This is a genomic window from Lysinibacillus sp. NPDC086135 (assembly GCF_044746345.1).
In the GTDB taxonomy this organism is placed as follows: Bacteria; Bacillota; Bacilli; order Bacillales_A; family Planococcaceae; genus Lysinibacillus.
This window is the reverse complement of the sequence record NZ_JBIVCA010000018.1, coordinates 57,672-115,342: the sequence shown is the minus strand read 5'-3', so window position 1 is coordinate 115,342 and position 57,671 is coordinate 57,672. Positions and strand designations below refer to the sequence as shown.

Here is a 57,671-nt window from a genome sequence, read left to right as displayed (position 1 = left end):
ACTGAGTTCGGTGGTTCGGAGCTTCAAAAACTATTAAATAATGGGGTTATTTCAGGGAAAGCACCGGCAATTGACCTACAAATTGAAGCCGCACGTCAAGAAGCATTGCTTAAAGCGATTAAAGCAGGAATCGTACAATCTGCACATGATGTAGCAGAAGGCGGTCTTGCAGTAGCGCTTGCTGAAACAACATTTGGCGCAAATGGCTTAGGTCTTGATGTAACATTAACAGGCTCTGCTACAACAGCATTATTCAGTGAAACACAATCTCGTTTTGTTGTAACAGTGAAAGAAGAAAATGTAGCTGCATTTGTAGAAATTGTAAAAGACGCAATGAAAATCGGTGTTGTAACAAACGATGCGCTTGTTAAAATCGACGGTGACAACGGTGTGCTTGTAGAAGGTACAGTGGAGGAATTCCGTTCTAATTGGAAAGGAGCAATCCCATGCTTGCTGAACTCAGAGGCTTAAACGAAGAATGTGGGGTGTTTGGTATTTGGGGTAACTCAAATCCAGCACACCTTAGTTATTACGGGCTTCATGCTCTTCAACACCGTGGCCAAGAAGGCGCTGGGATCGTAGTTTCTGACGGTCAGCATCTTCGCGCGGTGAAAGGCGAAGGATTAGTTAATGATGTTTTCAACGAAGAGAAATTAAAGGCAGTGGACGGAAAAGCAGCAATTGCCCATGTCCGTTATACGACTGCTGGAGGGGGCGGTATTGAAAATGTACAGCCGTTATTATTTCACTCCTCAACTGGTAGCCTTTCAATTGCTCATAACGGTAATTTAGTCAATGCCACGCACTTAAAACAGTATTTAGAGCGTCAAGGTAGTATTTTCCATTCCAGCTCCGATACTGAAGTGCTAGCACATCTTATTAAGAAAAGCTCGCATTCACCATTCCGTGCGAAGGTGAAAAATGCCCTATCTTTATTAAAGGGCGCGTATTCGGTCTTAATTATGACTAAAGATGAAATGCTTGTTGCACGTGATCCACATGGTTTACGTCCATTATCTCTTGGGAAGCTAGGAGATGGCTGGGTTGTAGCTTCTGAAACTTGTGCATTTGATTTAATAGGTGCAGAATTTGTTCGATCTGTTGAACCTGGTGAGTTATTAATTATTAACGATGAGGGTGTAAAATCTGATCGTTTTGTAGATATGGATAAACGTGCAATGTGCGCGATGGAGTACGTTTATTTAGCACGTCCCGATTCTGATATTGATGGTATTAACGTCCACATGGCGCGTAAACGTATGGGCAAACAGCTTGCTCGAGAATGTGCACATATTGGAGCGGATGTTGTAACAGGTGTCCCTGATTCAAGTATTTCAGCAGCAATCGGCTTTGCAGAGGAAAGTGGCATTCCGTATGAGCTAGGTCTTATTAAAAATCGTTATGTAGGTCGTACATTTATCCAACCAACACAGGAATTACGTGAACGCGGTGTGAAAATGAAGCTTTCTCCTGTTGTTCAAGTCGTAAAAGATAAACGTGTAGTGATGGTGGACGATTCAATCGTTCGCGGTACAACTTCAAGACGTATTGTAAAAATGTTAAAAGATGCAGGGGCGGCAGAAGTACATGTTGTCATTTCTTCACCACCGATGACGGATCCTTGCTATTACGGTATTGATACTTCCACACATGAAGAATTGATTGCATCTAGCCACAATGTAGATGCAATCCGGGATGCTATAGGAGCCGATTCCCTAACATTCCTTTCCGTTGAAGGTATGGTGGAGACGATTGCAAGACCATATGAAGATGAAAACCGTGGATTATGCCTAGCGTGCTTTACAGGTAAATATCCTACAGAAATTTTCCCAGATACAATCTTACCACATGAAAAAGAACTATTACGTTAAGAAAAACATCTAAACACGTCTAGCTATAAATGATAAATCTAGATTCAGATGTGCCAAGGCGATTTGGATGATAAGGAGGAACTCTGCGTGTCAAAAGCATATGAACAAGCAGGTGTAAATATAGAAGCAGGCTACGAAGCCGTAAAACGAATGAAGTCTCACGTTGAACGAACAAACCGTCTAGGTGTGATGGGCGCGTTTGGTGGTTTTGGCGGTATGTTTGACTTGTCAGAACTAAATCTTAAGGAACCTGTTCTTATTTCAGGTACAGATGGCGTTGGGACAAAACTAAAGCTAGCGTTTATGGTGGACAAGCACGACACGATTGGTGTGGACTGTGTAGCGATGTGTGTCAATGATATCGTAGCGCAAGGGGCTGAACCATTGTATTTTTTAGATTATGTAGCCCTTGGCAAGGCAGAGCCAGCGAAAATTGAGCAAATCGTAAAGGGCGTTGCAGATGGCTGTGTGCAATCCGGTGCGGCATTAATCGGTGGAGAAACTGCAGAAATGCCAGGTCTTTACGAAGAAGATGAGTATGATTTAGCTGGTTTTGCGGTAGGAGCTTGTGAAAAATCAGCCATCGTAACAGGAGAGAAAATCGTAGAGGGTGACGTGCTTGTTGGTATTGCTTCAAGTGGGGTGCATTCAAACGGTTACTCATTAGTACGAAAAATTGTTTTTGCAGATAATCATTACGCTGTTGATTCGATTGTGGAAGGCTACGAAAATCTTGGTCCTATAGGGGAAGCCCTGTTAGTGCCAACAAAATTATATGCAAGACCTGTACTTGCAGCTTTAAAAGCAGCAGACGTTCATGGCTGTGCCCATGTAACTGGCGGTGGTTTTTATGAAAACCTACCACGTATGATGCCAGAAGGTTTAGCAACTGAAATTAACTTAGGTTCTTGGCCTGTCTTACGTATTTTTGAGTTTTTAAAAGAAAAAGGCCAGTTAGAGGACAAGGATTTATATAATGTCTTTAACATGGGGATTGGCTTCGTGTTAGCTGTACCTGCAGATGAAGTAGATAAAGTACTTGCTACAGTAGAAGCAAATGGTGAAAAAGCATACAAAATCGGTCGCGTTGTGAAAGGCGAGGGTGTTGTATTCAATGGCTCACATGATGGGAGTTTAGTGTAATGACTGCACCAACTAAAATTGCCGTTTTTGCTTCAGGTAGCGGCAGTAACTTTCAAGCTATTCAAGAGGCAATTGAACGTGGTGAACTACATGCAAAGATCGAACTTGTTGTCACAGACAAGCCTAGTGCATTTGTAGTGACACGTGCTGAGAACTATAGTATTCCGGTGCTAGCTTTAAGTCCGAAAGAGTTTTCTTCAAAAGCAAATTATGAGACTGCTATTATCGAGGCACTCCATAAATGTCATGTAGAATGGATTGTGCTTGCAGGTTATATGCGCTTAATTAGTGAAGTATTACTAACTGCATACCCACAGCGCATCGTGAATATTCACCCTTCACTATTACCGGCTTTCCCTGGTAAGGATGCTATTGGTCAAGCAATGGAACACGGAGTCAAAATAACAGGTGTAACCGTCCATTTTGTAGATGAAGGTATGGACACAGGACCTATTATTGCTCAATCGGCAGTTCAAGTTGTTGAAGGTGATCGTGAGGCAACAGAAACGGCCATTCATAAGGAAGAGCATGAACTTTATACAAAAGCTTTACAGCAATTATTAAAGTAATTCAGTGGTGAGGAGTTAGGTCTTCTAGAACAATACAGCCAACTCTACTCTAACAATAATAGCAAGACATATTCGTGGCAAACACGATAAAAATTGGTTTATCACCAAAAGTTGTGGGTGACTTTTGTTAAAACGTCTACTATGTAAATAAGTTGATGGGAGTGGAGGCTGGACGACTCCTTGGGGATTAGCGATAGAGGAACGAAGGCTAAAAGTATCACATCCTGTGATAACGAATTCGTGACCAACATCGTGCTGCTGCCGCTTCGTTGGCACTACGCTTTCGCGCAAAAGACATCTGTTGGCCCGAGACCCTGGAGCGAGCAAATAGGGGAACGAAGGCTAAAAGCATCACGCCCTGTGATAACGCCTTCGTCGCTACGTTACACTACGCTTTCGCACAAAAAACATCCTGTTGCCCCAAGCGGCTCATCGGACGCCCCCAGGAAGTTTTGCTCTGTAGCGAAAGTGAAGCGTCAGCAACAAATGTTTTCTGTAGCGAAAGCGAAGCGTCAGCTACAAATGTTTTCTGTGCGAAAGCGAAGCGGCAGCAACAAAGCGCCCAGCCGGAACAGAAATCAACCACACGTTTTGGTGATGAACCTAAAAATTAGGAGGATATTGTTGTGACAAAACGTGCATTAATCAGTGTTTCCAATAAAGATGGTATTTTAGAATTTGCAAAGGAACTAGTAGCGTTAGGTTATGAAATTTTATCAACTGGTGGTACGAAAAAAATGTTACAAGACAATAATGTTGCCGTAACAGCAGTAGATGAAGTAACTAAATTCCCTGAAATTTTAGATGGTCGTGTAAAAACTTTAAATCCAATGATTCACGGTGGACTATTAGGAAAGTTTGACGATGCTTCTCATCAAGCACAAATGAATGAGCATGGAATTGAGCCAATTGAGATTGTTTGTGTCAATCTTTACCCGTTTGTTGAAACAATTTCAAAGCCTAATGTAACATGGGATGACGCTATCGAAAATATTGATATTGGTGGTCCAACAATGTTACGTTCTGCAGCAAAAAACCATCAATATGTAACAGTAATTGTGGATAGCAATGACTATGCGAACGTATTAGAGGAGCTTAAAGCTAATGGTACAACGACAATTGAAACACGTCGTAAGTTAGCTGCAAAAGTTTTCCGTCACACAGCCGCTTATGATTCATATATATCAAACTACTTAACAGAAGAAGAGTTCCCAGAGAGCTTAACAATGACATATGAATTAAAACAAAACTTACGCTATGGTGAAAATCCTCATCAAAAAGCAGCATTCTATCAAAAGCGACTAGGCTCAGATTTTTCATTAGCTTATGCTACGCAATTACATGGTAAAGAATTATCATACAACAATATTCAAGATGGGAATGCCGCATTGCAAATTGTCAAAGAGTTTGAAATGCCTGCAGCAGTAACTGTAAAGCACATGAACCCTTGTGGTGTTGGAACGGGCGCAACATTAGAAGAAGCGTTTTATAAAGCGTATGAAGCAGATCCAACATCTATTTTCGGTGGTATTATTGCTTTAAATATGGAAGTAGACGCAGCAACTGCTGAAAAATTAAGCCATATCTTTTTAGAAATTATCATTGCACCTGCTTTCTCTCAAGGAGCACTTGATATTTTAACGAAGAAGAAAAATATTCGCTTATTAACAATTCCTTTTGAGCAAGCAAAACAAGACAAATTCAATGTTGTATCAGTTGAAGGTGGTCTTCTTGTACAAGAACCAGATCGCCACGGCTTTTCTAATGCAGATATTAAAGTTGTCACAGACCGTGAACCGACAGCACAAGAATGGGAAGCATTACAGCTTGGCTGGGCAGTTGTGAAGCACGTTAAATCTAATGCAATCGTCGTTACAGATTCTCAAATGACACTTGGCGTTGGTGCCGGTCAAATGAACCGTGTTGGCGCAGCTAAAATCGCATTTGAGCAAGCAGGCGAAAAAGCAAAAGGTGCAGCACTAGCTTCAGATGCATTCTTCCCAATGAGCGATACTGTTGAAGCAGCTGCTGCGGCTGGTATTACGGCCATTATTCAACCTGGTGGCTCTATCAAAGATCAGGATTCAATCGATAAAGCAAATGAATACGGCATTGCGATGGTATTCACTGGCGTACGTCATTTCAAGCACTAAAATATTCAAAAACTAGACCGAGATGGGCAACATCTCGGTTTTACGCACAAAGAGGAGGATTCCCTAAAATGAAAGTAATGGTCATTGGAAGCGGCGGTCGAGAGCATGCTATCGCCAAACAATTTAGTATGTCACCATCTGTTAATAAAGTATTTGTAGCACCTGGTAATGATGGCATGAAAAGCGATGCAGAAATCGTTGCTATTGATACTATGGATTTTGCAGGTCTTGCACAATTTGCAAAAGAAAATGCAGTAGATTTAACCTTTGTAGGACCTGAGCAACCACTTGCGGAAGGCATAGTGGATTTCTTTACTGCTATTGGTTTACGAGTATTTGGTCCAACAAAGGCAGCAGCACAAATCGAGAGCAGTAAATCATATGCGAAAGAAATTATGAATAAATACAATATCCCAACTGCTGCCCATGAAACGTTTACTGAAGCTGCCAAGGCTATTACATATATTAAAGAGCAAGGTGCACCAATCGTTATCAAAGCAGACGGCTTGGCAGCTGGTAAAGGTGTAGTTGTAGCAATGACCGAAGATGAAGCGATTGAAGCTGTAGAGGATATGATTGGGAACCAACGTTTTGGTGAGTCCTCTTCTCGAGTTGTCATTGAAGAATTCCTAGACGGGGAAGAATTCTCCTTTATGTCCTTTGTCCATAAAGGCCAGATTTATCCAATGGTGATTGCTCAAGACCATAAACGTGCTTATGACGGCGATCAAGGACCAAATACAGGGGGTATGGGAGCTTATTCGCCAGTACCTCAAATCTCTCAAGAAGTAGTGGATGACGCATATAAAACGATTGTTGAACCGACCGTGAAAGGTATGGAGGCAGATAGTGTATCGTTTACCGGAATTTTATATGCAGGTTTGATATTAACGAAAAATGGTCCAAAAGTGATTGAGTTTAATGCACGCTTTGGAGATCCTGAAACGCAAGTAGTTTTACCACGTATGGCATCCGATTTTGGCGCATTTATGACTGCATTGATGGATGAAAAGCCATTTGATTTGCAATGGTCTGAAGAAGCAATGCTAGGTGTAGTAATCGCCGCTGAAGGCTATCCAGGGGACGTTGAAAAAGGAAATGCATTACCTAACCTAAAGGCTCTTTCAGCTTCACACGCGGTATTCCATGCAGGCACAAAGCTTGTAGATGAGAACTTTGTTGGTAATGGTGGCCGAGTTTTATTAGTTGGAGCAAAGGCATCTACTTTACAAGAAGCACAAGAAAAAGTATACGCAGGCATTGCAACTGAAAAATGGGACAATTTCTTCTACCGCAAAGATATCGGCTGGCGCACGTTTAAGTAGTGACTGATTAAATGATAAAAGTTATAGACGACAATTGTTAAAATATATGCTAGGTATATAAGTTGATTGGAGTGTCACAGATGAGTCTTTGGAGCAAAGCGATTAAAGGAGCGAGGGCTAAAAGCATCAAGTCCTGTGCTGACGCTTTGCTGTCTCACCAACAACATCTGTTGCCTTGAAGCCCAAGGAAAGCTCCTAGTAGGAACGGAAATAACTCGTTGTGGTAATATGTGATACGTGATTTTTTGGTCCATATCTTAATTTAGAGATGACACTTTGTTAAAACGTATGCTATGCAAATAGTTGATTGTAGTGGAGGCTGGGCGACTCCTCGGGGATCAGCGATAGAGGAACGAAGGCTAAAACCATCACGTCCTGTGATAACGCCTTCGTGACCAATTTAGTGTTGGCCCGAGACCCTGCAGCGAAGCGAAGCGGCTCATCGAACGCCCCCAGGAAGCTCTGCTCTGTGCGAAAGCGAAGCGGCAGCAACAAAGCGCCCAGCCGGAACGGAAATCAACCCCTCGCTATGATGATGGTCACTATAATTAAATTTTTTAATCATACTGTGAAACTTCTTATTGTTTTCAAACGTATGAATGAAAGGGTGAGAGCCGTCTCAACAATACAGTTGAGACGGCTCCTTTGACTAAGAAGGATTTTGTGCTTTAGTTGTAGAATTTTTACTTTCTGAGGAATGTTGATTTGAAGTGCTGGAGTCAGATTGCTTTGAAGCAGTTGCGTTTGATCCTGACGTATTTCCAGATATAGCAGAGGAGAAATCCTTCATGAGTTTATCGATTTGTTCAGATGACATAGAATTTTGGCCGCTGAACATACTTTGCATAGAAGAGTTGCTGGTGCTATTGTTGTTGCTGTTGCTCATAGTACTCTCCAGACTAGAGCCCAGTAAAGCTTTGGTTGGGCAATACTTAAAGATACCTTCAGCCATTTTCAAGGCACCAAATGCAATCATCAATCGACCTTTCGTACATTCAGGATTTCTTGAGACTTTAGCGATACCGAATGCCGTTAAACCTGCCCCCATGGCAAAGCGACAAAAGGCATTTTTTTCGCTTAAATTCGATTCTTGCATCATAATATTTCCTCCTTTAGTCATTGTGGGAAAAATAAAGCGGGGTGCACTTTGTTTTATGAAAGTGCTGTGTTACGATTGAAACAAGATGATTGCATAAAGCATTAATTTCATGAAAAATTACGTTTATGCAGTAGTAGTATGTGATTTCGCGTAGGATTTACACAATGAAATTTTACGTAATTTAGGAAGGGGCGAATAGAATGGATCCAGTATGGAAAATTACAGAATTACGTCAGCAATTAGCAGTAATTGATGGAAAAAAAGCACCGGATATTGTATTAACAAATGCACGTTATTTACATAGCATGCTCAAACAATGGATAGTAGGGAACATATGGATTTTAGGAGATCGTATTGTCTATGCTGGTGATAGAATGCCTCCGTTATTAGAAGGGACAGAAGTGGTTGATTGTACGAATAAAACAATTGTACCGGGATATATTGAGCCGCATGTTCATCCGTTCCAGTTATACCATCCGCAATCCTTTGCTGATTTTTGTGGTCAGCTAGGAACTACAACTTTTATTTCAGATAATTTAAGCTTCGTTTTATCTTTAGAAAATAAGAAAGCGTTTTCAATACTAGATGATTTGAAAAAGCTACCGTTTTCATTTTATTGGTGGACTCGTTTTGATTCGCAAACTGAACTGGAACAGGAGGAAGAGATTTTTTCTAATACGTCCATTTTAGAATGGCTAGAACGTGATGATGTTTTACTTGGAGGAGAATTAACGGGCTGGCCAAGGTTGTTACATGGGGATGACCAAATGCTCTATCGTATGCAAATGGCTAAGGGCTACGGGAAAAAAATAGAAGGGCATTTCCCTGGAGCATCAGAACGAACTTTAGCACGAATGAAGCTACTTGGTGCAGATGGTGATCATGAAGCTATGACAGTGGAAGAAGTAGAGCGACGTATTATGCAAGGCTATGCTGTAACGCTACGTCATTCTTCAATTCGTCCAGACCTCCCTGATTTATTAAAGGGAATAGTTGAAAAAGAGCTACCTATTTTTGATCATTTAATGATGACAACAGATGGCTCACCACCTTCTTTCCATGAGGATGGTGTAATGGATAAATGTATTCAAGTAGCTTTAGATGCAGGTGTAGCACCGATAGATGCTTATCAAATGGCTTCTTATAATGTTGCACGCTATTATAATATGTCCAACTTACATGGCTTTATCGCAACGGGTCGATTTGCTTCCCTAAATATTTTACAAGACGAATGGCACCCAGTTCCTGAAAGTGTATTATCGAAGGGTGTATGGTTAAAACGTGATGGTGAACAAGTGCAGAAACTTGCGACAATAGATTATTCAGCGTTACCTGCATTTGACTTAGATTTTTCATTAACGTCTCATGATTTTCAATTCTCGATGCCGTTTGGAATTGAGTTAGTCAATGATGTTATTACGAAACCATATAACTCATTCATTACTAGAGAAGGGCAGCTTGCAAATCATGATGAATGTTATTTAATGCTTATGAATAGAGACGGTAATTGGCATGTTAACACGATGATTAAAGGTTTTGCTACTAGTGTTCAAGGGTTTGCCTCATCTTATTCGAATACAGGCGATATTTTACTGATCGGAAAAAATAAAGACGATATGATTAAAGCCTTTGAGGAAATGAAGGCAATGCGTGGTGGTATTGTCCTTGTTGAAAAAGGCGAGGTAATTGCTGCTGTTCCTTTAACAATTGGCGGTCTTTTATATGATGGTGATGTGAAGGAGCTAGCAGAAAAAGAGAAGTTCTTAAAACAAGCATTAGCGGAACGTGGTTACCACTTAGGAGACGCAGTTTACTCTTTACTATTCTTACAATCGACACATTTACCATATATCCGTATTACGCCAAAAGGGATTTTTGATGTTATGAAGAATAAGTTATTATTACCAGCAGTGATGCGTTAATTGAAGTTTCCCTATGGTAGATGTAATTGATAAAAGGAGAGTAATGCTTGTGTTCAAATCGAAGAAACTATTTATCGCAATGGCTTTTAGCACCTTACTGATAGGAGGATGTTCAAAAGATTCGTCAGAAGTAAAGAAAGATGATACGAGCAAAGTTGACGATGGAACTGCTATTGAAGAGCCAGTTAAAGAAGGAGCGTTTGTTGCTCCGTTAACAGGTGAAGCTGTGAAGGAAGAAATTACGCAGCGTCCAATTATTGTTACAGTTAATAATCACCCGAAAGCACGTCCACAATCAGGAATAGAAGCGGCAGATATTATTTATGAAATGCTAGCAGAAGGCAATGTTACACGTTTATTAGCAGTTTATCAAAGTGAACTGCCAGAAAATGTAGGACCTGTTCGTAGTGCTCGATCTTATTTTGTGGATCTTGCGAAAGGCTATGGTGCATTTTACGTAGCACATGGTTATAGCCCAGAGGCAAAATCGATGCTTACTAATAATGTAGTCGACAATATAAATGGTATGGATTATGATGGCACACTTTTTAAACGTTCAAAAGACCGTGTTGCTCCACACAACTCGTATATTACGTCTGAAAGTATATTAAATGGAGCGAAAAAAGTGGGCGCTTCAATGAGTTACCATGAAAAAGTACATGAGGCTTTTTATGAACCCGATGAACGTGGTAAAATAGGCAATGAAACAAGTCGAGTTGACATTTACTACGGAAATAGTGAGTATTTCCATAATTCGTATTTGTATGATAAGCAAAGTAATCGTTATGGACGACAATCGGCTGGCGTTGACACAAAGGATATGTTAACAGGCGACACATTATCATTTTCAAATGTGCTATTTTTTGAAATGAAACATCGAACGATTGATAATGAGGGGCGCCAAGAAATTGATTTAACTTCTGGTGGAAATGCGTATGTATTTCAAAATGGCTATATGAGAGAAGTCAAATGGGCTAATATTGATGGAATACCAATGGCTGTAGAAGAGTCTGGGGAGCTTGTGAAGCTAGTACCAGGGAAGTCTTGGGTAAATTTCGTACCAATTTCACCAGGGTTACAAGCAATGGTGAAAACGCAGCCTTAAAGGGAGGAAGATTGCATGCAAATCGAAAAAATTCGAGGGCATCAAACAGATCAATTATTTAAAGCAGTGTTAGAGTTGAAAGACATCGAAGAATGTTATAAATTTTTTGATGATTTATGTACGATTAGTGAAATTCAATCGCTGGCACAACGCTTTGAGGTCGCGCATTTACTACGTTTAAAGAAAACCTACGAATCTATTAAGAAGGAAACAGGTGCAAGTACAGCAACTATTTCACGTGTACGTCGTTGCTTTGATTACGGGAATGATACATATGATGAAATGTTAGGTCGTTTGTATCCAGATGAAAAGCCGTTTCAAGCACCAAAAGAATAGTAGGTAAAAGGGCTGGGTAGAGTTATTACCCAGTCTTTTTCATTTTTTTGTAGACAGTCATAAGCTATACTTGTAAACGAATAGATTGAAAATGATAGGTGGTAAAATAGATGGATTATTTAGAATGGAGACATGTGTTCAAGCTAGACCCAGCTAAAGATATTTCAGATGAGGCACTAGAAAAAATTTGTGAATCAGGTACAGATGTTATTATAGTTGGCGGAACAGACGGTGTAACTTTAGATGGTGTATTAGATTTACTTGTTCGTGTAAGACGCTTTGAAGTGCCAATAGCGCTTGAAATTTCTGCGATTGATTCAGTAACACCAGGCTATGACTATTATTTCATTCCAACCGTGTTGAATAGTGATGATCCAAAGTGGATTAAAAATTTACACCATGAAGCAATTAAAGAATATGGAGATATTATGGTATGGGATGAATTAGTCGCTGAAGGTTATTGTATTTTAAACCCGAATTGTAAAGTAGCTGAAGTAACGAATGCGAAAACGGATTTATCCATTGATGATGTTGTTGCTTTCGCACGTATGGCTGAAAATTTCTTTAGACTACCTGTATTTTATGTAGAGTATAGCGGTACTTATGGCGATATTGAGGTTGTAAGTGCTGTGAAAAATGAACTGAAAAATACGCGACTGTTTTACGGTGGCGGCATTACATCTGCTCAGCAAGCAGCAGAAATGGCAAAATATGCAGATACAGTAGTAGTTGGTAATATTATATACGAAGATTTAAAAGCTGCACTTGCGACTGTTAAGGCTGTAAAAAATACGATATAATTTAACTTTTTTAGCAGGTGTTTAAACACCTGCTAAAAGAAGTTAAAGCCTCCGGCGGATGTCACGGGATCGGAAAGGAGTTCTTAGAGGATGTTAGCCTAAAATCATCGCATCCATGCGATAACGGCTAACTGACCTGCATCGTGCAGGCCTAAGCACAAAGCCGATTCCGGACGCAATTATGCCGAGGTATAATTGATAAATAAACGTTTGTAAGGCGGTGCGAAATGGAGCAGTTAACGAAAAACTTATTAGCAGGTATGAACCCTGAGCAGGAAAATGCGGTTAAAACAACTGAGGGACCGCTTCTAATTATGGCGGGTGCTGGATCAGGGAAGACACGTGTATTGACACATCGTATAGCATACTTAGTAATCGAAAAAGAAGTATACCCATCAAAGATTTTAGCTATCACATTTACAAATAAAGCTGCACGTGAAATGCGTGAGCGTATAGATGGCATACTAGGTAACGGAACTGGCGAAAGTATGTGGGTATCGACATTCCACTCAATGTGTGTGCGTATTTTGCGACGCAATATTGATCAGCTTGGGATATCACGTAACTTTTCAATTTTAGATTCTACTGATCAGCTATCAGTTATTAAAAATGTTATGAAGGATGAAAATATTGATACGAAGCGTTTTGAACCTCGTGCGATTTTAAATGCGATTAGTTCAGCAAAAAACGAATGTAAAACTGCGGACGATTATGCAGGTCAAATCAATGAAAATAATCCTTACGAAAAAACGATTGCCCGTGTTTATAAAGGTTATGAAAAAAGACTACGCCGCAATCAGTCACTCGATTTTGATGATTTAATTATGACAACTATTACATTATTCAATCGTGTACCAGAAGTGCTTGAATACTATCAAAATAAATTCCAATATATTCATGTAGATGAATATCAAGATACAAATAAATCTCAATATTTACTCGTTCAGTTGCTTGCCAAGAAATTTAAAAATATTTGTGTTGTAGGGGATTCCGACCAATCGATTTATCGTTGGCGTGGTGCAGATATTGGCAATATCCTTTCATTCGAAAAGGATTATCCAAATGCTAAGGCCATTATGCTTGAGCAAAATTATCGTTCAACACAACGCATCCTACAAGCGGCAAACGACGTCATTCAAAATAATACAACACGTTATCCAAAAGAACTGCGTACAGAAAATGCAGAAGGTGAAAAAATCGTGTTGTACAAAGCTTATAACGAGCAAGAGGAAGCGCAATTCGTTGTACAAACAATCCAACAGCTTATTCAAAAAGATAATCGTTCATTTGATGACTTTGCGATATTATATCGTACAAATGCTCAGTCCCGTGTGATGGAGGAAGTGCTCGTTAAGTCCAATATGGCTTATCAAATAGTTGGTGGTACTAAGTTCTATGATCGTAAAGAGATTAAGGATTTACTTGCCTACTTGCGCCTTATTGCCAATAATGATGATGATTTATCACTCGCACGTATTATTAATGAGCCAAAGCGTAGTATCGGTGCAACTTCCTTTGAAAAAATGGCGCGCTATGCGATTGAACAGGAGCGCTCTATTTTTGATGCTATGAATGATCTTGTATTCATGGGTCTTTCAGGGAAGGCTGCTAATTCAGCTGAGCAATTTTATGCAATGATTAAAGGCTTTACAGAGATGCAAGAATATTTATCGGTGACAGAAATTGTAGAGCAGGTCATTGACAAATCTGGTTATCGAGCAATGCTACAAAATGAAAAGACGATTGAAGCAGAAAGCCGCTTAGAAAATATTGAAGAGTTTTTATCAGTAACAAAGGCTTTTGAAGAGCGCAGTGAAGATAAAAGCTTAATTGCCTTTTTAACAGATTTAGCGCTAATTGCAGATATTGATGCACTTGATAAAGATGACACATCAAAGGGCAACATTATTTTGATGACGATGCATGCTGCAAAGGGCTTAGAATTCCCTATCGTCTTTATCATTGGAATGGAGGAAAATATTTTCCCACATTCTCGTTCACTTGATGATATGGATGAAATGGAAGAAGAAAGACGATTGATGTATGTCGGCGTGACGCGGGCCGAGGAACGTTTATATTTAACGAGTGCACAAAGCCGTACGATTTTTGGTCGTTCTAGCTATAATAATGTTTCTCGTTTCTTAGGTGAAATTTCAGAAGATATTACAGAATCAATATCCAAAGGTGGTTCGAAGCCTGAGGTTCCGTTTGCCTCAAGTAATCGTTCTACAAGTGGCTATCAAAAACGTACACTTGGAGCGGTTCAGAAAACACAGCCTGCAACTGCTCGTTTACAAACAACAGGTGGTGACCAATTTGGCTGGAAGGCTGGAGACAAAGCGATCCATAAAAAATGGGGAACAGGTATGGTTGTTAGTGTAAAAGGTGAGGGTGATAGTACAGAGCTAGATATTGCCTTTCCACAACCTATTGGTATTAAGCGATTACTAGCACAATTTGCACCTATTGAAAAAGGGTAAGCGGAGGAACTTAAATGAACGAAATTGAACAGCGCGTTGTGGAGTTAAATAAATTATTACACGAATACGGTCATGCCTATTACGTGTTGGATAAACCTGTCGTAGCAGATAGTGTTTATGACCAATTATTACATGAGCTTATTGCATTAGAGGAAGCGAATCCGTCGCTTATTTACCCAGATTCACCTACGCAGCGTGTTGGCGGAGCAGTGGTAGAAGGCTTTAAGAAAGTGACTCATGATTATCCGATGCTAAGTCTATCAAACGCTTTTAATGAAGAAGACTTACGTGAATTTGACCGTAAAGTACGTCAAGCAATCGGTGATAACTTTTCCTATGTTTGTGAGTTGAAAATTGATGGTCTTGCCATTTCATTAAAATACGAAAATGGTGTTTTTGTACAAGGAGCAACGCGAGGAGACGGTGTTGTAGGGGAAGATATTACAGCAAATTTAAAAACGATTCGAGCAATACCTCTTCGATTGAAGGAACCACTTACAATTGAAGTACGTGGCGAGGCGTATATGCCTAAAAAATCATTTGACAAATTGAATACCCTTCGTACTGAAAATGGAGAAGAATTATTTGCTAATCCGAGAAATGCGGCTGCTGGTTCTTTACGCCAGTTAGATCCTAAAATAGCAGCGAGTCGTCAGCTATCAACCTTTATTTATGCAATTGGAGGAGATGGCGAGGCATATGGTATTGACGGTCATGCAGAGATGCTCGATTATTTAGAGGGACTAGGCTTCCCATCAAACAAAGAGCGTCAACGCTGCTCAACGATTGAAGAAGTACTAGCCTTTATCGAAAAGTGGACTGAAAGCCGTCCGAATTTAGCCTATGAAATTGACGGTATTGTTATTAAGGTGGATCGCTATGCGCAACAGGATGAGCTTGGTTATACAGCAAAGAGTCCACGTTGGGCAATTGCCTATAAATTCCCTGCTGAAGAAGTAGTGACAACATTACTTGATATTGATTTAACGGTTGGGCGTACAGGTGTTGTTACTCCAACTGCTATTTTAACGCCTGTTCAAGTGGCAGGTACAACAGTTCAACGTGCGTCATTACACAATGAGGATTTAATTCGAGAGAAAGATATTCGACTAGGAGATACTGTCATTATCCGAAAAGCCGGAGATATTATTCCTCAAGTTGTAGGTGTAATACTGGAGCAGCGCCCTGAGGACTCAGTGCCATATGTAATGCCAGAACATTGTCCAGTTTGTGATAGCGAGCTTATTCGTATTGAAGGAGAAGTGGCATTACGTTGTGTAAATCCAGCATGCTTTGCACAAATTGCGGAGAGCATTAAATATTTCGTATCGCGTAATGCTATGAATATTGACGGTCTTGGTGATAAAGTCGTTGAGCAATTATTACGTGCAGATTTAATTCATGATATCTCTGATTTGTATCACTTAACTGTAGAACAGCTTGTCGAGCTTGAGCGTATGGGAGAAAAATCAGCGACGAATTTAGTCAGTGCCATTCAGGCCTCCAAAGAAAATTCAATGGAGCGTTTACTAATTGGATTAGGGATACGACATGTTGGTGAAAAAGCAGCAAAAATTGTTTCAGAGGAGTTTGAAACGATGGAAGCGGTGATGGTAGCAACAGAGGAGCAACTAGTGGCGATTCATGAAATCGGCGATAAAATGGCTTCATCGCTTGTCGAGTATTTTTCAAATGAGGATGCTCGTGCAGTCATTGGGCGCCTTGCTGAAGTAGGCGTCAATATGACGTATAAAGGTAAAAAAATAGAAGTAGCTATAGGGGATAATCCTTTTGCGGGTAAAACAATCGTATTAACTGGTAAACTTGAGCAATTGACACGTAACGAAGCAAAGGCGAAAATAGAAGAGTTAGGTGGTATTGTTACAGGTAGTGTCAGCAAAAAAACTGACCTTGTCATTGCAGGAGCAGAAGCGGGTTCTAAACTAGAAAAAGCCGAGCAATTAGGTATTGAAGTTTGGAATGAAGACAGCCTGATCGAACAACTTAACCTCGTCCAATAAAGGATAGTAGTGAAGGTAAGTATGATGAATTGTCCTAGCCACTTGGTGGAACGTAGAGGCATTTTATAAATGTCTCTACGTTCCACAGGTAGGGTATGAACAATTCGTCGAGCACAATTTGATTTACAGTAAAGGAGTACAAAAATAATGAAGTCATTTCGACTCATTCCAGCAATTGTCGCTGCTGCAATGCTAGTCGGCTGTGTGCCTTCTAATAAGAAGGAAACAGAGCTTACACAGGAGACGCAACAGGAAAAAGCGGAAACAACGATTATTCCCAGCATACAGATTGATGATTCATACTATAGAACGCTAACACCTTATAAACAAAGTGCTAGCAGGGGATTAGTAGTTTCAAATATCTTTACGAAATATGATATGAAGGAAGTAGAAACAGGTTTAATGCGTCTTTCCCAAAATGAGTTTGACACAGAAAACTACTTCTTCCAAGAGGGGCAGTATTTAGCTGAAAGCACAGTGACAGATTGGCTTGCACGTAGTTCACAAACGAAGGATGGTTTAAATCCTCCAACGACGGATTCAATGCCAGCAGAAGAACGTGCAACTAAGGCCCCAATCTATTTATCACATATTGTTGAGCAAAATTATTTAACAAAAACTAGTGATAATAAAGTGAAATTAGGCGGTATTTCGATAGGACTTTCCTTAAACTCTATTTATTATTATCAAAAAGAAAAATATGGAGAGTACTATGAGGAACCAATTCCGGAGGCAAAACTCGTTGAGCAAGGAAAGAAAATGGCCGCTGAAATTGTGTCCCGCTTAAGAACTCGTGATGAATTGAAAGATATACCGATTGTAGTAGGCTTGTTTAAACAAAAAGCTCGCAATGATATTATTCCAGGAACGTATTTTAACTATGGCGTAGCAAAAGCAGGACAAAACGACGTAGCTGATTGGAAAGGTATTGACGAAGAATATGTACTATTCCCAACTAGTGAATCACAGGATGTATACAGGGATGTTAGCAATAACTTTAAGAATTTTAAACAAGATGTAGATAAATACTTTTCTAATTATACTAGTGTAATAGGAACAGGCTTCTATCAAAATAAAAAAATTCAAAAGCTAACGATTGAAGTGCCAATCCAATTTTACGGCAAGTCTGAAATTATAGGATTTACTCAATATTTAACAGGTGTTCTGATCAATCAATTTGATAACATCAATGTTGAAGTAAATATTACCTCAATAAACGGTCCAGAGGCATTGATCGTTAAGAATGCCAGCGAAAAGGAACCATACGTCCATATCTATTAACATATAGTCAGCCTCGTGCTGACTATATTTTTTTGTGGGAAGAAAAATGAAGAATTAATCAGAAGGATGGATAGGCTCTTTAGAGTGACGGATAGCCCAGCGGAAATGACGGATAAAAAGGCGAAAGCGACGGAAGGGTTCCCCAGATCGACGGATAAAGTCTTCGAAATGACGGAAAGAAACAAAGGCGACGGATAGCCCATCGGAAGTGACGGATAGAGAAGCGAAAGCGACGGAAAGATTCCCCGGAGCGATGGATAAAGTCTTCGAAACGACGGAAAGAAACAGGGCGACGGATAGCCCATCGGAAGTGACGGATAAAAAAGCGAAAGCGACGGAAGGATTCCGCGGATCGACGGATAAAGTCTTCGAAACGACGGAAGGAAATAAGGGTGACGGATAGCCCATCGGAAGTGACGGATAAAAAAGCGAAAGCGACGGAAGGATTCCCCTAAGCGACGGATAAAGTCTTCGAAATGACGGAAAGAAGAAAGGGCGATGAATAGCCCAGCCAAAGTGACGGATAAAAAAGCGAAAGCGACGGAAGGGTTCCCCGGAACGACGGATAAAGTCTTCGAAATGACGGAAAGAAACAAGGGAGACGGATAGCCCATCGGAAGTGACGGATAGAGAAGCGAAAGCGACGGAAAGATTCCCCGGAACGACGGATAAAGTCTTCGAAATGACGGAAAGAAACAAGGGAGACGGATAGCCCATCGGAAGTGACGGATAAAAAAGCGAAAGCGACGGAAGGATTCCCCTGAGCGACGGATAAAGTCTTTGAAACGACGGGAAGCCTCTTGACCCGAGATCCGAGAGCACGGCACACAATCCATGCCCTACTCCCGAAAAGCGAAGTCTATATGAAGGACTTGAAAGGCGGTCCCTAAAGACAACACTTCGTCATAGTAGTGAAAGTTTCTTTATTTTTGGTGAAAGTTGTGATTTTTAATATGAAAAATGTTATGATAATTTGCATGGTTAACTTTATTCAACCCTATTGTCATCGACAAAAACAATGAATTGAGTGAGTATTCGGAGGTGTGGAAAAATGGCAAAATTAACAAAAGAAGAAGTTAAACACGTTGCAAATTTAGCACGTCTTGCAATTACGGAAGAGGAAGCAGAGAAATTTGCTGAACAGCTTGGTAAAATTACAGACTTCGCAGAGCAACTAAACGAGTTAGATACAACGAATGTTGAACCAACAACTCATGTTTTACCACTAGTAAACGTAATGCGTGAAGATGTGGCAACAAAAGGCTTAGACCGTGAAGTAATGATGTTAAACGTAAAAGAACAAGAAGATGGTCAAGTAAAAGTACCAGCTATCATGTAATACTAAAACATAGGAGGATTCCTCATGACGTTATTTGAACGTTCAGCAAAGGAGCTACAAGCTGACATTAAAGCGGGTAAGCTAACAATCGCTGATTTAACAAAAGAAGCATACGAACGTGTGGCAAAGCTTGACGGCAATGTACAAGCTTTCCTTGCTTCAAACGAAGAAAAAGCAACTGCACAAGCAGTTGAAATGGACAAAGTGCCATTTGAAGAGCGTGGACCACTTTTCGGTCTTCCTATCGGTGTTAAAGACAACATCGTGACAGAAGGTTTAGAAACAACTTGTGCTTCTAAAATTCTAGAAGGCTTTATGCCAATTTACGATGCAACAGTAGTTAAAAAGCTACGTGAAGCTGGTATGGTCACTATCGGTAAATTAAACATGGACGAGTTTGCAATGGGTTCTTCAAATGAAAACTCGTACTATAAAACAACAAAAAATCCATGGAACTTAAACCATGTACCGGGTGGATCTTCAGGTGCGTCTGCAGCAGCAGTAGCAGCAGGTGAAGTACCATTCTCACTTGGTTCTGATACAGGTGGTTCAATCCGTCAACCAGCAGCATATTGCGGTGTTGTAGGGATGAAACCTACATATGGTCGTGTATCTCGCTTTGGTTTAGTTGCATTTGCATCTTCTTTAGATCAAATCGGGCCAATTACTCGTAATGTTGAAGACAACGCTCTTTTACTTGAAGCAATTGCAGGATTAGATCCAAACGATTCAACTTCTGCAAACGTTGAAGTTCCAAACTACGCAGCAGCACTTACAGGTGATGTAAAAGGCTTACGTATCGCTGTGCCAAAAGAATTCCTTGGTGAAGGTGTTGGCGAAGCAGCACGCCAATCAGTGCTTGAAGCATTAGAAGTATTAAAAGGCTTAGGTGCTACAGTAGAAGAAGTATCACTTCCTCATTCGAAATACGCACTTGCAGCATACTATATTCTTTCTTCTTCAGAAGCGTCTTCTAACCTTTCTCGTTTTGACGGTATCCGTTATGGTTTCCGTGCAGAAAATGTTAATAATTTGATGGACCTTTATAAAGAAACACGCGCACAAGGCTTTGGTGATGAAGTAAAACGTCGTATCATGCTTGGTACTTACTCATTAAGCGCAGGTACGTATGATGCTTACTACAAAAAAGCGCAACAAGCACGTACACTTATCAAAGCAGACTATGACAAAGTATTTGAAGACTTTGATGTAATCATTGGACCAACTTCTCCAACACCAGCATTTAAAATTGGTGAAAACGTTAATGATCCAATGACGATGTACGCAAATGATATTTTAACAATTCCTATGAACTTAGCTGGTGTGCCAGCCATTTCAATTCCATGTGGCTTTGAAAGTGAACTGCCATTAGGCTTACAAATTATCGGTAAATATTTCGATGAAGCAACAATTTACCGTGTAGCTCATGCTTTTGAACAAGCAACGGAGTTCCATAAACAAGTTCCTCAAATTTGGGAGGGAAAATAACATGAACTTTGAAACAGTCATTGGTTTAGAAGTACACGTTGAGTTAAAAACGAACTCAAAAATCTTCTCATCAGCACCAGCTCATTTCGGTGCTGAACCAAATACAAATACTACAGTTATCGACCTAGGCTATCCTGGTGTCCTTCCTGTACTTAATAAAAATGTTGTAGATTTCGCAATGCGTGCAGCACTTGCACTTAACATGGAAATCGAACAAGAAACAAAATTTGACCGTAAAAACTACTTCTATCCAGATAATCCGAAAGCTTATCAAATTTCTCAATTCGATAAACCAATCGGTAAAAACGGCTGGGTTGATATCGAAGTAGATGGTTACACAAAACGTATTGGTATTACACGTCTTCATATGGAAGAAGATGCTGGTAAACTGTCTCACAGTGGCGACCACTCTTTAGTTGACTTCAACCGTCAAGGTACACCACTTGTAGAAATCGTTTCTGAGCCAGATATTCGCACACCAAACGAAGCGTATGCGTATCTTGAAAAAATAAAATCAATCATCCAATATTCAGATGTTTCAGACTGTAAAATGGAAGAAGGTTCACTTCGTTGTGACGCCAACATTTCACTTCGTCCATATGGTCAAGAAGAATTTGGTACAAAGACAGAGCTTAAAAACCTTAACTCTTTCAACTACGTTCGCCGTGGTTTAGAGCATGAGGAATTACGTCAAGCTGATGTTCTTCTTTCAGGTGGGGAAATTGAGCAAGAAACTCGTCGCTTCGATGAAAAAACAGGTAAAACAATTCTTATGCGTGTGAAAGAAGGAACAGATGATTATCGTTACTTCCCAGAGCCAGACTTAGTTCGTCTATCAATCGATGATGAGTGGTTAGAACGAGTAAAATCAGAAATTCCAGAGCTTCCAGATGCTCGTAAAAAGCGCTATGTTGAAGAATTAGGGTTAACACCATATGATGCAGGAGTTCTTGTTATTTCAAAAGAAATCTCAGACTTCTTCGAGGCTATGGTAGTTAAAGGTGCAGATGCAAAGCTTTCAGCAAACTGGCTTATGGGTGATGTTTCTGCATACTTAAATGCAGAACAAAAAGACCTTAAAGATACTGCATTAACGCCAGAAAACCTTGCGGAAATGGTGAAATTAATCACGGACGGTACAATTTCTTCTAAAATCGGTAAAAAAGTATTTGCTGAATTAGTAGAAAATGGCGGTTCCGCAGCAGAAATCGTTAAAGCAAAAGGTTTAGTTCAAATTTCTGATGAAGGTGCATTACTTGCTATCGTTACAGAAGTTCTAGACAACAATGCACAATCAATCGAAGACTTCAAAAACGGTAAGGATCGCGCTATCGGCTTCTTAGTTGGTCAAATTATGAAAGCTACTAAAGGTCAAGCGAACCCACCAATGGTCAATAAATTATTACAACAAGAAATTGCAAAACGTTAATTGCAATTATTATAGAAGGCCAAGAGAGCAAATTCGTTTTCTTGGCTTTTTATTTTAAAAAATATACATACAAAAGACTCTTTGGGGTATCTATACAAGATAAATGCCTTGCCAAGCAAAACGATATTTGCTGTAAATCGACACTAAAAAATACCAAATTAACACTTAATAGTTGTCTTCAAAGAGTATTCATAGCAAAATATAGTATAGAACATGATATAACTTTAGGAGGTCAATCAATGAAAACTGAACAACAATATTTTGATGATGCGATTTCGATTCAACAATATATGGATAATATGACGACATTAAAAGAGGAAAGCTTCCGTATTTATGATGGCTTCGAAGTGCCACTAAACGATGGTTTTATCGAACTACTAAAGGACAAGCAACCAAAAATTTTAACAATTACTGAGGATTGGTGCGGGGACGCAATGTTAAACAATCCAGTTATTCGTCGAGTTGCAGAGGCAGCAGGGTTAGAAATGCGCGCAGTACTACGTGATGCTGATACAGATTTAATTGATCGCTATTTAACAAACGGTGGCCGTGCAATTCCGGTTTATATTTTATTAGATGATGCTGGGCAGGTTGTTGGGAAATGGGGACCGCGTGCACCAGAATTACAGGAACTAGTAGTGAGTAAGCGAGCTACTTTACCTGATAAAGAAGATCCTACATTTGAAGATGCACAAAAAGCACTATATGCTGAAATTCGTGAAGAGAATATTACGAATAAAGCATATTGGACATTTGTCTATGAGGATTTTAAAAAGCAAGTAACAGCTGCATTACAATAATTATAAATCGTAAGGCTGCATGTCAGAGAATAAGGACATGCCTTACTTTTGTTGACTATTGGAAGCTTAATGCAACATTTAAACGAATAGTTCGTTGAAAGAAATAGAATCTTATGAAGCAAAGAAGGTATGTTATGAAACGAGCAAGAATCATTTATAATCCTACATCTGGGCGTGAAGCGTTTAAAAAGCATCTACCAGAAGTATTGGCAAAATTAGAGGTAGCAGGCTATGAGACATCTTGTCACGCAACAACCTGTGAAGGCGATGCAACCATTGCAGCAAAAAATGCAGTTGAACGTGGCTTTGATATAATCATTGCAGTTGGTGGAGATGGCACATTAAATGAAGTTGTTTCTGGCGTGAGTTCATTTGAGAACCGCCCGAAAGTAGGTTTAATTCCGATGGGCACTACGAATGACTTTGCCCGTGCCGTGCATATTCCGCGAAATATTGAAGCTGCAGTTGACATCATTATTAAAGGCGAAACGTTGCCGGTTGATGTTGGTTTATTAAATGGGGAACGCTATTTCATCAATATTGCCGCTGGCGGACGTATTACAGAGTTAACTTATGAAGTGCCAAGTAAAATGAAAACAATGCTAGGACAGCTAGCTTATTACGTAAAAGCAGTAGAAATGATCCCATCAATTAAAGCTTCCCATATGCGTATCGAATATGATGGCGAAGTGTTTGATGGGGATGCCATGATGTTTTTATGCGGCTTAACAAATTCAGTGGGTGGCTTTGAAAAGCTAGCACCTGATGCAAGTATTAATGATGGCTACTTTACTTTATTAGTATTGAAAAAAGTAAGCTTACCTGAATTTATTCAGCTTGCTGCAATGGCATTAAGAGGCGAGCATTTGAATGATGATCGTGTAATTTATAAAAAGGCAAGTGTCGTAAAAGTATCTACTGAAGATGAAATACATTTAAACTTAGATGGTGAGTATGGTGGAGATGCGCCTGCTACATTTGAAAACTTAAAGCGCCATATTGAGATTTTTGTTCCACTAGCAGATATCCGTGAAGAAGACCGTATGTAATAAACATAAGAAGGGTCTGCTTAATTTAGGTAGAACCCTTTTTAATTTAGGGTGAGAGCCTGTTTAATCGAATTTTTGTGGAGATTAATGGTTTATCACCAAAAGTTGTGGATGACTTTTGTTAAAACGTCTACTATGTAAATAAGTTGATTGGTGTGGAGGCTGGGCGACTCCAGTAAAGCCCCAGCCGGAACGGAAATCAACTACGCGTTTTGGTGATGATTCCTATTTAATGGGTTAATCCCCATATATATGAACATTTTCATCCTTTAATTGGTAATGTGAATGAATTAAGAAAAATGTTTGGCAAATGTGCGTATATTACTTGAACAAAATTTGAAACCTTTATAATAGGCCGAAATTCCGGTCCATTATAAAGGTTTTTTTCGTTGCAATAGTGGAAAATGGGGTAGAGATAAGGGAGAGGAAGTGTTGCCTTTGTATAAGTCACAGGAAAGAAAGCTCATTTGGCTAAGCTTTGGTGTTGCAATTATTATGCTACTTTCCATACTTGGAAGAATATTTGGAGGTTAGGGGGGCAATGACATGGTGAATGAATCAGCAGTCTTTTGGAGTAGAGCGTTAACGGAACTAACTTTATCCTTCCATATTATTTATGCAACGATTGGAGTTGGTGTCCCGTTAATGATTATGATCGCACAATGGACTGGGTATAAAAAGAATGATGAGCACTATATTTTAATGGCAAGACGTTGGGCACGAGGTTTTGTTATTACGGTTGCAGTCGGAGTTGTCACAGGGACAGCAATTGGCTTACAGTTGTCTTTACTATGGCCGAATTTCATGCAGCTTGCCGGTCAGACAATTGCATTACCACTTTTTATGGAAACGTTCGCATTTTTCTTTGAAGCCATCTTTCTAGGCATCTACCTATATACTTGGGATCGCTTCGATAGTCAGAAGAAGCATATGCTACTGTTAATTCCGGTTGCTGTCGGTGCATCGATGTCAGCTGTGTTTATAACAATTGTCAATGCGTTTATGAATGCGCCACAAGGATTTGATATTGTGGACGGCCAGCTAGTGAATATTCAACCATTTCTAGCAATGTTTAATCCAGCAATGCCGACAAAGGTAGCGCATGTTCTCGTTACGGCTTATATGACATCCGCATTTGTATTAGCCGCAATCGCAGGATATCGTATGCTTAGAGGTTCTAAGCATATATATCATAAAAAATCTTTATTACTACTTATGAAGATTGGTCTGATTTTCTCCATTGCTTCAGCAATTATTGGAGACTTTTCAGGAAAATATTTAGCGGAATATCAGCCAGAAAAACTAGCTGCGGCTGAGTGGCATTTTGAAACGGGAGACAAAGCTTCCCTTATACTATTTGGTGTATTAGAAGGGGAAGAAGTAAAATATGCTATTAAAGTACCTTATGCTTTGAGTGTTTTAGCACATAATAATCCAAATGCTGAGGTAATTGGCTTAGATCAATTTGCTGAAGAAGATCGACCACCACTATATATCCATTACCTCTTTAATCTCATGGTGTTTATCGGCATGTTTATGGCACTCGTTTCACTGGTTTATGTATGCGGGAAAGCACGCGATTGGCAGTTTATTCATTCACGTTGGTTTAGATGGATTGTTGTTGCAGGTGGACCACTTTCTATTATTGCGATTGAAGCAGGATGGTGGCTTGCTGAAGTTGGACGACAGCCTTGGATCTTATATGGATTAATGCGAACACCAGAAGGGGCCACGACGAGTGACCATGTAGATTTAATGATGCTGTTGTTTACAGGTGTGTATGCCGTATTAGGAGTAGGAAGTATGGTAGTTTTAATTCGTATGTTCAAAAAGAATCCAATTGAGCGAGAGTTAGAAGATCGCCATGCTGAAAAAGGCGGTGACATCCTATGACATTAGAGATTTTAGGTATTTCAGTTTTATGGATTTTCCTATTTGGTTATGTCATTGTAGCTTCAATCGATTTTGGTGCAGGCTTTTTTAATGCCTACAGCCTACTAATCGGAAAAAATCACATTTTAACAAATATTATTAAACGTTATTTATCACCAGTTTGGGAAGTAACCAATGTCTTTTTAGTATTCTTCTTTGTTGGGATTGTTGGATTTTTCCCACAAACAGCTTTCTATTATGGAACGATTTTACTTGTTCCAGTTAGTATTTCGCTAGTGCTGCTTGCAATACGAGGCTCCTATTATGCATTTGAATCATATGGCGCACGTGGGCATATTGGTTACACGTTGACGTATGGTATAGCAGGATTACTTATTCCAGCCTCACTCTCTGTTGTATTTGCGATTGCTGCTGGCGGCTATGTTGATATTGCTGACGGGCAACCGGTCTTGAATTATTGGACGTTGTATACGAGCCCGTTTGCTTGGAGTATTGTCGTGCTAAGCATTGCAGCGGTACTGTATATTTCAGCCGTGTTTTTAACTTGGTATGCACATAAAGCTAAGGATCGAGAAGCTACAAATTTAATGCGAAAATACGCACTTGCTTGGGCGATACCATTAATGGTGAGTGCGCTCGGCATTATGTACGAAATGAAATTCATTAACCCTGAAAGTTACAATAACCTAGTTAATTTATGGTGGATGTTTGCCATATCTGCCGTGCTATTTATTATTACTGTAGTGTTGCTATGGATGCGAAAAAATTACGGTCTTGCGGTTAGTTTATTGATTGCCCAATTTGCAGTGGCATTCTTTGCATATGGAATTGCCCAATACCCATATTTACTGTATCCGTATTTAACGATTTACGATAGCTTTACAAGCACACAAATGGCGATTGCACTCGTCATTGCGTTTGTTTTGGGACTGTGTCTGCTTATTCCATCATTGTTCTTGTTGTTGAAATTATTCCTTTTCAACAAAAATTATGTGACAGGAAAAGAAGATAATCACGCATAGGAGGGATACAACTATGACAAGTTTTTTGATTTTTTATGCACCATTTATAGTCGTCATCCTAGGTGTAGTTGCTGCTTTCTGGTGGGCACCTAGAGATTACCATACAGTAAGGAAAGAGGGGAAGAGTCGCGAATAGCGGCTCTTTTTTCTACTCGTGTAAAGGTGATCAGTTTGAGAGCGGATACCAATCTTGTCTTCCTGATCAGTTAGAAGTAGAGACGACCACATTTGAGCCGTTAATATGAAGCCTTGTTCTTTTGTCATCCGCCACAACATGCTACAATAAAGAGATTGAAATGGAGGATGTACGAATGTCAGCACCCGTGAAAAAGAATGACCGACTAACAGTTTATATAGAGGATTTAACACATGATGGCAATGGCGTCGCAAAGGTCGATGGCTATCCATTATTTATCCAAGGTGCACTTCCTAGTGAAACGGCGGAAATACATGTTGTAAAAACGTTAAAAAACTACGGCTTTGCGAAGGTCGTAGAAATTCTCGAGCCATCATCAGATCGTGTAGATGCGCCTTGTGAATATTTTAAACAATGTGGCGGCTGCCAATTACAACACCTGTCTTATGAAGGACAGTTAAAATGGAAAGAAAACATGGTGCGTAATGTCATGCAGCGCATTGGTAAAATTGATGCGCCTGTTCTACCAGTGAAGGGCATGGAAGAGCCTTGGCATTACCGTAATAAAGCGCAAATACCTTTCTCCTCAAATGAAGCAGGACAAGCAATTGCTGGTTTCTACAAAACGAAGTCTCATAGCATTGTGGATATGGAGCGATGCTTAATTCAGACTGAAGAAGCGGACGCTATTCTTGCAGGTTTGAAAAAGGAACTAGTGGCAATCGGTGTTCGACCATACAACGAATTATCGCATGAGGGAATGCTTCGCCACGTAGTTGTTCGTAAGGCACGAGCAACTGGTGAAGTGATGGTTGTTGTCGTAACTAAAAAGAAAAAATTCCCGCAAAAAGAAGCCGCTGTTGCGACAATCCAGAAGCTTGTCCCGAATGTTACATCCATTATGCAAAACGTTAATAGCGACAAAACGAACGTTATTTTCGGTGATGAAACCGTAAATCTGTGGGGCAAGGACGTTATTATTGATACAATTGGCGATGTTCGCTTTGAAATTTCAGCCCGTTCATTTTACCAAGTAAACCCTGAGCAAACGGAAGTTCTATACAAACAAGCATTAGACTACGCTAACTTACAGGGTGATGAACGAGTAATTGATGCATACTGTGGTATCGGCACAATTTCATTATTCCTTGCACAACAGGCAAAGGCTGTTATGGGTGTTGAAATTGTCCCACAAGCGATTGAAGATGCAAAACGCAATGCAGCACTAAATGGCTTTACGAACACGTATTTCGAGGCTGGGCCAGCAGAGGAAGTAATTCCACGTTGGTATAAGGAAGGCAAAGAAGCGGATGTTTTAGTAGTTGACCCACCACGCAAAGGTTGCGATGAGGCTCTTCTTCAGACGATTTTAGAGCAACGTCCTAAGCGTGTTGTGTATGTGTCCTGTAACCCAGCTACACTAGCGCGCGATCTTCGAATTTTGGAGGATGGGGGCTATAAAACGCAGGAGATTCAACCTGTAGATATGTTCCCGCATTCGACGCATGTGGAGGTTGTTACGGAACTAACTCTAAAGGAGCGATCATAATGGACGCAGCAAAAAAATGGCTCTCTATCCCGAAAGATATCAGAGAAATGCTCGTGAAAAACGTATTTTGTGGCAATTGTGGTGTAACGGCAATTGTGAAGTACACGATACAAGAGGGAGAATATGCCCCTGTATTGAAGGGGAAATGCAAGACTTGTGGTAGGGATGTTGCTCGGGTGATTGATTAGTAAATGATAGAACTCTGAAAGGATGGAGTGAATATTCCATCCTTTTTGTGTAAGCATGGAAGGGTTTTGGTTGAATCTTATGCTTGAATAGAAGAGGTTACTTTTGATATATGTGAATTAAAATACGACTTTCACAAATTATAAATACCAAATGTATTTGTTGATAATCAGTTATTGAGCATGATATAAGTGTAAAAGAAGTAGAACATTTGGCTTCATATTTTTTGATCGAGAGTTTGAAGTTGTATCCATAGTGAGAGGATTTGAGTTTGACATGATAGATAATTTTTGGCGTGACTTACCGCGACCATTTTTTGTACTTGCACCAATGGAAGATGTGACGGATGTTGTTTTTCGTCATGTAGTAAGTGAAGCCGGTCGACCGGACGTATTTTTCACAGAGTTTACAAACTCGGATAGCTATTGTCATCCAGAGGGCATGAAAAGTGTGCGTGGTCGTTTAATTTTTACAGAAGATGAACAGCCAATGGTGGCACATATATGGGGGGATAATCCCGAATATTTTCGTCAAATGAGTATTGGTATGGCGGAGCTAGGTTTTAAAGGCATCGATATTAATATGGGTTGTCCTGTACCGAATGTGGCATCGAGAGGGAAAGGTAGTGGCCTTATTCTGCGTCCAGACGTTGCGACAGAGCTTATTCAAGCAGCAAAAGCAGGAGGACTACCTGTCAGCGTGAAAACACGACTTGGCTTTAAAGAGGTAAATGAGTGGGAGGAGTGGCTAACGCATATTTTAAAGCAGGATATTGCGAACCTTTCTATTCATTTACGTACAAGAAAGGAAATGAGCCAAGTAGATGCGCATTGGGAGCTAATTCCGGAAATCAAAAAATTGCGTGACCGTATTGCACCAAATACGCTAATAACAATCAATGGAGACATTCCTGACCGTCAAACTGGGCTACAACTTGCTGAACAATATGGTATTGATGGCGTTATGATCGGGCGAGGTATTTTTAAAAATCCTTTTGCTTTTGAAAAAGAGCCGAAAGAGCATAGTAGTAAAAAGTATCTTGATCTTTTAAGACTGCAGCTTGATCTTCAAGATCAATATGCGGAAGTACTACCACGTTCAATCTCTGGGCTTCATCGCTTTTTCAAAATTTATGTTAAAGGTTTCCGTGGAGCTGGTGAATTAAGAAATCAATTGATGAACACGAAATCAACAGATGAAGTGCGTGCATTGCTTGATAACTTTGAATCAAACGATGTTGAATGACGAAGGACCGTAGATAGAAAAGAGGGGCAATGAACCCCTCTTTTTTGTTGCCTAATTCAGTTTTGTAAAGTACCTTATCTCTTCTGTATCCGTATAAAAACCGACAGACTCGTATAGAGATAAAGCTGATTTATTTGTAGTTAGTACCATGAGAGTAGCTTTTTGTAGCTGATGAGACTTAAGGTATTTCATAGCTTGTGTAAGCAAAAACTGGGCAATACCGCGTTTCCTCCACGGTTCACGGACAAAAACGTCCTCTATTACACCGTAGTCTTCTTCTTGCCATGCCATCAGTCCACCAATAATAGCGTCTGTTTGACGTATGACCATGGATGTCCATAGCTTGTTGTTCTTGTATTCAGATAACCTATTTAGACCAAGTGGAGTGTCTGGCCAAATTTCGGCTTCTATATCAAGGTAATCTCTTTCCTCGCTAGAAGTTTCCATCTTCCAGTATGAGAATTGAAATTCTTCTTGTAGTGTTAACGCAGGAATAGGTTTATTCAAATCACGATTCATACGATACAGGCTATTTAGAGGGAGGTAGCATTTTTGGATAAAAAACTGATTGTTTGCAGTTTCTTCCGAGTCGTTACCAACGCAAAGGATTGTTCCATATTCTTTAGGTAAAGTTTCCTTTAATTGATGTGCTCTTTTGAAAAGATATTGATAGACTTTATCGAGCAGAGCAATGTCATGTTCTCTTTCAGAAATGGTTTTAAGATTAACGTATATAGAGTGGTTATTCTCTATTGAACGACCGGGGGGTACAACGTTAATGATGCTAACTTGCCCCTTAGCGACCATTTTCCCATTTTCAAATGCGCAATAAACGTTACGCCAATTATCTTCGTCTCCGACCCACCAAAATGTCGCATTTTCTTTTGCTGTAACGGATTGGTACAATTCTCCAAGTAAAGGCATGTCTCCATTTTCAAAATTACGTATGAAAATTTCTGTTGATGATTGGCTCAAAATAATCCTCCTCGTAGTATGGGATTTCGCAGTTTAGAAGGTTGGCTATGCGAGTTCCCTGTATCGATTCCATCTATACATTATATATCGTAAAATGGTATTATATGTAATAATATTTTTAGCGATTCTTTAAATAACTTTTTCTAAAATAGCTGTTACTTATTGCCCAAAAGGAGAATTAACTATGTACAAACTTATGCATATTGAAGACGATACTGAATTAAGTGCGCTTATTCAAGAAAACTTGGAGCGCTATGGGTATACTGTTGTACAGCTTAAAGACTTTTTTGATATAGATGAAAATGGCCTCCTATCTCAACTAAGAGCTAAGGTAATTTTTTCTACTATAAGGCATTGCTATTTCAATAATAATCTTATAGAATATAGAACAACATAAATGAACGAAATAAATTTCCTTTAATACGGTCCAGAGAGGCTGAAAAGGGCTACTTGATATTTTAAGGCTAATAATATCTTTGATTTGGCATGCCCTTTTGTCCTCTGTGACAGAAGGGCTTTTATTTTGCTTCAACCTCTTTTAATGGAGTCCCGTGAGGCTTCAAAAGAGAATGGACAAGAATTGTATAATCCATTCCCTCAAAAAGAGATCTTTATCAACAAGAAACTGGAGGATTGTAAAGATGGATTATCGTAAGAAAACAGTGGTAGCTTCAGTAGCTGGTTTAACGTTGGAAGGGATGGACATTATGTTTATCTCCTTTGCAATGACAATGATTATTTCGGAATTTAACATTGATTTCGCAACGGGTGGGCTCATTTCTGCCGTAACGAATATTGGTATGCTGTTAGGTGGCATTATTTTCGGGGTTTTAGCTGATAAGTATGGGCGGGTAAAAGTGTTTACTTATACCGTCTTGCTGTTTGCAATTGGTACAGCTTTAACTGGGTTAGCAACAACTATTGAACAAATTTATATTTATAGATTTATTGCAGGTCTCGGTGCAGGGGGCGAATACGGCATTGGTATGGCGCTTGTTGCCGAGGCTTGGCCGAAGAATAAGCAAGGAAGAGCCTCTTCATATGTTAGTGTAGGTGCTCAATACGGAGTTATTTTAGCAGCGTTACTAAGTGCCATTATTCTTCCTACTTTAGGATGGAGAGCTTTATTCTTTGTTGGTGTAGTACCTGTCATTTTCGCTTTTATCGTGCGAAGAAATCTTGAGGAATCACCGGAGTGGCTGGCTGCTCAGAAAAATAAAAAAATCGACAATCAACATGAAAAAGGTAAGTTGGTGCAGCTATTTGAAACGCCTCGAACTTCGATGACGACAATATCATTAATCGTTATGGCAACTGTTCAAATTGCTGGTTACAATGGCTTAATGATTTGGTTGCCATCTATGTTGCAAAAATCTCAAGGTCTATCCGTTTCAAGCTCGGCACTTTGGACAATTAGCACAGCAGTTGGCATGATTATTGGGATGCTAACATTTGGACGATTTATGGACCGATTTGGCGCAAAGCGTGCATTCGGAATCTTTTTACTTACCTCTGCATGTGCAGTATTTTTATACGCATATGCCACAGGTAGTATCGCAATTTTATTAGGTGGTGCAATTGTCGGCTTCTTTTCAAACGGGATGTTCGCAGGGTATGGAGCTTTAATTAGTAGCTTCTATCCGGTGCAAATTCGAAGTACAGCAACAAATACAATTTTTAACTTTGGTAGAGCAATTGGAGGATTTTCACCAATCTTTGTCGGCTATATTCTTCAAAGTTATGATATGACGGTCGTTATGATCTATTTAGCTGCCTTATATTGTATTTCCTTTATCGTGATGCTTACTCTAAAAAAAGGGGCAAGCGAGGCTTTACAACCGGTTGAAATTAAATAAATCAATTATGCCTCGGCATAAATTGTGTCTGGAATCGGCTTTGTGCTTAGGCCTGCAGATGTTTTTTGCGCGAAAGCGTAGTGCTAACGCAGCGTCAGCAACTGGTTTTGTCTGTGCGAAAGCGAAGTGGCAGCAACAGCACGATGCAGGTCAGTTAGCCGTTATCGCATGGATGCGATGATTTTAGGCTAACATCCTCTAAGAACCCCTTTCCGATTCCATGACATCCGCCGAACATGAAAGAACGAATGCCAATTTTAAAAAAGGGATTCGTTCTTTGTTTAATTTATTATTATAATAAACCTTTTGAACGTTTTTCAGCCATTTCTACGAGGCGTTTTGTTATTTCTCCCCCGACTGAACCGTTTGCACGAGAAGAGGCTTCTGGCCCTAATTGTACATTAAATTCTTGTGCGATTTCATATTTCAATTGATTAACGGCTTCATGTACACCGGGAACTAGAAGCTTATTTGAACTACGATTAGCCATTTATCTCACCTCCTTGTGATTAGAATGGTCGAGAGTTAGCTAATCATACATGTTAAAAAATAAAATGCACATTCTAAATACTTTAGTAAAGTAACTTTTGGAAAGCTAACTAAAATTGTGAATGTCTCTGCTATAATAAAGTAATGCTTCAATTAGGATAGGATTATTAGAAGCGCTTTTACAGTTAAAAATGGAGGTTTTTAAAATGACGAACAATGATATTTTAATTCGTTTAAGATATGCATTAGATATCAAAAATACAGATATGGTTAAAATTTTTCAGCTAGGTGGCATGGACTATACGAAAGAAGAAGTATTGAACATGCTTATTAAAGTTTATGATGAGGAAGAAGCACCAGAAGAATACATTAAATGTAATAATAAAATGTTAGAGGCTTTTTTAAATGGATTTATTACATTTAAACGGGGTCCGCAAAAGCCTAAGCCAGGTCAATCAGAAGGACCACTACCTGTTTCAGGAAAAGAAAGCCCTAATAATATGGTATTAAAGAAAGTGAAGATTGCGTTAGCCTTAACGACTGAGGAGATGCTCGATATTTTATATGATGGAGGCGTTAGCGTTTCGAAAGGCGAATTAGGTGCCATTTTAAGAAATCCAAGTCATCGTAACTATAAAGAATGTGGCGATCGCTTTGTGAGAAATTTTTTAAGAGGGCTGACAGATAAGTATAGAAATTAAAAAACGTTCACTCTGAATTGTCAAGTGTGAATTTCAATGAAAAACTAATGGATCAATGATTAACAAAGCAACTGCAATTTTGCAGTTGCTTTTTCGTGAAGAATTTTACGTAAAAATACTCGCTGTGATAAAAATATTCTGTAAAAAGCGCATTTTCCTTAGTTGAATATAGTTGACAATTTATGGCGGAATTGTGTACACTGGAAATGACATAAAGTTGTCACAAAGAGGAAAAATAAATGTTCACGAACAGAGGGGTGCTTTTATGTTTGGTTTAAACATTTTATTAGTTGCTTTCGCATGTGTTACAATCCCACTTGTTGTTGCTTCAGTGATGTTAGACATTTTTTATGCAGAAAAGAAACAAGTTCGTTTTTCATTACGCCGTACATCTATGTGGTATTCCTGCATGTTTGCTTTATCATTTATACCGTCGGTCTTATACATGACACTAAAATAGATATATCTTTAATTTGAATAATCATTTAGGGGTAATTGATTATTTAAAATTATAGTAGCAGCTACAATATTGCGTTGTAGCTGTTTTTATTTGTTATGAAGAGAATTGTGGATAAGCTGAGAAAAATAAGTAATATTATTCATTTTATACTAATAGTAAAATAGTAAAAAATATGTGAATTTTAACCTGGTAACATTGACTACTTTTACCCATTATGTTAATTTGAGGAGGAAAAAGATGGGCAAATCTACTGAAAGGTAGAGACGCAAAGCTACAGATCTAAGGTAATAAATACTATGATGGCTGAGCTGCAAAGGAGTACTAGTTAGGTACATATATTGCTAGTCATATTCTTTGATGCCTGTTTCTTTTGAAATTGGTTATTTTTTTTGCCCAAAATACGATCAAGGAGGAAGTAATAATCATGAAGTTGTTTAAAAATGTTTCATTAAAAAACAAACTTTTACTAACGGTTTCTATTATTGTTTTGCTTCTAATTGCTATTATTACTACACAAAGTATTAGAGAATTAAACAATCGAATGTCTGTTGATTTAGAGCAAGAGTTGAAAAGTGTTGGTTTATTGACAGCTATGAATCTTGATAGGAATGATGTTAAAGATTTATTGACTGAAAAGGGAGAGACTAACGCTAAATTTAAAAAAATTCAAAAGCAACTCGATAAGATTCAAGAAGAACAAGGGATCATGAGTTGGAGCTATATTTGGGATGTGAAGGACGCAGATGGCGTTAACCCGATCGGCTATACATCTAATTTGAACGATGTCTATGAAGCGGGTGAAATCTTTACTGATTTAGCAGATGAACATGTAAAAACAGCTAAATTGGCAATTAAAAATGATAGCACTGCTGTAACTGATATTTTCGAAGATCCTTATGGTTCATGGCGAACTGTGTTTACCCCTATTAAAGATGACAATGGCAAGCTCATTGCTTTATTAGGTATTGATTATTCTGCGGACTACATAAATACGATCATTAAAACAAGTGTCATAAAACAAATCGTTATAGCTGTTATTGGAATTTTACTTCTATTAGTTTTACTCTACATAATTATTGATCGTCTATTAAAACCACTTAAGAAAGTAGTGAACGCTGCAAATCAAGTAGCGAATGGAGAATTAATAAATGTAGATTTAGAAATAACGAAGGACGAAATCGGAAATTTATCTAAATCTATTAAAACGATGGTTTCCAATTTACAACATATTATTTTAAATATTAGAAATACATCTGACAACGTTTCTTCTGCTGCTAATCAGCTAACTGTTAATGCAGCAGAAACATATAACAGCTCAACTACTATTGCTCAAGATATGGGACAAATCACGCAAAACGCTGAGGCTTCAATGGTTATGACTGAGGAAACAGCTGCTGCTATGGAGGAAACAGCGACAGGTATCCAGCAAATTGCTGACTCTGCTAATACGGCAGCCGAATCATCTATTTCTGCTTCTCAAGCTTCAGAACGTGGAAATCATGTTGTTCAGCAAGTCATTGCACAAATGGAGTTGATTAATGATTCTGTTGAACAAATCGGTACAACAATAAACGGATTACATATCAATACGAAAAAAATTAGCGATATCGTAAATCTTATTACAGCCATAGCAGATCAAACAAATCTACTAGCATTGAATGCGGCAATCGAAGCTGCTAGAGCAGGAGAGCATGGGAAAGGCTTCGCGGTTGTCGCTGATGAGGTTAGACGATTAGCGGAACAATCATCACAGTCTGCAACGGAAATATACAATTTAATTAGTACAATTCAAGCTGATTCAAATGCCTCTATCACTGTTATGGAAAAAGGTAAAGAAGATGTAAAGGCTGGTATGGAGTTTACAAACGAAGTAGGGGAAATCTTTAAAGAAATTCTCACTTCATCAGAACAAGTTGCCAGTCAGATACGTGAAATTTCAGCTGCATCTCAACAAATTTCAGCTTCTTCGGAGGAAGTAGCAGCATCTGTCAATAATATTAAGCAATCTGCGGAGCAGTCATCTGAATTCTCGGCGAATGTGTCAAATGCAACACAAGAGCAATTGACGACCATGCAAGAGGTGAAAGAAGCATCTTCTTCATTAGGAAAAACAGCAGAAGAATTGCAGGTACTTGTAGCAAAATTTAAATTGGAGAACGATCAATAATGGACATTAATTTTAAAGGAAAAAATGTACTAATTACGGGTTCAAGTAAAGGAATCGGCAAAGCCATTGCTTTGGGCTTTGCCGAGCAAGGGGCTAATATATGTATCAATTATATTGGTGATGATAACGAGGCAGAGGAAGTTCGTGCGCAAGCAGAAAAGTTTGGTGTACAAGCTATAAAATGTAATGCAGATGTATCGAACTCTCATCAAGTTCAAGCTATGTATCAATATATGGACAAACAGTTAGGCGAAATTGATGTTCTTGTCAATAACGCTGGGTTCGCACAGGCTTCAAGCATTACGGATTTAACAGATGAGCAGTGGGATAAAATGATCAAAGTTCATCTATATGGTTGTTTCTACAATTGTCGAGAAGCAGCAAAAAGAATGAAAGAACGAAACAATGGAAAAATTATTAATATTTCTTCTGATATTGGTAGTTTAGGTTGTGAGGAATTTACGCATTATTCTGCTGCAAAGGGCGGTATTAATGCATTTACGAAGGCTTTGGCACGAGAGTTAGCACCTTCGATACTAGTCAATGCAGTAGCTCCTAGTGGTACATTTACAGACATCCTAAAGGAATTTGGAGAGAATTATGTAGAGGAAGAGTCTGCTAAATATCCGTTAAAACGATTAGCTCAACCAGAAGAAATCGCAAAGACCGTGTTATTTTTAGCTTCAGAAAATGCGAATTTCTATACGGGTCAAGTATTAACGCCAAATGGCGGAGTCGTTATGAACGGTTAATGTGAAAAACTGAGGAGCAATACTATGTTAAATATAATCATCTTTAGCTTATACTTAATTTTTATTTATTACATTGGATATAAAGGATACAAACGGGTTAATACTGCGGAGGATTTAATTGTTGCTGGGTGGAGCATGCCTTTATCTGTTGTCACAGGAAGTCTAGTGGCTGCCTTATTAGCAGCCCCATTCTTCTTTGCAGCGGTAGGCTCTGGTTATACAAGTGGCGGCTTTGAAGGTTCAGCGACAATGGGTGGTTTAGGGACTTGTATGATTCTTGGAGCACTCATTTGGACGAAGCCATTACGTAGATTAAAGGGCTGGACATTAGCAGATTACTATGGATTAAGATATGGCAGTAAAAAGCTCGGTGCTTATACAGGCGTCGTAATGGCGATTGCCTTTGGTGTCTTTAATGCTGCTGCGTTAACAGTTGGTGGCACGTATATTATTCAGCAGCTATTACAAATTGATTTCGTTCCAGCAGCATTACTTTTTGTATCATTAACTGCCTTATATTCTGTAATTGGGGGCCTTTGGGCTGTAGCCTATACGGAAATTGTTCAGGGGGCACTGGCAGTAGCGGGTATAGTAGGGATCACAATTTTTATCTTATTCTATTACCCTGATGTAACATTTAACCCGGAGTGGTGGAATATTAGTGAACTCTTCAATAAGGCTGGAGCAGAGTTTTGGACACTATATCTTGTGTTAGCACTTGGTGATATTCCGGCAGTGGACTTAGGACAAAGGGTAGCCGCGGCTAAAAGTCCAAAAGTAGCTCAGCGCAGTATGATTATAGCTGGGACTATTATTATCGCTATTAGCTGGATTCCGGGTATGCTAGGAGAAGCGTTCAAAACGATTTATCCTGGTAGTACAAATCCAGAGACATTGATGCTTGCCTTTGCTCAAGGATATTTCCCACCGTTACTAGCAGCCATCTTTTTAACAGCAATGGCAGCGATGGGGATGTCTACTGTAGCCGCGTGTTATGTTGCAACTTCAGGAATTGTCACGAAAAACATTTATTTAGACTTTATTAATCGTAACCCAGATCCTAAAAAACTGTTAAAATTTTCAAGACTTATTATTATTTTAAGTGCTTTGCTAGGTTTAGTTTTAGCGGTCAGCTTCCAGAAAGTCATTGATTTAGCCTACTTGGCATGGGATATTGTATTCGTAACAATTTTCTGGCCAATCGTTTTAGGGCCGTTTTGGAAGCGAGTAAGTACACCTGCAGTTTGGGCGAGTATATCTGTCGGGTTAGTATATTACATTATTACATCTTTAACACATGTGCCTAGTCTTACTATCCAATCAGAGGGGTTTTTAGGTTTATTAAATGAGCTGTGGCAGGCACCTGTTTTCTCAGGCGTTGTGATCACAGGTATTACAATTGTTATTGTTAGTTTGATTATTCCACCTTCGCAACATGTTCTCGAGATGCATAAAATTGAAAAAGATAAGACTTTAGACAATGTAGGCAGTAAAGAGGAATTAAAGGAACATTCAAATTGATAATTATTTATAAATAAAAATGGAAACATGAGGGCATTGATTTTTAATGCCCCCATGTTTTTTTATGCGGACAACAACACTAGCTTGTTTTGGCAAAAAAAAGTACTTCGGGAATGGATAAATTTTACCAGGGGAATGTTGTGAAATTTATTGTTACAAAAAATTAAAAAGTAAGTTTTCACATAGAAAATTATTGTCTGAGGAGATTACAGCAGGCGTTGTGGAAATAACGATGCTTGCTAATAAGGCTGCAAAGGTAAGAGAGAGTGGATGGAGCAGTAAAGCTACAATCAAGATAACCTCCATTTTAATGGCAGAATAACTGGTCCCATAGAAATTAAGAATGAAAAGATAATCGTTAGAATAAAATTTCTATTAACATGGATGAAATAAACCTATCGATTATCTTTTTGAGGGTGGGATATGGATGAAAACCTTTTTTCTTGTATTTCTAGGAATGACCTATTTATTATTAGCAAAGTTAGTCGAAGCGGCTATCTTTAGCAACGTCTATTTTTTAATTGGTTTAGGAGTATTAATAGCAGGAATTATTCGATATGTTAAAGAACGATATATCTATAACAATAGATTAAATGAAATGAAAGAGGCTAGTGAGGAGGAGCTTATGGCTATCCCTCATACGCATTGCATCATCTCAAATGATTGTTTAAATGCTTTATTACTAAATGAACTAACAAATACACTTTTTCTCGTAAGTAGAGAAGATTTAGAAGAAGATTTGATTACAAAAGAAATCTCATTCAATAAAATATATGAAGTTGCTATAGTGGAGGACGAAATGTATATTGCTAGGACTAGCAATAGTTTAATAAGTAGTTCATTACTTGGTGAAGATCTGGATATAGAAGAGGAATCCGATGATGAGGACCCTGAGGATAACGCTGTGTCTCAATTGACGTTGAAAATTGTAGCTGATAACTTATCTGATCCTATTCTAGAATATATTTTTCTTGATAACGGTGAGCCTATATCAAGAGAAGAGGATGCGTATCAAGAAGCGTTAGAGTTATGTGAGGAATGGTTTCAGAAGATCAGTGTTATTATTAAACGCTATGAGCTTGAAAGGGTACCCATTAGACAGTGGCAATAAATTAAAATGTAGAAAAGAAAGCTATCTCGGACGTAATGTCGAGATAGCTTTTTTAGATTGATATTTTAAACGCTCAGGTAGTGAACCGAAGTGCTCCGGTGAGGCAGAGAAGTGATCCGTTATCGTCCCAAATTGCTTGGGGTACCAAAGAAATCTCTGTTAAAGACCTAACACGTTCACGTTCTCCAAATTAAGAATCCGTACTTTAAATTTTAAATCGCTGTAATTGGATATTTAGCTCTTCAGCCATACTAGCGAGTTGATTTGCACTCCTTGAAATTTCCTCCATAGTAGCGGCAGTTTCCTCTACAGTTGCTGTTGTTTGTTCTACACCAGCTGCAGACTCTTGAGAAATAGAAGCCATTTCATCAACAGAGACATTGATAGACTCGGAATTTTGAGCAACTTTATTTAAATTGCCTGAAATGGTATTTATGTTAAGGATCATTTCTTCAACGGCTTCCGAAATTTGGTCAAATGTTTCATTTGTTTGATTTAGTTGGGCGTTTCCTCTTTTTACTTCCTCATAGCCGGATTGCAGAGCAGTTGTTACATTGCCAGTTTCTCCTTGAATACGGTTGACGATTGTTGAAATATCAGTGACAGAGAATTGTACTTGTTCTGCAAGTTTACGAACTTCATCGGCTACAACTGCAAAACCTTTACCATGCTCTCCTGCGCGAGCTGCTTCGATGGCAGCGTTTAAGGCAAGTAAATTTGTTTGATTTGAAATATCATCAATGACAGAAACAAGCTTGGAAATTTCAGCAGACTGCGCATTCAAGCCTTCAACTTTTTTCACTGAATTTAACACAATCTCATTAATAGCTGCCATTTGTTGTGTTGACTGTATCATTAAGTCTTTACCAGTTGTTGTTAGTTCTTGTACATGACTTGAATGTTCTTTTAATTTAATGCCTTCCTGTGTTGTTTCATGAATACTGCGTTGGAAAGAAGACATTGTTCCGGCTAAATCACCTGCTGTAGATGCTTGCGTTTCTGTGCCAGAGGCTAGCTCCTGCATAGTCACGGTAATTTGCTCTGTACCTGATTGCACTTCATTCGAAGATTGGGCCAGCTCTTCGCTACTAGCTGCTACTGTTTCGGAAACGGTATAGATTGAGCTAATCGTTTGCTTTAATTTTTCATTCATTTCATTGGCGGAAAGCATTAATTGACCAATCTCATCACGATGAGTTATTGGAAGTAGTTCATGGTGCAAATTGCCATCCGCTAATTCACTCATGCGCTTTGAGACAATCGTAATAGGCTTAGAAATATCTCTAGCAGTGACAATAGCGATTAGGACACCTGCGATTGTCAATACAATGCTAACAATCATTCCAACTGTTTTATTGCTTAAACTTGTTGATACTACGTCATCTCCTACCTTAGTAATGGCATCCGAGCGTTTATTGGCTAAGTCTTCATAACCAACACGAACTTCGATTACAAGATTATTCATAGCTGTTAAATTTTTTAATGCTAATTCTCTATCACCTTTTTTATAAACATCGAATACTTCGGTGTTAACGCGATTGCTCCATGTACGTGCCATTTCTACTAGCGCATCACGCTCAGGTGTATTTTCGTATTTCTCTATAATACTGTTATTTTCTTCTGCTACTTTACGATATTCATTAAACATTTCTATGTATTTTTCATCACCAGATACAACATAACTTAAAGCTGCAGAGAGACGAACGCTCATAGACATTGCTAAATTTTTACTTGCCGTTAAGACTTGTAAATCTTCTTTTACTAAACCTTCTGCTTGTTTTTCCATCTTATTATTAGAAATATAAGAATAGGCTGTAAAACAAACAACTAATACTAATAAAAGAAGAAATGCACTTAATATTCGAGCTTTAAGTGTTTTAAACTGAAAAATACCTTTCATCTTTTCCCACCCTTTGCTAAATGGTCTCTAAAATATAATTGTTGTTATAGTACAAATATTATTTTATAACTAAATCTTTATATAAATAAGCCCTTTTAATGGAAAAATGAAAAATAGTTTTTTAGTACAATAATATTTTGGTGTTAAAGGGGTAGGTAGTTAAAAATATAGTATCTTATGTGCAATTATGAAGTTTTTTTAATATTTTTATGTATTTTTTCCTATTTAAGAAAAAGCACTTGCTGCACAAGTGCACCAAGCGCTCTAAATCAGAAAAGAAAACATTTCGCCATTTTTCAGCCGAGTCGTCATTCATTATTGTTGTTTTGCTTTTTTAGCTAGTCGTTCCCATTGTAGTAATGATGGATATGGATCAAATGCCCATTCTGTACGTCCATTGAACTTATATATGCCATAGTGAAGATGAGGCGGGAATTTTCCGGACGTTCCTTCTTTACCGTAGCCAGAACTACCAACATAACCGAGAACAGTTCCAGGCTCGACAAAGTCGCCTACATTAATCTTCTTATTATAACTACCGAGATGGGCATAATAATGATATGAGTTATGATTATCACGAACTCCTATGCGCCAACCACCAAATTGATTCCAGCCTTTTATTTCTACTACTCCATAAGAGGTAGAAAGTACGGGAGTCCCATAGCTAGCGAAAATATCCGTTCCTTCATGAATACGGCGTCCACCCCAGCCCCTATTGTCTCCCCATGTACTCCGATAACTGTAATCGTAATTAGTAGGGATTGGGAATGTGTGGTCATCGAGCTCAGTTGATTTGAAATGACTATACATTTTGGAAATGGTGAAGATTTGATTTACGGCCTGTTCACTTCCGTAATATTCCCATAAAGCTAATTTAAAGTCCTCATCAGTTGTTCCAAATTTACTTAAAAATGTAGCCATGGAGAAAATTATATCGGCATCATCCTTTGGGCTGGCAACTCCGTCACCATTGCCATCTAAACCCATCCCCCCAAAGTAACTAATTGTTTCTGGGCGAGTATCATCTCGTACAGGATTTAAAGCACCTGACCAATATTCATCAGAAAATTGAATGGCAATGATACCATCCCGTTTCGGAATATCTTTACGAACGGATTGTAAATTTCGTTCATATTGATCAATGGCTGCTAAGAAATGCCATGGGATAAGTAATTCATCAAATTGTACGTAATAGGCCATACGTTGCTGCACAATTTCTTCTTGGGTGGGTTCTTCTTTTGCTAAAGCAACAGAGGGGAGAGTAAAACTCCATAATAATATCCATAATAAAAGGAATATAAAATGGCGCAAATAGTGGACCTCCTTTCTAACGTTAGAATAACCGAATTTTTTATCTTCATTCAGCACTTTTTGTGGGAAAATGAAGCGGTAGAAATGAGCAATTTTGTGAAAGACAACGCACGTAAGGTGGATTTCCGTTCCGGCTGGGCGCTTTGTTGCTGCCGCTTCGCTTTCGCACAGAAAAAACATTTGTTGCTGCCGCTTCGCTTTCGCACAGCAAAAACATTTGTAGCTGACGCTTTGCTTTTGCACAGAGCAAAGCTACCTGGGGGCGTCCGATGAGCCGCTTGGGGCAACAGGATGTTTTTTGTCCCGAAAGCGTCGTGTAACGTAGCGGCAGCAACAGGGTGTTGGTCACGAAGGGCGTAATCACAGGATGTAAGCCTCCGTTCCTCTATTGCTGATCCCCAAGGAATCGCACCCTCCACTCTTCAGGTATAGTTTTAAAAAAACGACATCCTTTTTGGAATAAGCCGAAAAACGTAAGGCGATACGATTAGTGTTTTCATTCTTTTTTATCTTTAGCGTTTAAATTCCTGTTTTTCAGAGGAAAAAATTAAAAACGCAATAAGAAGAAATTTCGACAAAGAAAAAGTATTGGGTATCATAATGTCATTTCCTTCATACTATGTTATAAATCAAGCCCTGAATGGAGGGAAGGCTATCAACATTTTAGATAAAGTGAAAAGCTATCGCGAAGAAGAAAATCGGCTAAAGTGGGAAGGTACATTTGCAGATTACCTAAACATCATCAAGGAAAGACCTGAAGTTGCTCAAACGGCCCATTCACGCGTCTACAATATGATAAAAAGTGCTGGTGTAGAGGAACGCGATGGGCAAAAAATGTATGAATTTTTTGGGCAAGAAATTTTTGGGCTTGAAACAGCAGTTGAAAGACTGGTGGAGGAATATTTCCATCCAGCAGCGCGAAGATTGGATGTTAGAAAACGTATTTTGTTATTAATGGGACCAGTAAGTGGTGGTAAATCAACAATAGTAACCTTGTTGAAACGTGGACTCGAGCAATTTTCAAGAACAGATGAAGGTGCAGTTTTCGCAATTAAGGGATGCCCAATGCATGAGGATCCTCTACATTTAATTCCACATCATTTGCGTAAAGATTTTTATGAGGAGTATGGTATACGAATTGAAGGAAGCTTATCGCCTTTAAATACGATGCGTCTTGAAAAAGAGTACGAAGGACGTATTGAAAATGTGATGATTGAACGTATTACTTTTTCTGAAGACAAACGTGTGGGCATAGGAACATTTACGCCGTCAGATCCAAAATCACAAGATATTGCAGATTTAACAGGTAGTATTGATTTCTCAACAATCGGTGAATTTGGTTCAGAATCTGACCCTCGTGCTTATCGCTTTGATGGTGAGTTAAATAAGGCAAACAGAGGTATGATGGAGTTCCAAGAAATGTTAAAGCTTGATGAAAAATTCTTATGGAATTTATTGTCTTTAACACAGGAAGGTAATTTTAAAGCAGGTCGATTTGCATTAATTAGTGCAGATGAGTTAATTGTTGCGCATACAAACGAAACGGAGTATCGTTCATTTATTTCAAATAAAAAGAATGAGGCGTTACATTCACGTATTATTGTCATGCCGATTCCGTATAACTTAAAAGTTAGTCAGGAAGAATTGATTTACGAAAAAATGATTAAAGAAAGCGATATGTCACATGTTCATATTGCGCCGCATGCATTGAAGGCCGCAGCAATCTTTTCGGTTCTAACAAGGCTGGAAGTACCGAAAAAACAAGGTGTGGATCTTATTAAAAAAATGCGACTGTACGACGGAGAAAATGTGGAGGGATTTAATTCCGTTGACTTAGAGGAGCTTAAAAAAGAGTTTCCGAACGAAGGCATGAACGGTATTGATCCACGGTATATTATTAATCGTATTTCTTCTGCTATTATCCGAAAAGAGATACCATCTATTAATGCGTTAGATGTTCTACGTGCACTAAAGGATGGGCTTGACCAGCATGCTTCCATTACTCAGGAAGATCGAGAAAAATATATGAACTATATTGCAGTTGCTCGAAGAGAGTATGATGAAATTGCCAAGAATGAAGTGCAAAAAGCATTCGTTTATTCGTATGAAGAGTCTGCAAAAACATTGATGAATAATTACCTCGATAATGTAGAGGCGTTTTGTAATAAAAATAAAATTTTAGATCCATTGACTGGTGAGGAAATGAATCCTGATGAAAAGTTAATGCGCTCTATTGAAGAGCAAATAGGCATTTCGGAAAATGCAAAAAAAGCATTCCGTGAGGAGATATTAATTCGTATTTCTGCTTATGCTCGAAAAGGTAAGCGTTTTGACTATAATTCTCATGAAAGATTACGAGAAGCAATACAGAAAAAATTATTTGCGGATCTTAAGGATGTCGTGAAAATTACAACATCTTCAAAAATGCCGGATGAATCACAGTTGAAAAAGATTAATGAGGTTGTGGCAAGACTTGTTGATGAGCATGGCTATAATACAACGTCTGCTAATGAATTATTGCAGTATGTAGGTAGTCTGTTAAATCGTTAGCGACCTATTCAGTGGAAACTATAAGACTATTGATAGGAATGAATAGGAGTGTCCCATTTTAGGGCACTCCTTTTATCTTCATTTAAGTTCAAGAAAGCGAATGACTAGCATAGTATAGAAAAAGCGAATTTGATAGATGGGTGAGGATAAAAATGACTGAAAACGATAATAAACGTTTTGCCATTTCTCAGGAAAATTGGTCCCTCCATCGTAAAGGGCACCAGGACCAGCAACGGCATATGGAAAAAGTTAAAGATGCTATTAAGAATAATTTACCCGATTTAGTTAGTGAAGAAAGTATTGTCATGTCTAATGGTCGCGAGGTAATTAAAATACCTATACGTTCACTTGATGAATATAAAATTCGATATAACTATGATAACTCCAAGCATGTTGGGCAAGGTCAAGGAGACAGTAATGTAGGTGATGTGGTTGCGCGTGATCCCAGCAGAGGCAATCAGGCTAATGGTAAAGGAAAAGAAGCTGGTGACAAGCCAGGTCAGGATTATTATGAAGCTGAAGTAAGCATTGAAGAGGTTCAAAATGTGTTATTTAACGAGCTTGAGCTACCAAATCTACAGCAGAAAGAAAAAGCGGATATTAAGACGGAAAAAGTTGAGTTTAACGATATTCGGAAAAAAGGTTTAATGGGAAATGTCGATAAAAAGCGCACAATCCTTAATGCGCTAAAGCGTAATGCTATGCAAGGAAAACCAGACATTACGCCGATTCATAATGATGATCTGCGTTTTAAAACGTGGGATGAAGTGGAAAAACCTGAATCGAAGGCAGTGGTCCTTGCCATGATGGATACAAGTGGTTCCATGGGCTCCTTCGAAAAATATTGCGCAAGGAGCTTCTTCTTTTGGATGACAAAATTTTTGCGCTCCAAGTATGAAACAGTAGAAATTGAGTTTATTGCGCATCATACCGAGGCGAAAGTAGTAACAGAAGAGGAGTTTTTTACGAAGGGAGAAAGCGGTGGAACGATTTGTTCATCTGCCTATATAAAGGCACTGGAACTAATTAGGGAAAAGTATAATCCTGCTCGCTATAATATTTATCCAGTACATTTTTCAGATGGTGAAAATATTTCAATGGATAATGAAAAGTGCTTGAAGCTAGTGGGAGAGTTAATGGATGTATCGAGCATGTTTGGATATGGTGAAGTCAATCAGCATAACCGTTTTTCTACACTTATGTACACTTACAAAAAAATAGATGACCCTAAATTCAGATATCATATTTTGAGAAAAAAAGACGATGTGTACGATGCCTTAAAGAGCTTTTTCAAAAAAGATGAATCTTAAACCATGTTCAAAGGAGGAGGCAGAAAAGTGGAGATGAACGAGCTTGAACGAGCAATTGATGAAATCACAGAAATTGCCTCAAGCTTTGGCTTAGATTTCTTTCCAATGCGCTATGAAATTTGTCCGGCAGATATTATTTATACATTTGGCGCATATGGTATGCCTACTCGATTTTCACATTGGAGCTTCGGTAAACAATTCCACAAAATGAAGCTTCAATATGATTTAGGGCTAAGTCAAATCTATGAGCTAGTGATTAACTCTAACCCATGTTATGCATTTTTACTTGATACCAATACGTTAACACAAAATAAATTGATTATTGCGCATGTATTGGCGCACTGCGATTTCTTTAAAAATAATGTACGCTTCTCCAATACTAGAAGAGATATGGTGGAGAGTATGACTGCAACAGCTGAACGGATAGCTGGCTATGAAAGAGAATATGGAAAGGAAGAGGTCGAACAGTTTTTAGATGCGGTTTTAGCGATTCAGGAGCATATCGATCCTTCCCTTTTACGACCAAAATTGTCTTGGAATACGGAAGATGAACTTGAAGAGGAAAGTCCTCAAATAAAATCACCGTATGATGATCTCTGGCGTTTAGACGATAAGGAAAAAGAGTATAGATCGGTAAGGCGAAAAATAAAGCACTTCCCGCCAAAGCCAGAAAAAGATTTATTGCTATTTTTAGAGGAGCATAGTCGGGAGCTCGAGGACTGGCAGCGAGATATATTAACGATGATGCGTGAGGAAATGCTTTATTTTTGGCCACAATTAGAGACAAAAATAATGAATGAGGGCTGGGCTTCCTTTTGGCATCAACGCATCATGCGTGAGCTTAAGCTAACAACAGCGGAAACGATTGAATATGCGAAATTAAATGCAGGTGTTGTGCAGCCTTCAAAAACATCCATTAATCCTTATTACCTTGGTGTGAAAATTTTCGAGGATATTGAGAACCGCTATAATCATCCAACGGAAGAGATGAGAAAGCTAGGTGTTCAGCCAAACTCCGGTCGAGAGAAAATGTTTGAGGTTAGAGAGATAGAATCGGATATATCTTTTATCCGTAACTATTTGACGAAGGATTTAGCAAAACGTGAAGATCTATATTTGTTCCAGAAAAAGGGCAGTGAATACCGTATTACAGATAAGGAGTATGAAATGGTACGAGATCAGCTCGTATCGATGCGTGTAAACGGGGGATTCCCATATATCGTCGTTAAAAATGGAGATTACCTTCGGAACGGAGAGCTCTATTTAGTGCATGGCTATGAGGGGATGGAGCTCGATCCACACTACTTAGAAAACGTTTTGCCATATATTTATCAGCTATGGGGTCGTCCTGTACATCTAGAAACAAATGTGGATGGAAAGCCAATGCTTTATTCATATGATGGTACAAAAAATTATAAACGCAATGTGTGAGGTTGGTTCCTTGGCGAATAACTGAAACGAAAAAACTTCTATCTGTGGTATGAAATATCCCTGCAGATAGAAGTTTTTTACAGTCTAGAATCAACGTTCATCGCCATAATTTCTGTTCCGCCAGGGCGTTTTCCTGGGGAGTTCGATGAGCGCGGTCAACTTTATTCGTTGTTATTCTCATCTTCACTATGATTCGAAGATGAATGAATATCGCTGTCGATAACTCTACTGTCCCTTACTTTTATGCCTTGTTGTCCGCCAGCTTCATCGTTATCGTCACCAGCAATACCGCTTCGGCCGTTTCCATCAGCAAATTGGGAGTTTATATTTCTAGTACTGCCATTTATGGCATTTTGACCGCCTTGGTTGGCATTAGTACCTACATCCTTATTTATTTGTCCTCCACCTTCAGCCCTTTGTTCAAAATGGATTTCTTTATTGCCAATATTAATAGTAAGATGGATGGTAATATGATTTTTAGATGGATCTTTTGAATGTTCATTATTAGGCATAATTTTCACCTCCTTTATTTTAGCATTACTATTAAGTTATTAATCTTTCTTTAGCTTACCTGTTCATGTAGCCCTAAAATATATAAATAATGTGAGGGGATGGAGACTGAAAAACTGTTCCTTATCGTAAAATTTGATAAAATGAATAGGATTTGAATATAAGAAGAACTGGAACGGTGAAACAACGTTGAGAACATTTAAAAAGGTTTATATAGAAATAACGAGTGTCTGTAATTTAGCATGTAGCTTTTGTCCTCCAACTGCTCGTGCAAAGGGACTTATTAAAGTAGAACAATTTAATAAAATATTGGATGAAATACGTCCTCATACGAAATATATTTATTTGCATGTAAAAGGAGAGCCACTTTTACACCCACGTATTGATCAGCTACTTGATGCAGCACATGAGAAAGGTTTTAAAGTTAACATTACAACGAACGGTACACTGATTAAAAAGAATCGTGAAAAGATACTAGGGAAACCAGCCTTACGCCAAATTAATTTTTCTTTGCATAGTTTCGACGGTCATGAGGGATCGGAAAATCGTGAGAAATATTTAGGGGATATATTAGATTTTGTGCGTGCTTCGAAAGACTATAATACGATTATTTCATATCGATTATGGAATTTACAAAAGGATCATTTAACAGATATTGCGGCACGGAGAAATCGTGAAACGCTCGAAATTTTAGAAAATGAATATAATCTTGATTATCGCATCGAAGAAAAAGTGCAGCCTGGTAAAGGTGTAAAGATTGCTAATAATATTTATTTAAATCAGGATCATGAATTTAAGTGGCCAAGCTTACTGGAAGCGGAGGATGAAGGCAAAGGCTTTTGCCATGCACTACGAAGCCAAGCCGCTATTTTAGTGGACGGTACAGTAGTGCCTTGCTGTCTTGATGGTGAGGGCGTTATTAATTTGGGGAATGTGAATGAGAAATCCTTTACAGACATTGTTCAAGGAGAACGTGCAAATAATATTGTCGACGGATTTTCACGTAGAGAAGCTGTAGAAGAGCTATGCAGAAAATGTGGCTATCGTCAAAAGTTTGGAATGTAATAAAAAGATCCATTTGGTTGTAGACTAAATGGATCTTTTATATGGTTAAAACAATGGCATGCCACCATGATAAAACAGGCTCATCACCAAAAGTTATGGATGATATTTGTTAAAAAATAATTTTTGGCTAGCCATCAAACAGCTCCAACGTTATTGACTATTGGAGCTGTTTTTCTTTGATTGTGAATCAATAGTATCTAAAAAATCCTTCGTAATGCGTACTACGTATTTCACTTCGTCTAAATTGCGCTCCCTTAATACTGATCGATGTATGTCAAGCACAAGGTTCTTTTCTTCAATATCAGTAACACCGGATAATTTTTGAAAATTAAAAAGCTCCTCAGGGGCAATATCTAATGCTTTCATTAGCGTTTCTAAAGTGCTTAATGTGATATTAGACTGTCCGTGTTCAATGTTTGAGATTCGTCCTTTACTAAAACCTAGTTTCCCCGTTTTTTCTGCTACTTCTTCCTGACTAAGCCCCTTAGATACCCTAATAATACGGAGTTGTTCGCCTACTAGCTTTAAAAAGTCTGACATATGATTCACCTCTATGTAAAAAGCTAGTGAAAAACATTAAAAATGCCTATACCATTATAGTGGTATAATAGAGATAATGTTATAATAAAATGGTACAATGATTAATGGTAAGTTTTTATTGAGAGAAAAGCCATGTGTAAAACGGTGTTGATTTATTCTTCAGAAGCTTGTTTTAGAGTACAGCTAATTCTAGTTAAGGATTGGAGGATTCCATGCATGGTAAAGCGTTATCGATTAGATGAAGTTGCTAAAATAGAAGAGGGAAAAATAGTACCGAAGAAAAAGTATTTTCCAAACGTCGGAGTACCCCTAATTACAGCAGAAAGTTTAAAAAAGTTAATGCTAAATGGTGATATTGACCAATTACCAAAAGTTAATATTACATTGAAAGAACATTTAAAGTGTTCACTAGTACCAGCTAAAACCATCATTCTTACGAAAGCTAATATGAAGGAAGCAAATAAATATATTTATCAATGCGAAACTAAAATGTGTATTGCAAATGATATCGTCGCTATTATTCCAAATGAAACAATTATTTTAAGTGATTATTTATTACACTTTCTCAAATGGTATCAAATTCATAAAGAATGGCATCATTTGTACGATATACCTATAGATATCCCGATGTTAGCTGTCCAACAGAAAATGGTGCAAATTTTAAATAAGATTCAGTTTTTATTAAAGAATAAAGAGTCTTTAATGACAGCTGTAGAAGTGTTACCACAGAATTTTCACAATTTCTCGATGCAAATAGAAAATCATTCAAAAAGTTTACATCATGGGTTTAATCAGGCTCAGCATCTTTATGATGTTATGCTACATAAAATTTTCAAGGGTGAACTTAAATAAAATTGCACAATAATCAGTTCTTCATCTTCACTGGAATTAGATAAAATAAATTTAGTCGGTGTAAAAGGTCAACATCTTTCACACCGACTTTCATCAATTATGCCGAGGCATAATTGTACCTGTCGCTATGCTTTTAAAAAGACATCTGCAGCTTCCGCTTTACTTTCGCGCAAAAGAACAATGTAGCTGCCGCTACTTTTGTAACTGTCGTTACATAAAACATATGCTGAGTTAAATTTCAATAATTATTGGTAAAATCATTGGTTTTCTTTTTGTTTGTGTAAATAGATATTGACCGACAGCTCTTTTGATTTCTCTTTTTAAGACATGGATTGGCTGCTTACTTTCTTCCTGAAGCTCATTTACCGTTTCTTTGACGAGAATATTTACTTTCGTTAACAGCTCCTCAAAGTCTTTGGCATAAACAAAGCCTCGCGAAATTGTATCTGGTTCTGAAATAAAGGCGCCATCTATTTTATTAAGTGTTATAACGATAACAAGCATACCGTCTTCTGATAGCTGTTTGCGATCTCGTAAAACAATTCCTTCGACTTCACCAATACCGATACCGTCGACATACGTATCACCTGAAGGGATTTTACGTGTTTGCCTAGCCATTGCATGTTCAATATCCACAACATCCCCGTTTTTCATAATAAACGTATGCCCTCTTTTGACACCAACGGACTCAGCTAACAAACGGTGCTGATGTAACATACGGAATTCACCATGAATCGGAATAAAAAATTTGGGCTTCATTAGCGTCAGCATTAGTTTTAAATCTTCCTGGTAGCCATGACCTGAAACGTGCATACCTGTATGACTAGCCGAGCCATAAATAACCTTAGCACCTAGCTGGAACAAATTATCAACAATCCGTGAAACACCCTTTTCATTCCCTGGAATAGGGGATGAAGCTAAAATAACTGTGTCATCAGGTAAAATTTTCACTTCACGATGATTTCCATTTGCTAAGCGAGAGAGTGCAGCTAATGGCTCACCCTGACTACCCGTACATAATACAACAACTTCTTCGGGTGGAAGATACTTCACCTCGCGTGCATCTATTAACATATCCTCTGGAATGTTTAAATAGCCTCGCTCAAGCGCAACATCTACAACATTCACCATACTCCGACCAAGTAATGCAAGCTTTCTATTTGTAGTAATCGTTGCATCTACAATTTGCTGTATGCGATTAACATTAGAAGCGAAAGTAGAGATAACGATTTTACGCTCGGCATGTAAAAATGCATCTTCTATATGATTACCGACAAGCTTCTCTGAAGGAGTTAACCCAGGTCGTTCAGCATTCGTACTTTCAGAAATAAGTACTAATACGCCTTCTGATCCTATCTCGGACATTTTATGAATATCTGCAAACTGATTATTGACAGGCGTTAAATCAAATTTAAAATCTCCAGTGTGTACTACATTTCCTTCGGGTGTATTTATAACAATTCCTAAGCAATCAGGTATACTATGGTTTGTTCTAAAGAAACCAACATCAACTTGTCCGAAATTTAATGATGAATCGGAACGAATTTCTATTAATTCTGTCTCTCTTAAAAGCTTATGTTCTTTCAGCTTTAGCTCGATTAAGCCAAGAGTAAAACGTGTTGCATAAATAGGGACATTTATTTTTTTTAACAGATAAGGGATTCCGCCGATATGATCCTCATGTCCATGAGTCACAATTAATGCTTTGATTTTCTCTTTATTTTCCAGTAGGTACGTAATGTCAGGAATTATTAAATCGATACCTAGTAGGCTTTCGTCTGGAAATTTAGCGCCGCAGTCGATAATTAAAATATCATTCCCGTACTGTACTACATACATATTTTTGCCAATCTCATTAATGCCACCTAAGGCGAAAATCGATAATGTATTGTCTTTTGTGGACAAGCATATCCCCTCCTAATTTTTCAGTATGTTCTTTTAATGAAAATTCAGCATTAGTAGTATAGCTTTAAGCGTTTCATCCTATACGAAAAGACAATTTTAGATTAAGCATTAATATTAGATTTTCATGAAGAATAGAATAGAAGAACGTATAGAATAAAGGGGATGTGACTGGTTGTCGAATTACTTACAACATGCGGTGTTTGAACATAGGTTTTGGCTAAGGATATTGAAAGACCATTCTCAATTTATTCATGATTCCTTGTATCCATCGGAAACAGAGGATATTAAAAGAGCGAGCGCATTTATTCTCAAATTTTCTCAGCTTCTTGCTTATGTTAATTCGATAGATGCCAATAATGCGGTTTCCTTCTCACTTACAGTCGATGAAGCTGTAGAACAACTAAAGCAATTTAAATTTTATTTGCTTAGAAAGCAATTAACGGGAAATATTAATATCCATCTACCACCTACCTTTATTAATCATATGGTGAATGAATTAGAGGAGTATCAAAATGTACTTAGCTATCTGAAGAAGGGGGAAGTCCCGCCAATCTTTCATGAGCTACATCATCATTTACTCTGGCTGTTAGATGCATCAGGACATGCAGGTATCATTCATGACGATTTGGATGGTGTAGAAAGAAGGTTGAGGCAAAAAAGTACTACCTTTGCTCAACATTTTGAACAATTTTATTTGAAAGCAGTGGAGCTTACAGGATATTTGCGTTCAAATATAGACTCATTCCCCGCATTAACTCGCTTTAATCATGATGTGGAAATAGAAATGGGATTATTCAAAATTTTTTTACGGGAGTTAGAGGAGATGGAGTTAAGTGCAGAAGTATTAGGTACATTTACAGCTCTAATGGCGGATCATATGCTAAGAGAGGAGCAATACTATTTATCGAAGCTTGCACAATCTAGAGGTGAAGATTAATTTGCAAAAAGTGATGCCAGATAAATCGCTGATAAACATCAAAAAATCGCTGATAAAATGAGGGCAATCTGAAGGTTTCAGGTTGCCTTTTTTATTCCGATAAATCAGCATAAAATGTACCGATAAAACTAAAAAACATTCCGATAAAATCTGAGGAATGTTTTTAGTCTGGTAGATTTTTATGGATGAATAAAAACTCCAGTACCGATTGGAACAATGCTTGCGAGCTCTTCGACATCCTTATTATGCATGCGGATACAGCCACGTGAAACGGCATGACCGATTGAGCTAGGATTATTAGTTCCGTGAATTCCGTAATGTTCTTTAGATAAACTCATCCACATTGTCCCAAACGGACCACCAGGATTTGGATCCTTGTTAATGATTATAAAATGGCCAGTAGGTGTATCATGTAACATCCTACCGACTGCTATTGGGTATTGCTTTTGAAGAACATTATCCTTATATAACCGTAGCCATCGATTTTCAGTAGAAATATCTATTCTATAAGGGATAGTATTTGGATTAGGAAATCCAGGTATAATAATTTGTTGTCCTATATAAAGTACATTCGGATCTAGCCCTGGGTTAGCAGCCATTATGGACGCTAATGGCGTACGATAATTTCTAGCTATTTGGGACAAGGTTTCGCCTGCTCTAACTGTATGGATCAAAATCATCACCTCCTATAAAGTGGTTGCTTTAATACAGGTTATGCCGAAGAAATAGAAAATACCTTTATATTTTTATAAGGATAGCAACTACAGTTAGTTGGATATGATAAGCAGTAACAAGCCATATCCAGTATTCGAGGAGATATAGATGAAAGAATTTAAAATTACTTATTTTTTTGATGAACTGCATTATGTAAGGAGATTTATCCATATAGAATCACAGGAAAAGGCAGAGGCATTAGTTCGAAGTGAACGAGATCAATATATATCCTTTACAGATAGTAGAGGGATGTATCATGAGCTGCATACAAGACATGTTCGGGTCAGTCAAATATCTGAATATCATCGCATCGATAAAAGCTCGAAAACGAAAGACACATGATTTGTCCAACACTGCACATGCTATAAGTAAAGGAGTGAGTAATGATGGACATAGAAAAAAACATACCACATGAAAAAAAGATATTTATGAACTTAGCGAGTAAGGATAAGCCAGACATGGTAGAATCTGATAATATAAGTCTTTTCGATTTACACGAAGATATGCAAACGGTTGATCCTATACCGGTTAGAGAGCTCAATAAAAAAGTAGAACGAGAAGGCGATGAATTGATTGAATTGCAGCCTGATGAATTATAGAAGGTAGGGATTTGTATGACTGATCATAATGAAGCTCAGTTTACTTCTGCTGGAACAAATATTAATGAAGTAAAAAGAAAAAATGCAGAAGGTGGGTTATCTTACAATGAAGTGAAAAAGCTGCTAGCCCAAAGAGGCGGGGCTGGTACGGAAATATATAGTGATACAGATGTCGAAGAAGTAAAGCAACAGATTCATGAGAAAAAGCAATAAGCTAATTGGGGAGGAGTATGAAAAGTACTCCTCTATTTTTATTTTGTAAGGATGAAAAAATCACTGATTAAAACTTCACTTTATTTTAAAATGAAAAGTAAATGTATGGAGGTGTACGAATGGAAGAAAAACGTTGCCCGTTATGTGGACAAGATAACCATTGTGGGGTAGTAAATGGGCAAAAGGATTGCTGGTGTATGACAAAGAGTTTCCCTAAAGAAATCCTTGAAGCAGTACCTAAAGAGCAATGTATTTGTCAAAAGTGCTTGGATACATACGAAAAAGATTAAACATTCGTGCAATCAATTATACCTCGACATAATTGCTGCTGTCGCTTCGCTTTCGCGCAGGTAAACAATGCCGCTTTCGCGCAGGTAAACAATGCCGCTGTCACTACAGAAAACACTCGCTGAAAGAAGTTAAAAATATTTTAATGCTGTTACGAAACAATAGAGATCAGTTGGTACAATTGTCTACCGCACAACAACCTATCGGACATATATTACTCTGAAAGGAGTGTGTCTAATGACTAAAACAGTTGTACTCAGTAATGTAACAAAGGTTTATTTAGAGGAAAACCAAAGGATCCTCGATAAAATGATGCAGGGCATGACCTATGTGACAATTACATGTAGTATTTCAGATAATTTTATTAAGCAAATATTACCGCATCAAGTAGCTGCTATTAGATTGTCGGAAAATGTTTTGCGATACACGACAAATATACTTGTACAAAATCTCGCGTTAGAAATAATAGCAACAAGTACGGAGACTGTTGAATGCCTCGAAGCGATACAAAATAGATGCTGTATCGTACAAAATTCGGAATGTGAATTGTACGATTATATGTGTGCTTATAAGGAAATTACTGGGGCTATGTTTCAAGCAATGAGTTTACCGCCAGTTTCCAATAATATTAATATAAACTTTCTGCGAACAATGATTGTTCACCATCAGGCGGGCGTTCGACTAGCGCAAAACGTTTTAAGGTTCTGTATTTGCCAAGAATTAATACCAATCCTTCGAAATATGATTCAAACTATGTGCGATCGTATTTGCGAAATGGAAAAATTACTAGATGCTTTAAAGGATTGCGAGAATTGCTAGTTTGAACGGAACATTTACAAAGTGAAAAAACGCTAGAGTCGAAGTCGATTTTAGCGTTTTTTTGTGACTACGATGTATATCAGCAAAACTCAAACTCTTGATGAAAAATAATCAAGCATTCTCAACAGAAGGAGCGCACATAAATGTTACTGTTCGTTTGTTACTATCGTAAAGACACCACTCTCGATGATCGACAACCGATCCAACATTGATACCGTATTGCTTTTCTTGTAATGCGATTGGTTGGCCATAGCGAATACGAATAGGTAACTTTTTATTGCGATGATAAAGACCTGATTCATGACTATGCCCGAAGAAAAGAAGCGATTTTTTAAATGGCGGAAATGTTGGTTGCCAAGTAACACTCCATTTAAATTGATGTCCATGCATAAGTGTTGCACCAACAATCTCCATTGTTTCAGGTAACTCTGTAAAACGTTCAATGCCAGTTATA

At 38.4% G+C, this 57,671-nt stretch carries 55 protein-coding genes and 1 riboswitch (2 of these 56 cut by a window edge); of the genes, 44 read left to right on the top strand and 11 right to left on the bottom strand.

Annotation, left to right across the window (positions count from 1 at the left end; all coding sequences use genetic code 11):
* The 6 genes from purL to purD form a co-directional block, all read left to right on the top strand.
* A protein-coding gene (gene purL, locus ACIPKN_RS20845) for a phosphoribosylformylglycinamidine synthase subunit PurL (protein ID WP_400939685.1) crosses the window boundary here: on the top strand, positions 1–471 show its end. 1,764 nt of this gene lie to the left of the window's left edge; 471 of the gene's 2,235 nt are visible here — the last part of the coding sequence; the start codon falls outside the window, past its left edge; the stop codon is at positions 469–471.
* Positions 447–1,871: an amidophosphoribosyltransferase gene (gene purF / locus ACIPKN_RS20840; RefSeq protein WP_400939683.1), complete on the top strand. Its 1,425-nt coding sequence runs from the start codon at positions 447–449 to the stop codon at positions 1,869–1,871. Before purL ends, purF begins: the two co-directional genes overlap by 25 nt.
* An 87-nt stretch (positions 1,872–1,958) precedes the next feature.
* Positions 1,959–3,014 carry a phosphoribosylformylglycinamidine cyclo-ligase gene (gene purM, locus ACIPKN_RS20835; protein ID WP_400939681.1) on the top strand — a complete coding sequence of 352 codons (1,056 nt, stop codon included), beginning with the start codon at positions 1,959–1,961 and terminating at the stop codon, positions 3,012–3,014.
* Positions 3,014–3,583 carry a phosphoribosylglycinamide formyltransferase gene (gene purN / locus ACIPKN_RS20830; protein WP_142510092.1) on the top strand — a complete coding sequence of 190 codons (570 nt, stop codon included), beginning with the start codon at positions 3,014–3,016 and terminating at the stop codon, positions 3,581–3,583. The genes purM and purN overlap by 1 nt, the downstream gene beginning before the upstream one ends.
* Before the next feature lie 626 nt (positions 3,584–4,209).
* The gene (gene purH / locus ACIPKN_RS20825) at positions 4,210–5,736 is read left to right on the top strand and encodes a bifunctional phosphoribosylaminoimidazolecarboxamide formyltransferase/IMP cyclohydrolase (RefSeq protein WP_400939679.1); all 1,527 of its coding nucleotides are present in this window, start codon (positions 4,210–4,212) and stop codon (positions 5,734–5,736) included.
* Positions 5,737–5,804: 68 nt separating this feature from the next.
* Positions 5,805–7,061, top strand: a complete 1,257-nt coding sequence (gene purD / locus ACIPKN_RS20820; protein ID WP_400939676.1) for a phosphoribosylamine--glycine ligase — start codon at positions 5,805–5,807, stop codon at positions 7,059–7,061.
* Between the two features lie 649 nt (positions 7,062–7,710).
* On the opposite strand, the gene ACIPKN_RS20815 is transcribed toward purD, so the two are convergent.
* Complete coding sequence (locus tag ACIPKN_RS20815; RefSeq protein ID WP_142510095.1) at positions 7,711–8,160, bottom strand: YgaP-like transmembrane domain; 450 nt, start codon at positions 8,158–8,160, stop codon at positions 7,711–7,713.
* A 200-nt stretch (positions 8,161–8,360) separates the two neighbouring features.
* On the opposite strand from ACIPKN_RS20815, the gene ACIPKN_RS20810 reads away from it, so the two are divergent.
* The 7 genes from ACIPKN_RS20810 to ACIPKN_RS20780 all read left to right on the top strand — a co-directional run bounded on the left by ACIPKN_RS20810 (position 8,361) and on the right by ACIPKN_RS20780 (position 18,105).
* Positions 8,361–10,082, top strand: a complete 1,722-nt coding sequence (locus ACIPKN_RS20810) for an adenine deaminase C-terminal domain-containing protein (RefSeq protein ID WP_400939672.1) — start codon at positions 8,361–8,363, stop codon at positions 10,080–10,082.
* A 49-nt stretch (positions 10,083–10,131) separates the two neighbouring features.
* Entirely contained in the window at positions 10,132–11,187 is a 1,056-nt protein-coding gene (locus ACIPKN_RS20805) for a DUF3048 domain-containing protein (RefSeq protein WP_142510097.1), read from the top strand.
* 15 nt (positions 11,188–11,202) lie between these two features.
* The gene (locus ACIPKN_RS20800) at positions 11,203–11,523 is read left to right on the top strand and encodes a YerC/YecD family TrpR-related protein (RefSeq protein WP_004225717.1); all 321 of its coding nucleotides are present in this window, start codon (positions 11,203–11,205) and stop codon (positions 11,521–11,523) included.
* A 110-nt stretch (positions 11,524–11,633) separates the two neighbouring features.
* Positions 11,634–12,323 (top strand): heptaprenylglyceryl phosphate synthase, encoded by a 690-nt coding sequence (pcrB, locus tag ACIPKN_RS20795; protein WP_400939669.1) that lies wholly within the window; start codon positions 11,634–11,636, stop codon positions 12,321–12,323.
* 227 nt (positions 12,324–12,550) lie between these two features.
* Positions 12,551–14,803, top strand: a complete 2,253-nt coding sequence (gene pcrA / locus ACIPKN_RS20790) for a DNA helicase PcrA (protein ID WP_142510099.1) — start codon at positions 12,551–12,553, stop codon at positions 14,801–14,803.
* A gap of 14 nt (positions 14,804–14,817) precedes the next feature.
* On the top strand, positions 14,818–16,824 hold the full coding sequence (gene ligA, locus ACIPKN_RS20785) for an NAD-dependent DNA ligase LigA (RefSeq protein WP_400939666.1): 2,007 nt from the start codon (positions 14,818–14,820) through the stop codon (positions 16,822–16,824).
* A 147-nt stretch (positions 16,825–16,971) separates the two neighbouring features.
* Positions 16,972–18,105, top strand: a complete 1,134-nt coding sequence (locus ACIPKN_RS20780) for a CamS family sex pheromone protein (protein WP_142510101.1) — start codon at positions 16,972–16,974, stop codon at positions 18,103–18,105.
* 54 nt (positions 18,106–18,159) lie between these two features.
* On the opposite strand, the gene ACIPKN_RS20775 is transcribed toward ACIPKN_RS20780, so the two are convergent.
* Positions 18,160–18,936, bottom strand: a complete 777-nt coding sequence (locus ACIPKN_RS20775; protein ID WP_400939663.1) for a hypothetical protein — start codon at positions 18,934–18,936, stop codon at positions 18,160–18,162.
* Positions 18,937–19,156: 220 nt separating this feature from the next.
* Here ACIPKN_RS20775 and gatC point away from each other — a divergent pair, with 220 nt between their 5' ends.
* The 11 genes from gatC to ACIPKN_RS20720 all read left to right on the top strand — a co-directional run bounded on the left by gatC (position 19,157) and on the right by ACIPKN_RS20720 (position 30,241).
* On the top strand, positions 19,157–19,444 hold the full coding sequence (gene gatC / locus ACIPKN_RS20770) for an Asp-tRNA(Asn)/Glu-tRNA(Gln) amidotransferase subunit GatC (protein ID WP_010857153.1): 288 nt from the start codon (positions 19,157–19,159) through the stop codon (positions 19,442–19,444).
* A gap of 24 nt (positions 19,445–19,468) precedes the next feature.
* Positions 19,469–20,932: an Asp-tRNA(Asn)/Glu-tRNA(Gln) amidotransferase subunit GatA gene (gene gatA, locus ACIPKN_RS20765; RefSeq protein ID WP_400939660.1), complete on the top strand. Its 1,464-nt coding sequence runs from the start codon at positions 19,469–19,471 to the stop codon at positions 20,930–20,932.
* Position 20,933: 1 nt separating this feature from the next.
* The gene (gene gatB / locus ACIPKN_RS20760) at positions 20,934–22,361 is read left to right on the top strand and encodes an Asp-tRNA(Asn)/Glu-tRNA(Gln) amidotransferase subunit GatB (protein WP_400939657.1); all 1,428 of its coding nucleotides are present in this window, start codon (positions 20,934–20,936) and stop codon (positions 22,359–22,361) included.
* A 239-nt stretch (positions 22,362–22,600) separates the two neighbouring features.
* The gene (locus tag ACIPKN_RS20755; protein WP_400939655.1) at positions 22,601–23,161 is read left to right on the top strand and encodes a thioredoxin family protein; all 561 of its coding nucleotides are present in this window, start codon (positions 22,601–22,603) and stop codon (positions 23,159–23,161) included.
* A 134-nt stretch (positions 23,162–23,295) separates the two neighbouring features.
* Positions 23,296–24,210 (top strand): diacylglycerol kinase, encoded by a 915-nt coding sequence (locus ACIPKN_RS20750; protein WP_142510105.1) that lies wholly within the window; start codon positions 23,296–23,298, stop codon positions 24,208–24,210.
* Positions 24,211–24,756: 546 nt separating this feature from the next.
* Positions 24,757–26,103 (top strand): cytochrome ubiquinol oxidase subunit I, encoded by a 1,347-nt coding sequence (locus ACIPKN_RS20745; RefSeq protein WP_323655687.1) that lies wholly within the window; start codon positions 24,757–24,759, stop codon positions 26,101–26,103.
* On the top strand, positions 26,100–27,125 hold the full coding sequence (locus tag ACIPKN_RS20740) for a cytochrome d ubiquinol oxidase subunit II (RefSeq protein ID WP_400939651.1): 1,026 nt from the start codon (positions 26,100–26,102) through the stop codon (positions 27,123–27,125). The genes ACIPKN_RS20745 and ACIPKN_RS20740 overlap by 4 nt, the downstream gene beginning before the upstream one ends.
* 13 nt (positions 27,126–27,138) lie before the next feature.
* Positions 27,139–27,261 carry a cytochrome bd oxidase small subunit CydS family protein gene (gene cydS / locus ACIPKN_RS20735; protein WP_256469478.1) on the top strand — a complete coding sequence of 41 codons (123 nt, stop codon included), beginning with the start codon at positions 27,139–27,141 and terminating at the stop codon, positions 27,259–27,261.
* 175 nt (positions 27,262–27,436) lie between these two features.
* Entirely contained in the window at positions 27,437–28,810 is a 1,374-nt protein-coding gene (rlmD, locus tag ACIPKN_RS20730) for a 23S rRNA (uracil(1939)-C(5))-methyltransferase RlmD (protein ID WP_400939647.1), read from the top strand.
* Positions 28,810–28,998 (top strand): hypothetical protein, encoded by a 189-nt coding sequence (locus ACIPKN_RS20725; RefSeq protein WP_323655684.1) that lies wholly within the window; start codon positions 28,810–28,812, stop codon positions 28,996–28,998. Before rlmD ends, ACIPKN_RS20725 begins: the two co-directional genes overlap by 1 nt.
* 253 nt (positions 28,999–29,251) lie before the next feature.
* The gene (locus ACIPKN_RS20720; RefSeq protein WP_400939645.1) at positions 29,252–30,241 is read left to right on the top strand and encodes a tRNA dihydrouridine synthase; all 990 of its coding nucleotides are present in this window, start codon (positions 29,252–29,254) and stop codon (positions 30,239–30,241) included.
* Positions 30,242–30,292: 51 nt separating this feature from the next.
* Here ACIPKN_RS20720 and ACIPKN_RS20715 read toward each other — a convergent pair whose 3' ends face one another.
* Positions 30,293–31,216 carry a GNAT family N-acetyltransferase gene (locus ACIPKN_RS20715; RefSeq protein ID WP_400939643.1) on the bottom strand — a complete coding sequence of 308 codons (924 nt, stop codon included), beginning with the start codon at positions 31,214–31,216 and terminating at the stop codon, positions 30,293–30,295.
* Positions 31,217–31,400: 184 nt separating this feature from the next.
* Between ACIPKN_RS20715 and ACIPKN_RS20710 the strand changes: the two genes are divergently transcribed.
* Together ACIPKN_RS20710 and ACIPKN_RS20705 are read left to right on the top strand one after the other, a co-directional pair.
* Positions 31,401–31,613 (top strand): response regulator, encoded by a 213-nt coding sequence (locus ACIPKN_RS20710; RefSeq protein WP_400939641.1) that lies wholly within the window; start codon positions 31,401–31,403, stop codon positions 31,611–31,613.
* A gap of 244 nt (positions 31,614–31,857) precedes the next feature.
* Entirely contained in the window at positions 31,858–33,072 is a 1,215-nt protein-coding gene (locus ACIPKN_RS20705) for an MFS transporter (protein ID WP_400939638.1), read from the top strand.
* 292 nt (positions 33,073–33,364) lie between these two features.
* Here ACIPKN_RS20705 and ACIPKN_RS20700 read toward each other — a convergent pair whose 3' ends face one another.
* Positions 33,365–33,562, bottom strand: coding sequence for an alpha/beta-type small acid-soluble spore protein (locus tag ACIPKN_RS20700; RefSeq protein ID WP_053483023.1), 198 nt, complete (start codon positions 33,560–33,562; stop codon positions 33,365–33,367).
* 205 nt (positions 33,563–33,767) lie between these two features.
* On the opposite strand from ACIPKN_RS20700, the gene ACIPKN_RS20695 reads away from it, so the two are divergent.
* The 6 genes from ACIPKN_RS20695 to ACIPKN_RS20670 all read left to right on the top strand — a co-directional run bounded on the left by ACIPKN_RS20695 (position 33,768) and on the right by ACIPKN_RS20670 (position 40,273).
* Positions 33,768–34,262 (top strand): YehS family protein, encoded by a 495-nt coding sequence (locus tag ACIPKN_RS20695; RefSeq protein ID WP_400939635.1) that lies wholly within the window; start codon positions 33,768–33,770, stop codon positions 34,260–34,262.
* 265 nt (positions 34,263–34,527) lie between these two features.
* Positions 34,528–34,722, top strand: coding sequence for a hypothetical protein (locus tag ACIPKN_RS20690; RefSeq protein WP_142510112.1), 195 nt, complete (start codon positions 34,528–34,530; stop codon positions 34,720–34,722).
* Between the two features lie 230 nt (positions 34,723–34,952).
* Positions 34,953–35,038: riboswitch (cyclic di-GMP riboswitch) on the top strand.
* Positions 35,039–35,146: 108 nt separating this feature from the next.
* Positions 35,147–36,889, top strand: coding sequence for a methyl-accepting chemotaxis protein (locus ACIPKN_RS20685; RefSeq protein WP_400939632.1), 1,743 nt, complete (start codon positions 35,147–35,149; stop codon positions 36,887–36,889).
* Positions 36,889–37,641: an SDR family NAD(P)-dependent oxidoreductase gene (locus ACIPKN_RS20680; RefSeq protein ID WP_400939629.1), complete on the top strand. Its 753-nt coding sequence runs from the start codon at positions 36,889–36,891 to the stop codon at positions 37,639–37,641. Before ACIPKN_RS20685 ends, ACIPKN_RS20680 begins: the two co-directional genes overlap by 1 nt.
* A gap of 24 nt (positions 37,642–37,665) precedes the next feature.
* Positions 37,666–39,162 carry a sodium:solute symporter family protein gene (locus tag ACIPKN_RS20675; RefSeq protein WP_142510115.1) on the top strand — a complete coding sequence of 499 codons (1,497 nt, stop codon included), beginning with the start codon at positions 37,666–37,668 and terminating at the stop codon, positions 39,160–39,162.
* A gap of 427 nt (positions 39,163–39,589) precedes the next feature.
* A complete protein-coding gene (locus ACIPKN_RS20670; RefSeq protein WP_400939625.1) occupies positions 39,590–40,273 on the top strand; it encodes a hypothetical protein in 684 nt (227 codons plus the stop codon).
* Positions 40,274–40,478: 205 nt separating this feature from the next.
* On the opposite strand, the gene ACIPKN_RS20665 is transcribed toward ACIPKN_RS20670, so the two are convergent.
* Positions 40,479–42,173, bottom strand: coding sequence for a methyl-accepting chemotaxis protein (locus ACIPKN_RS20665; protein ID WP_400939623.1), 1,695 nt, complete (start codon positions 42,171–42,173; stop codon positions 40,479–40,481).
* Between the two features lie 315 nt (positions 42,174–42,488).
* Complete coding sequence (locus ACIPKN_RS20660; RefSeq protein ID WP_400939621.1) at positions 42,489–43,484, bottom strand: M23 family metallopeptidase; 996 nt, start codon at positions 43,482–43,484, stop codon at positions 42,489–42,491.
* Here ACIPKN_RS20660 and ACIPKN_RS20655 point away from each other — a divergent pair.
* The 4 genes from ACIPKN_RS20655 to ACIPKN_RS20640 all read left to right on the top strand — a co-directional run bounded on the left by ACIPKN_RS20655 (position 43,476) and on the right by ACIPKN_RS20640 (position 48,775).
* On the top strand, positions 43,476–43,757 hold the full coding sequence (locus tag ACIPKN_RS20655) for a hypothetical protein (RefSeq protein ID WP_400939619.1): 282 nt from the start codon (positions 43,476–43,478) through the stop codon (positions 43,755–43,757). The two genes, ACIPKN_RS20660 and ACIPKN_RS20655, sit on opposite strands and share 9 nt — an antisense overlap.
* 381 nt (positions 43,758–44,138) lie before the next feature.
* Positions 44,139–46,034, top strand: coding sequence for a PrkA family serine protein kinase (locus ACIPKN_RS20650; RefSeq protein WP_400939708.1), 1,896 nt, complete (start codon positions 44,139–44,141; stop codon positions 46,032–46,034).
* 152 nt (positions 46,035–46,186) lie between these two features.
* A complete protein-coding gene (gene yhbH, locus ACIPKN_RS20645) occupies positions 46,187–47,344 on the top strand; it encodes a sporulation protein YhbH (protein WP_400939617.1) in 1,158 nt (385 codons plus the stop codon).
* A 33-nt stretch (positions 47,345–47,377) separates the two neighbouring features.
* Positions 47,378–48,775 (top strand): SpoVR family protein, encoded by a 1,398-nt coding sequence (locus ACIPKN_RS20640; protein ID WP_400939705.1) that lies wholly within the window; start codon positions 47,378–47,380, stop codon positions 48,773–48,775.
* A gap of 161 nt (positions 48,776–48,936) precedes the next feature.
* Here ACIPKN_RS20640 and ACIPKN_RS20635 read toward each other — a convergent pair whose 3' ends face one another.
* On the bottom strand, positions 48,937–49,287 hold the full coding sequence (locus tag ACIPKN_RS20635; RefSeq protein WP_400939615.1) for a hypothetical protein: 351 nt from the start codon (positions 49,285–49,287) through the stop codon (positions 48,937–48,939).
* A gap of 187 nt (positions 49,288–49,474) precedes the next feature.
* On the opposite strand from ACIPKN_RS20635, the gene ACIPKN_RS20630 reads away from it, so the two are divergent.
* Positions 49,475–50,350 carry a radical SAM/SPASM domain-containing protein gene (locus ACIPKN_RS20630; RefSeq protein ID WP_400939613.1) on the top strand — a complete coding sequence of 292 codons (876 nt, stop codon included), beginning with the start codon at positions 49,475–49,477 and terminating at the stop codon, positions 50,348–50,350.
* Positions 50,351–50,500: 150 nt separating this feature from the next.
* On the opposite strand, the gene ACIPKN_RS20625 is transcribed toward ACIPKN_RS20630, so the two are convergent.
* On the bottom strand, positions 50,501–50,890 hold the full coding sequence (locus ACIPKN_RS20625) for a helix-turn-helix domain-containing protein (RefSeq protein ID WP_142510121.1): 390 nt from the start codon (positions 50,888–50,890) through the stop codon (positions 50,501–50,503).
* 216 nt (positions 50,891–51,106) lie between these two features.
* On the opposite strand from ACIPKN_RS20625, the gene ACIPKN_RS20620 reads away from it, so the two are divergent.
* Positions 51,107–51,742, top strand: coding sequence for a restriction endonuclease subunit S (locus ACIPKN_RS20620; protein WP_400939611.1), 636 nt, complete (start codon positions 51,107–51,109; stop codon positions 51,740–51,742).
* 231 nt (positions 51,743–51,973) lie between these two features.
* Here the strand turns inward: ACIPKN_RS20620 and ACIPKN_RS20615 are convergent, their stop codons facing one another.
* Positions 51,974–53,647, bottom strand: coding sequence for a ribonuclease J (locus ACIPKN_RS20615; RefSeq protein WP_400939608.1), 1,674 nt, complete (start codon positions 53,645–53,647; stop codon positions 51,974–51,976).
* Positions 53,648–53,819: 172 nt separating this feature from the next.
* On the opposite strand from ACIPKN_RS20615, the gene ACIPKN_RS20610 reads away from it, so the two are divergent.
* Positions 53,820–54,584, top strand: a complete 765-nt coding sequence (locus tag ACIPKN_RS20610; protein WP_400939605.1) for a DUF2935 domain-containing protein — start codon at positions 53,820–53,822, stop codon at positions 54,582–54,584.
* A gap of 179 nt (positions 54,585–54,763) precedes the next feature.
* Here ACIPKN_RS20610 and ACIPKN_RS20605 read toward each other — a convergent pair whose 3' ends face one another.
* On the bottom strand, positions 54,764–55,258 hold the full coding sequence (locus ACIPKN_RS20605) for a L,D-transpeptidase family protein (protein ID WP_400939603.1): 495 nt from the start codon (positions 55,256–55,258) through the stop codon (positions 54,764–54,766).
* A 148-nt stretch (positions 55,259–55,406) separates the two neighbouring features.
* Here ACIPKN_RS20605 and ACIPKN_RS20600 point away from each other — a divergent pair, with 148 nt between their 5' ends.
* From ACIPKN_RS20600 to ACIPKN_RS20580, 5 genes are all read left to right on the top strand, one after another.
* Positions 55,407–55,640 (top strand): hypothetical protein, encoded by a 234-nt coding sequence (locus ACIPKN_RS20600; protein ID WP_400939601.1) that lies wholly within the window; start codon positions 55,407–55,409, stop codon positions 55,638–55,640.
* 44 nt (positions 55,641–55,684) lie between these two features.
* A complete protein-coding gene (locus ACIPKN_RS20595; RefSeq protein ID WP_400939703.1) occupies positions 55,685–55,897 on the top strand; it encodes a hypothetical protein in 213 nt (70 codons plus the stop codon).
* Between the two features lie 15 nt (positions 55,898–55,912).
* On the top strand, positions 55,913–56,110 hold the full coding sequence (locus ACIPKN_RS20590) for a gamma-type small acid-soluble spore protein (protein WP_400939598.1): 198 nt from the start codon (positions 55,913–55,915) through the stop codon (positions 56,108–56,110).
* A 119-nt stretch (positions 56,111–56,229) separates the two neighbouring features.
* Entirely contained in the window at positions 56,230–56,400 is a 171-nt protein-coding gene (locus ACIPKN_RS20585; protein WP_142510127.1) for a cysteine-rich CWC family protein, read from the top strand.
* Between the two features lie 235 nt (positions 56,401–56,635).
* The gene (locus ACIPKN_RS20580) at positions 56,636–57,217 is read left to right on the top strand and encodes a DUF305 domain-containing protein (RefSeq protein ID WP_142510128.1); all 582 of its coding nucleotides are present in this window, start codon (positions 56,636–56,638) and stop codon (positions 57,215–57,217) included.
* A gap of 111 nt (positions 57,218–57,328) precedes the next feature.
* Here ACIPKN_RS20580 and ACIPKN_RS20575 read toward each other — a convergent pair whose 3' ends face one another.
* Positions 57,329–57,671, bottom strand: the 3' portion of a protein-coding gene (locus tag ACIPKN_RS20575) for a metallophosphoesterase family protein (RefSeq protein ID WP_400939701.1). Its footprint extends 254 nt past the window's final position; 343 of the gene's 597 nt are visible here — the last part of the coding sequence; its start codon lies off the right edge, out of view; it ends in the stop codon at positions 57,329–57,331.

Coding starts and splice junctions, on each gene's coding strand:
- purF (WP_400939683.1), top strand. CDS start 447: ATGCTTGCTGAACTCAGAGGCTTAAACGAAGAATGTGGGGTGTTTGGT.
- purN (WP_142510092.1), top strand. CDS start 3,014: ATGACTGCACCAACTAAAATTGCCGTTTTTGCTTCAGGTAGCGGCAGT.
- purD (WP_400939676.1), top strand. CDS start 5,805: ATGAAAGTAATGGTCATTGGAAGCGGCGGTCGAGAGCATGCTATCGCC.
- ACIPKN_RS20815 (WP_142510095.1), bottom strand. CDS start 8,160: ATGATGCAAGAATCGAATTTAAGCGAAAAAAATGCCTTTTGTCGCTTT.
- ACIPKN_RS20810 (WP_400939672.1), top strand. CDS start 8,361: ATGGATCCAGTATGGAAAATTACAGAATTACGTCAGCAATTAGCAGTA.
- ACIPKN_RS20800 (WP_004225717.1), top strand. CDS start 11,203: ATGCAAATCGAAAAAATTCGAGGGCATCAAACAGATCAATTATTTAAA.
- pcrB (WP_400939669.1), top strand. CDS start 11,634: ATGGATTATTTAGAATGGAGACATGTGTTCAAGCTAGACCCAGCTAAA.
- pcrA (WP_142510099.1), top strand. CDS start 12,551: ATGGAGCAGTTAACGAAAAACTTATTAGCAGGTATGAACCCTGAGCAG.
- ligA (WP_400939666.1), top strand. CDS start 14,818: ATGAACGAAATTGAACAGCGCGTTGTGGAGTTAAATAAATTATTACAC.
- ACIPKN_RS20780 (WP_142510101.1), top strand. CDS start 16,972: ATGAAGTCATTTCGACTCATTCCAGCAATTGTCGCTGCTGCAATGCTA.
- gatC (WP_010857153.1), top strand. CDS start 19,157: ATGGCAAAATTAACAAAAGAAGAAGTTAAACACGTTGCAAATTTAGCA.
- gatA (WP_400939660.1), top strand. CDS start 19,469: ATGACGTTATTTGAACGTTCAGCAAAGGAGCTACAAGCTGACATTAAA.
- gatB (WP_400939657.1), top strand. CDS start 20,934: ATGAACTTTGAAACAGTCATTGGTTTAGAAGTACACGTTGAGTTAAAA.
- ACIPKN_RS20755 (WP_400939655.1), top strand. CDS start 22,601: ATGAAAACTGAACAACAATATTTTGATGATGCGATTTCGATTCAACAA.
- ACIPKN_RS20750 (WP_142510105.1), top strand. CDS start 23,296: ATGAAACGAGCAAGAATCATTTATAATCCTACATCTGGGCGTGAAGCG.
- ACIPKN_RS20745 (WP_323655687.1), top strand. CDS start 24,757: ATGGTGAATGAATCAGCAGTCTTTTGGAGTAGAGCGTTAACGGAACTA.
- ACIPKN_RS20740 (WP_400939651.1), top strand. CDS start 26,100: ATGACATTAGAGATTTTAGGTATTTCAGTTTTATGGATTTTCCTATTT.
- cydS (WP_256469478.1), top strand. CDS start 27,139: ATGACAAGTTTTTTGATTTTTTATGCACCATTTATAGTCGTCATCCTA.
- rlmD (WP_400939647.1), top strand. CDS start 27,437: ATGTCAGCACCCGTGAAAAAGAATGACCGACTAACAGTTTATATAGAG.
- ACIPKN_RS20725 (WP_323655684.1), top strand. CDS start 28,810: ATGGACGCAGCAAAAAAATGGCTCTCTATCCCGAAAGATATCAGAGAA.
- ACIPKN_RS20710 (WP_400939641.1), top strand. CDS start 31,401: ATGTACAAACTTATGCATATTGAAGACGATACTGAATTAAGTGCGCTT.
- ACIPKN_RS20705 (WP_400939638.1), top strand. CDS start 31,858: ATGGATTATCGTAAGAAAACAGTGGTAGCTTCAGTAGCTGGTTTAACG.
- ACIPKN_RS20700 (WP_053483023.1), bottom strand. CDS start 33,562: ATGGCTAATCGTAGTTCAAATAAGCTTCTAGTTCCCGGTGTACATGAA.
- ACIPKN_RS20695 (WP_400939635.1), top strand. CDS start 33,768: ATGACGAACAATGATATTTTAATTCGTTTAAGATATGCATTAGATATC.
- ACIPKN_RS20690 (WP_142510112.1), top strand. CDS start 34,528: ATGTTTGGTTTAAACATTTTATTAGTTGCTTTCGCATGTGTTACAATC.
- ACIPKN_RS20685 (WP_400939632.1), top strand. CDS start 35,147: ATGAAGTTGTTTAAAAATGTTTCATTAAAAAACAAACTTTTACTAACG.
- ACIPKN_RS20680 (WP_400939629.1), top strand. CDS start 36,889: ATGGACATTAATTTTAAAGGAAAAAATGTACTAATTACGGGTTCAAGT.
- ACIPKN_RS20675 (WP_142510115.1), top strand. CDS start 37,666: ATGTTAAATATAATCATCTTTAGCTTATACTTAATTTTTATTTATTAC.
- ACIPKN_RS20670 (WP_400939625.1), top strand. CDS start 39,590: ATGAAAACCTTTTTTCTTGTATTTCTAGGAATGACCTATTTATTATTA.
- ACIPKN_RS20665 (WP_400939623.1), bottom strand. CDS start 42,173: ATGAAAGGTATTTTTCAGTTTAAAACACTTAAAGCTCGAATATTAAGT.
- ACIPKN_RS20655 (WP_400939619.1), top strand. CDS start 43,476: ATGGCGCAAATAGTGGACCTCCTTTCTAACGTTAGAATAACCGAATTT.
- yhbH (WP_400939617.1), top strand. CDS start 46,187: ATGACTGAAAACGATAATAAACGTTTTGCCATTTCTCAGGAAAATTGG.
- ACIPKN_RS20640 (WP_400939705.1), top strand. CDS start 47,378: ATGAACGAGCTTGAACGAGCAATTGATGAAATCACAGAAATTGCCTCA.
- ACIPKN_RS20635 (WP_400939615.1), bottom strand. CDS start 49,287: ATGCCTAATAATGAACATTCAAAAGATCCATCTAAAAATCATATTACC.
- ACIPKN_RS20625 (WP_142510121.1), bottom strand. CDS start 50,890: ATGTCAGACTTTTTAAAGCTAGTAGGCGAACAACTCCGTATTATTAGG.
- ACIPKN_RS20620 (WP_400939611.1), top strand. CDS start 51,107: ATGGTAAAGCGTTATCGATTAGATGAAGTTGCTAAAATAGAAGAGGGA.
- ACIPKN_RS20600 (WP_400939601.1), top strand. CDS start 55,407: ATGAAAGAATTTAAAATTACTTATTTTTTTGATGAACTGCATTATGTA.
- ACIPKN_RS20595 (WP_400939703.1), top strand. CDS start 55,685: ATGGACATAGAAAAAAACATACCACATGAAAAAAAGATATTTATGAAC.
- ACIPKN_RS20590 (WP_400939598.1), top strand. CDS start 55,913: ATGACTGATCATAATGAAGCTCAGTTTACTTCTGCTGGAACAAATATT.
- ACIPKN_RS20585 (WP_142510127.1), top strand. CDS start 56,230: ATGGAAGAAAAACGTTGCCCGTTATGTGGACAAGATAACCATTGTGGG.
- ACIPKN_RS20580 (WP_142510128.1), top strand. CDS start 56,636: ATGACTAAAACAGTTGTACTCAGTAATGTAACAAAGGTTTATTTAGAG.